Here is a 57,118-nt window from a genome sequence, read left to right as displayed (position 1 = left end):
GGGGTGAGGCCGGGCACCGCGGGGTGAGGTCGGGGGCGCGCTAGACTCCGCGGCGATGCACCTGTCCGGCACCACCCTCATCATCGACTAGCGCGCGGTCAGCACCCCGACCGCGCGCAGACCCTCCGTACCCGGGGGGTCTTCTTCGTGTGAGGGGCCCGATCGCCGTCGACACCCGGGAGCACCCGTGGCCACCGACGCCTCGTTCCACGTATTCGACACCACCCTGCGCGACGGCGCCCAGCGCGAGGGGATCAGCTTCTCCGTCGCCGACAAGCTGGCCGTCGCCCGGCTGCTCGACGAGATCGGCGTCGGCTACATCGAGGGCGGCTGGCCGGGAGCGCTGCCCAAGGACACCGAGTTCTTCGCCCGCGCGCGCACCGAGCTCAAGCTGCGGCACGCGGTGCTGGTCGCCTTCGGCTCCACCCGCCGGGCCGGGGTCCGCGTCGAGGACGACCCGCAGGTGCAGGCGCTGCTGGACGCCGAGACGCCGGTGGTCTGCCTGGTCGCGAAGTCCGACGTCCGGCACGTGCGCGAGGCGCTGCGGACGACGCTCGAGGAGAACCTCGCGATGGTCGCCGACACCGTCGCGCACCTCGTCGCGCACGGCCGGCGGGTGTTCGTCGACTGCGAGCACTTCTTCGACGGGTACGCCGCCGACCCCGACCACGGCGTGGCGGTGCTGCAGGCCGCGTTCGCCGCGGGCGCCGAGGTCGGCGTCCTGTGCGACACCAACGGCGGCATGCTGCCCATGGGCGTGGGCCGCGTGGTGGCCGACGTCCGGTCGCGGGTCGACGGGCGACTGGGCATCCACTGCCAGGACGACACCGGGTGCGCCGTCGCCAACTCGCTGGCCGCCGTCGAGGCCGGGGTGACCCACGTGCAGGGCACCGCCAACGGCTACGGCGAGCGGGCGGGCAACGCCGACACCTTCGCGCTGGTGGCCAACCTGGTCACCAAGATGGGCCTGCCCGTGGTCCCCGCCGAGTGCCTGCCCGAGCTGCAGCGGGTCAGCCACGCGATCGCCGAGCTCGCCAACATCGCCCCCGACGACCACCAGCCCTTCGTCGGGGCCTCGGCGTTCGCGCACAAGGCCGGCCTGCACGCCAGCGCGATCAAGGTCAGCCCGGAGCTGTACAACCACCTCGACCCGGCCGTCGTCGGCAACGACATGCGCATCCTGGTCACCGAGATGGCCGGCCGCGCCTCGGTGGAGCTCAAGGGCCGCGAGCTCGGCGTCGACCTCGACGGGCACGGCGACGTCGTCGGCCGGGTGGTCGACCGGGTGAAGGTGCTCGAGGCCGAGGGCTGGTCGTTCGAGGCGGCCGACGCCTCCTTCGAGCTGCTGCTGCGCGCCGCGCTGCCCGAGGCCCCGCCGCCGCTGTTCGAGCTGGAGAGCTACAAGACCTCCGTCGAGCACAGCCGCACCGGCGACGTCGTCAGCGAGGCCACCGTCAAGGTGCACGTCGACGGCGAGCGGATCATCAGCACCGCCGAGGGCAACGGCCCGGTCAACGCCCTGGACAACGCGCTGCGCCAGGCGCTGGTCAGCCGCCACCCGCAGCTGGCCGACGTCTCGCTGGCCGACTACAAGGTCCGCATCCTGGGGTGGAAGGGCGGCACCGGCGCCACCACGCGGGTCCTGGTCGACACCACCGACGGCGTCGGCGAGTGGACCACCGTCGGCGTGCACGCCAACATCGTCGAGGCCTCCTGGCACGCCCTGGTCGACGCGCTGACCTACGCCGTCCGCCACCGCTGACCGCGACCGCCGTCGTGCACACCGTCGGCGCTGGTCCACAGACCGCCCGCCGCACCGGGACCGCCAGCGGTGGGCCCGCAGGGTCCGTGCGGTGGACGTCGACGCGGTCGTGGGGGAGCGGGGCTGGGCCACCCGGGCCGAGCTCCTGGGCCGCATCAGCGCGAGGACCCTGTCCACCTGGGTGACCGGCGGCCGGCTGGTCCGGGTGCAGCCCGGGGTCTTCGCCACACCCGCCGCGGCACGGCGCTGGCGGGTGCGGGTGGCCGCCGCGCTCGCCGGCCGGGACGCCGTGGCCAGCCACGGGACCGCGCTGGCGCTCTGGGAACTGGTCCCGCCCCCGGCCGGGCCGGTGCACCTCACCGTCGAGGACGGTCGCAGTGCGCGCGGGTCCGCCGGGGTGGTGGTGCACCGCAACTCCCGCGCCTGTACCGACCGCCGGCGCGTCACGGGCCTGCCGGTGACCTCGGTCGAGCGGGCGGTCGTCGACGCGTGGGGCAGCCCCGCCCCACCGTCGAGGGCCGAGGTCCGGGCCGCGGCGATCACGGCCGTCGCACGGCGGCTCTGCCGGCCCGCGGACCTCGCCCGCGAGCTGGCGGTCAGCATCCGGGTGCCGCAGCGAGCCCAGCTGGCGACCCTCGTCGGCCTGCTCGCCGACGGCTGCCGCAGCGAGCTGGAGATCTGGGGGTGCACCCACGTGCTGCGCGCACCGGGGATGCCCGCCTTCGTGCAGCAGCGCCGCGTCACCGTGGGCGGCCGGACCTTCGTCCTGGACGCCGCGTACGAGGAGGCGATGCTCGCGGTGGAGATGGACGGCGCCGCCTGGCACGGGTCAAGCCGGCAGCGGGAGTCCGACATCCGCCGGGACTCGCTGCTCGCGACGGTCGGCTGGCAGACGCTCCGGTTCAGCTACCGCAGGCTCACCGGTGATCCGCAGGCGTGCCGGCGCGACGTCCTGGCGGTGTACGAGACGCGCCGACGGGTGCTGCGCGGCGACGGAGTGCGCTGAGGTGAAGTACAGGCCACCAGACCTGCACCGCAGCGCACACTGTCGCCGCGCCGGAGCCACCCGCGCCGGAGCAGCCCGCGGGCGTCAGCGCCGGGGCTGGACCTCGCCCATCGGGCCGAAGCCGCTGACGTCGGGGGTGTCGACGTAGATGATCTGCGGCTGCTCGGCGACCAGGTCCGACATCCAGTCGAAGGCGGCCTTGGCGTGCGGGGTGGCCACGTGCGAGGCGCCGGCGGCGGAGTCCCGGAAGCCCTCGATGCACACGAAGGTGTTCGGGTCCTCGACGCTGCGGGACCACTCGAAGAACAGGCTGCCCTCCTCGGCGTTCACCGCCCGGGCGTACTCGTCGGCGTGCGTCCGGAACTCGTCGATCGCGTCGGGCCGGACGGGGAACTTGATGACGATCAGGATCACGGGGCTCTCCTCGGGTCGGTCACAACGGGTCGAGCCGGCGGCGGAGCAGGCAGAAGGGGTTGCCCTCCGGGTCGGCGAGCACGTGCCAGCTCTCCTCCCCGGTCTGCCCGACGTCGGCCCGGGTGGCGCCCAGGTCCAGCAGCCGCGCGAGCTCGGCGTCCTGGTCGCGGTCGGTGGCGCTGACGTCGAGGTGCAGCCGCGGCTCGGCTGGCTCCCAGTGCTCGACGGGCGTGAACACCAGCGTCGGGGCGGCGCCGCCGAAGCCGGCCTCCGGGCCGATCTCCACGGCGCCGTCGTCGTCGCGGCCCAGCACCCGGTAGCCGAGGACCTCCGCCCACCACGCCGCCAGCGCCTCGGGGTCGCGGCTGTCGACGACGATCTCGCTCAGGCGGCAGGCCACACGGGTCACCGTAGGCGGGCGGGCCGTCCCGCGCGGGGTCAGTAGCCTCGACGTCGTGCGCATCGTCCGCTTCGCCTCGCCCTCGGGCATGTCCTTCGGCGTCCTCGACGGGGACGGCCAGGTCGCCCAGATCGAGGGCCACCCGTTCGGCACCATCTCCTTCACCGGCCAGCGCTTCCCGCAGGCCGACGTCCGGCTGCTCTCGCCGATCCTGCCCAGCAAGGTGGTCTGCGTCGGCAAGAACTACGCCGAGCACGTGCGGGAGATGAACACCGGCGACGCCCCCGAGCGGCCGCTGCTGTTCCTCAAGCCCTCGACGTCGGTCATCGGCCCGGGCGACGCCATCCGCATCCCGCCGGGCAGCACCAACGTGCACCACGAGGTGGAGCTCGCCGTCGTCATCGGCGCCCGCGGCGCGCGGAACCTGGCCCCGGAGCAGGTCGCGGGCAGCGTCTTCGGCTACACGATCGCCAACGACGTCACTGAGCGGGACATGCAGAGGAGCGACGGCCAGTGGACCCGCGCCAAGGGCTTCGACTCCTTCTGCCCGCTCGGCCCGTGGATCGAGACCGACCTCGGCGCCCTGGGCAAGGACCCGGCCGACCTCGGGATCACCTGCACCGTCGACGGCGAGCCGCGGCAGGCCGGGCGCACCAGCCAGCTGCTCTTCGACGTCCCCACGCTGGTCTCCTACATCTCCCAGGTCATGACGCTGCTGCCCGGCGACGTGGTGCTCACCGGCACCCCGGCCGGCGTCGGCCCGATCAGCCCCGGCCAGCGGGTCGAGTGCTCGATCGAGGGCCTGGGCTCGCTGGTCAACGGCGTCAGCGGCGCCGACACCGCCTCCACCGCCGGCGGCGCCCGGTGACCGCACCGGTGCGCACCCGCTTCTGCCCCTCGCCGACGGGCACGGTGCACGTCGGCCTGCTGCGGACGGCGCTGTTCAACTGGGCGCACGCGCGGCACACCGGCGGCAGCCTCGTCCTGCGCATCGAGGACACCGACGCCGCCCGCGACTCCGAGGAGTCCTACCGCCACCTGCTCGACAGCCTGCGCTGGCTGGGCCTGGACTGGGACGAGGGCCCCGAGGTCGGCGGCCCGCACGGGCCCTACCGGCAGTCGCAGCGTCACGACGTCTACCGCGAGGTGGTCGACAAGCTGGTCGAGGCCGGGCACGTCTACGAGTCGTTCTCGACCAACGAGGAGGTCGAGGCGCGGCGGCTGGCCGCCGGTCAGGACCCCAAGCTCGGCTACGACAACGCCGACCGGTTCCTCACCGACGCGCAGAAGGCCGCCCTCCGGGCCGAGGGCCGCGAGCCGGTGCTGCGGCTGCGGATGCCCGACAGCGACCTCGCCTGGACCGACCTGGTGCGCGGCGAGGTCCGCTTCGCCGCGGGCTCGGTGCCCGACTTCGTCGTCGTCCGGGCCAACGGGGTGCCGCTGTACCCCTTCGTCAACCCCGTCGACGACGCCCTGATGGGCATCACCGACGTGCTGCGCGGCGAGGACCTGCTGCCCTCCACCCCCCGCCAGCTGGCCCTCTACGCCGCCCTGCAGGACGTCGGGGTCGCCGGCGGCACCCCGCGCTTCGGCCACCTGCCCTACGTCACCGGTGAGGGCAGCAAGAAGCTGTCCAAGCGCGACCCGCAGTCCAACGTGGACGTCTACCGGGAGCGCGGCTTCCTGCCCGAGGGGTTCGCCAACTACCTGGCACTGCTGGGCTGGTCGATCGCCGAGGACCGCGACGTGTTCTCGATGGCCGAGATGGCGGCGGCCTTCGACGTCACCCGGGTCAGCGCCAACCCGGCCCGCTTCGACGTGAAGAAGGCCGAGGCGATCAACGCCACCCACCTGCGCGAGCTGCCGGTGGAGGAGTTCGTCGGGCGGGCGGTGCCCTTCCTGGCCGGCGCCGGCCTCGTCGCCGACCCGCCCACCCCCGAGCAGGACCGGGTGCTGCGCGCGATCGCCCCGCTGGCGCAGGAGCGCAGCGTGGTGCTCTCCGACGTCGTCGGCCTCCTGGGCTTCCTGTTCGTCGACGAGGTGGAGATCGACCCGGCCGCCGCGGCCAAGAACCTCCGCCCCGAGGACGGCGAGGTGCTCGACGCGGCGGCCGACGCGCTGCGCGGCCTCGACGACTGGTCGACCGCGGGGATCGAGCAGGCCCTCAAGGCGGCCCTGGTCGAGGGCCTGGGCCGCAAGCCGCGGCAGGCCTTCGGTCCGGTACGGGTGGCCGTGAGCGGGCGCACCGTCTCCCCGCCGCTGTACGAGTCGATCGAGCTGCTCGGACGGGACCGCACGCTCGCCCGCCTCGCGGCGGCCCGGGGCGCGGCGGGGTGAGCCTCCCGCCGTGGGCGCCGCCGCCCGGCCCCGGTGGCTGGGACGGCGAGGCCTACACCGGCCCGCCGCCGACCGCTCCCTACGGCGCCCCGCCGCGGGTGCCCGGCACGTACGCGGGTGGGCCGGGCGGGGCGGTGCCGTGGGGACCGCCCGGGGGAGCGGGGGTGCCCGCCGGGCCGGTGCCGTGGCCGCTGGGGCCGGTGCCCCTGCCGCCGGGGCCGCACGGACCCGCCGGTCCGGGCCCGCTGCCGCCGGGGCTCACGCTCGCCCCGCCGCCCGGGACGCCGCCGCACGACGAGCCGGTGCCCTTCCTGCTGGCCATGCGCTCTCGCGACTGGGCGTGGTGGCGGCCGCTGCTGGGCCTGCTGCTGTTCGTCGTCGCCTACTCGGTGGCCGCCTTCGTCGTCGTCCTGGTGACCCTGCTCACCGGGATCGAGCCGGACCTCGAGCTGCTCGACCTGGTCGACCCCGGCGTGCTGCTGATCACCAACCTCTCGCTGATCGTCGCGATCCCGATCGTGTCGCTGCTGTGGGTGGCCGCGCACGGGATGAGCCCGGGCTGGTCGGCGTCGGTGCTGGCCCGGCTGCGGTGGCGGCTGTTCGCGCCGTTCACCCTGCGCGCCCTGGCCACCCTCGGAGTGGGCATCGGGCTGTCGGTGGTGCTCGGCTTCGCGTTCGGCGACGGCGGGGTCAGCGGGCCGGTCGACGACCTGGTCTGGCTGCTGCTGGTCGTGGTGCTCACCACGCCGATCCAGTCGGCCGCCGAGGAGTACGTCTTCCGCGGCTACCTCAGCCAGGCGATCGCCGCGTGGATCCGCGGTCCGCGGGCCGGCGCGCTGGTCGCGGCCGTGGTCACCGCGGCGCTGTTCTCGGCGGCGCACGCCCCCGGCGACGTCGCCACCTTCCTCGACCGCTTCGCCTTCGGCCTGGCCGCCTCGGCCGTGGTGTGGCTCACCGGCGGGCTCGAGGCGGCGATCGTGCTGCACGCGGTGAACAACGTGCTGGTCTTTCTCCTGGCGGGCACGCTCGGCGACGACGTCGCCACCGAGGAGGTGCCGGCGGGTACCGGGCTGCTGTTCCTGCTGCTCACGGTGGTGGCGATGGCCGGCTACGTCGCCCTCGTCGCCGCCTCCCGGCGGAAGCTGCGCCCGGAGCTGCTCACCCCGGCGCGCGACCTGCGCGTGCCGGCCGGCGACCCGCGCACCCGGGGGTGGTGACACCCCCTCCGCGGGCATCGGGTATGGTCGTACCCGGCGCCGCGAGGTGCCGGCCAAGCCTTGGGGTATGGGGTAATTGGCAGCCCGACGGTTTCTGGTTCCGTTAGTCTAGGTTCGAGTCCTGGTACCCCAGCGAGGAAGCACCACCTCCTCACGCACCACCCGCACCACCGCACGGCCCCGTCGTCTAGCGGCCCAGGACGCCGCCCTCTCACGGCGGTAGCGAGGGTTCGAATCCCTTCGGGGCTACAGCGAGCGAGAGCCCCCGGTCCCCGGACCGGGGGCTCTCGTCGTCCCGGGGCCGCTCGCGGCCCGCGTCCGGCCCCGTGGCACCATGGAGCGGTCCGGCCCCGTCGTCTAGCGGTCCAGGACGCCGCCCTCTCACGGCGGTAGCGAGGGTTCGAATCCCTTCGGGGCTACGGCGAGCGAGAGCCCCCGGCCACCCGGCCGGGGGCTCTCGTGCTGTCCGGCCGGTGCCCGAGTGGCTGGAGATCACCACCGGGCATAGCGTTCGCAGGGCCCACCCGCGGGCCCGGAACGGGAGGCGGACGACGGTGATCCGGACGAGCGCTCGGCTGGCAGACGGCCGGGAGGTCCTGTACTTCGACGCCGACGGCTCACCCGTCCGGCACCCGGCCGAGGACACCCGCGACCTGCCGCCGGTGAGCACCCGCTCGCAGCTGCGCCGGGACGCGCTGCTGGACGAGTGGGTGGTCGTCGCCGCGCACCGGCAGACCCGCACCTTCCTGCCGCCGGCCGACCAGTGCCCCCTGGACCCCTCGCGCCCGGGCCGGCCCACCGAGGTGCCCGAGAACGACTACCAGGTGGCCGTCTTCGAGAACCGCTTCCCCTCGCTGGCCACCTCCGTCGACCGCGACGTCGCGCCGCACGCCCCCGGCGACCCGCTGGCCGAGCTGCGCCCGGGCTTCGGCCGCTGCGAGGTCGTGCTGTTCACCAGCGACCACGACCAGCACTTCGCCGGCCTCAGCCGCGAGCGGGCGCGCCTCGTCGTCGACGTCTGGGCCGAGCGCACCGCGGAGCTCGGCGCCCTCGACGGGGTCGAGCAGGTGTTCTGCTTCGAGAACTCCGGCGAGGAGATCGGGGTGACCCTGTCGCACCCGCACGGGCAGATCTACGCCTACCCCTTCGTGACGCCGCGCGTGGCGAAGGTGCTGGCCTCCGTGCGCCGGCACCGGGAGGAGACCGGCGGCGACCTGTTCGCCGAGCTGGTGGCGGCCGAGCGCAGCGGCCCGCGGGTGGTGGCGGCCAACGACTCCTGGGTGGCGTTCGTGCCGGCGGCGGCCCGCTGGCCCTACGAGGTGCAGCTGTTCCCGACCCGCCGGGTGCCCGACCTGCCGGCCCTCGACGACACCCAGCGCGACCACCTGGCCGCGCTCTACCTCGACGTGCTGGGCCGCTTCGCGCACCGCTTCGACACCCCGATGCCCTACATCGCCGCCTGGAACCAGGCGCCGGTGCGGGAGGGCCGCGAGGACTGGTGGCTGCACCTGCAGCTGTTCTCGCTGCGCCGGGCCCCCGGCAAGCTCAAGTACCTGGCCGGCTCGGAGTCGGGGATGGGCGCGTTCATCACCGACACCAACCCCGAGGACGTCGCCGAGCAGCTGCGGGCCGTGGTGGTCCCGTGAGCGAGGTGCCCACCGACGAGGAGGCCGCGGCGCGCGCGGTGGCCGCCTTCACCGACCGCTTCGGTGGCCCGCCCGAGGGCGTCTGGGCCGCTCCCGGCCGGGTCAACGTCATCGGCGAGCACACCGACTACAACGGCGGCGCGGTGCTGCCGGTCGCCCTCCCGCACACCACCCGCGCCGCGGTCGCCCGCCGCGACGACGGCCGGCTGGTGCTGGCCTCGCTGCAGCACCCGGGCGCCGACGCCGAGGTGGCCGTCGTCGACCTGGCCCCGGGGAGCCCGGGCGGCTGGGCCGGCTACCCGGCGGGCGTGGTGGCCGAGCTGCGCGACTCCGTGACCGGCGGGCTGAGCCTGCTCGTCGACGGCGACGTCCCCGCCGGTGCGGGCCTGTCGTCGTCGGCCGCGCTGGAGTGCGCGGTGGCCCTGGCGCTGCGCGACCTGCTCGGCCTCGACCTGGGCCCGGGCGACCTGGTCGACGTCGCCCGCCGGGCCGAGAACGACTTCGTCGGCGCGCCCACCGGCATCCTCGACCAGTCGGCCTCGGTGCTGTGCACCGCCGGCCACGCGCTGTACCTGCAGACCCGCGACCGGCGCAGCGAGCAGGTGCCCCTCGACCTCGCCGCAGCCGGCCTGGCGCTGCTGGTGGTCGACTCGGGCACCACCCACAGCCACGCCGAGAGCGGCTACGGCGACCGCCGCCGCGAGTGCGAGGAGGCCGCGCGCCGCCTGGGCGTCGAGCTGCTCTGCGACGTCCGGGACGTCGCCGACCTGGCCCCGCTGGACGACGGCGACGAGCGCGGCGCGCTGCTGCTGCGGCGCGCCCGCCACGTCGTCAGCGAGGACGCCCGCGTGCGCGAGGTCGTCGGGCTGCTGGGCGGGGGCGGCGACCCGCGCGCCGTCGGCCCGGTGCTCACCGCCGGGCACGCCTCGCTGCGCGACGACTTCGAGGTGTCGGTGCCCGAGCTCGACGCCATCGTGGAGACCGCGCTGTCCGCCGGCGCGCACGGCGCCCGCATGGTCGGCGGGGGCTTCGGCGGCAGCGCCGTCGCCCTCGTCGACGCCGCGGACGCCGACGCCGTCGCCACGGCCGTCACCGAGCGCGCCGGCGCGACCCGTTCGTTCGTCGTGGTCCCCTCCGCCGGGGCCCGGCGGCTGCCCTGAACCGACCCGAGTGGAGGCCTGAGTGGACGACCTGAGACTGGACGCGACGTTCGTCGACTACCTGCTGGTGGCCGCCTACTTCGCCGTCGTGCTGCTCATCGGCGCCGCCGCGCGCCGGCGGGTGTCCGACAGCCTGGACTTCTTCCTGTCCGGCCGGTCGCTGCCCGCGTGGGTCACCGGCCTGGCGTTCATCTCGGCCAACCTCGGGGCCGTCGAGATCGTCGGCATGTCGGCCAACGGCGCGCAGTTCGGCATGAGCACCATGCACTACTTCTGGATCGGCGCGGTCCCGGCCATGCTGTTCCTGGGCGTGGTGATGATGCCCTTCTACTACGGGTCGAAGGTCCGCTCGGTCCCGGAGTTCATGCGCCGCCGGTTCGGCACCGGCGCCCACCTGGTCAACGCGCTCAGCTTCGCCGTCGCGCAGATCCTCATCGCCGGCATCAACCTCTACCTGCTGGCCACCATCGTCGAGGCGCTGCTGGGCTGGCCGCTGTGGCTGTCGCTGATCGTGGCGGCGGCCGTGGTGCTCAGCTACATCACGCTCGGCGGGCTGTCGGCGGCCATCTACAACGAGGTCCTGCAGTTCTTCGTCATCGTGGCCGCGCTGCTGCCCCTGACGCTCATCGGCCTCAACCGCGTCGGCGGCGTCGGGGGGCTGGTCGACCGGGTGACCGACTCCGGGCGCGCCGAGGAGCTGACCTCGTGGCCGGCCACGGAGCTGTCCGGCATCGGCAGTCCCGTCCTGTCGGTCATCGGCATCGTGTTCGGCCTCGGCTTCGTGCTGTCCTTCGGCTACTGGACGACGAACTTCGTCGAGGTCCAGCGGGCGATGGCGACCAAGTCGATGTCCGCGGCCCGCAGCACGCCGATCATCGGCGCCTTCCCGAAGATGTTCGTCCCGTTCATCGTCGTGATCCCGGGCATCATCGCCACGGTCCTGGTCCCGGAGGTGGTGGAGGCCCGGGCGGCGTCGGCCACGGACTTCGACTACAACAACTCGATCCTGCTGCTCATCCGCGACACCCTGCCCAACGGCCTGCTCGGCGTCGCCCTGGCCGGCCTGCTCGCGGCGTTCATGGCCGGCATGGCGGCCAACATCTCCGCCTTCAACACCGTCTTCAGCTACGACCTGTGGCAGCAGTACGTGAAGAAGGACCGGCCCGACGGCTACTACCTCGCCGTCGGCCGGTGGGCGACGGTCGGCGCCACCGTGGCCGCCATCGGGACGGCGATCATCGCGTCGGGCTACACGAACCTGATGGACTACCTGCAGACGCTGTTCGGCTTCTTCAACGCCCCGCTGTTCGCCACGTTCATCCTCGGCATGTTCTGGCGGCGGATGACGCCGACCGCCGGCTGGATGGGCCTGGTGTCCGGGACGCTGGCCGCCGTCGCCGTCGCCTTCCTCAGCGAGGACGCGTTCGGCACGGCGTCGCTCGGGCTGCTGCCGATCGGCGGCCAGGGCGCGAGCTTCGTCGCCGCGAGCGCGGCCTTCGTCGTCGACATCGTCGTCAGCATCGTGGTCAGCCAGGTCACCGCGCCCAAGCCGGTCGCCCAGCTCGCCGGGCTGGTCTACTCCGAGACGCCGAAGGAGCAGCGCACCGACCCCGACGCGCACCGGCTGCCCTGGTACCAGTCGCCGACCAAGCTGGCCGGCATCGCGCTGGTGATGGTGATCGTCCTCAATGTCGTCTTCCGCTGACCACAGGAGCCCGGCCATGAGCAGCAGCAGCAACAGCGCCACCCCGGCCAAGCACGCAGCGGGGGCCTTCGACGTCCGCAACGTCATCGCCGCGCTGATCGGCTTCTACGGCGTCGTGCTGGTCCTCCTGGGCCTGTTCAGCGACACCGCGGCCGACCGGGAGCGCACCGGCGACGTCAACGCCAACCTGTGGGCGGGCCTGGCGATGCTGGTGTTCGCCGCGGCGTTCGCGCTGTGGTCCCGGCTGCGCCCGATCGTCGTCGAGGCCCCGCCGGACCGGCAGGACCCCGAGGACGACGGCAGCGGGCGGGCCACCGCCGGTCACTGACGGACGGTGACCGGCACCCGCTGCACCAGGTTGTTGGCCATGCCCTGGCGGTTCCAGCGCTGCTGCACCGGCTGGGCGCCCTCGGCGTCGGCGGCGCGCACGACCAGCTCGTGGCGGCCCGGGCGGGCGTCCCACGCGCAGGTCCACGCCCGCCACGTCCAGGGGTGCGCCGGGTCGGCCGGGGCCAGGTGGGCCGGGGTCCAGGTGGCGCCGCCGTCGGTGCTCACCTCGACCCCGGTCACCGGGGCGCGGCCCGACCACGCCCGCCCGGTGAGCGCCACCGGGCCCGGGCGGAGGAAGCGCTCGCGGGTCAGGAAGTCCGGCCAGCCGGGTGGGGCCAGCAGCGCGCGGGGCGCGATCCGGGTGACCGGGACGCCGGCCTCGTGCGCGTCGACCTTGATCCGGTAGGCGACGGCGTTCTGGAAGCCGGTGAACGGCCGGTCGAGCACCTCGATCCGGGTCAGCCACTTGACGTGCGCCATGCCGTACCAGCCGGGGACCAGCAGCCGCAGCGGAGCGCCGTGCTGCGGCGGCAGGGGAGCGCCGTTCATGCCCCAGGCCAGCAGCACGTCCGGGCGCAGCGCCTCGGCCAGCGGCAGGCCGCGGGAGTAGTCCTGCTCCCGGCCGCCCTCGACGCCGTGGTCGGCGCCGGTGAAGGCGACGTCGACCGCGCCGGGGGAGACGCCCGCCTCCCGCAGCAGCGGGGCCAGCGGCGTGCCGGTCCACTCGGCGCTGCCCACGGCCTCCAGCAGCCAGGGCTGGCTCACCGGCCGGGGCTCCAGCCGGGCGCGGCCGTTGCCGGCGCACTCGAGCAGCACGCGCGCGGTCACGGCCGGACGGCGGCGCAGCGCGTCGAGGTCCAGGCGCAGCGGGCGCGCCACCGCGCCGCCGACCTCCAGCGACCAGTCGCCGGGGTCGACGGCGGGGATGTCGTAGTGGGTGAGCACGTAGTGCAGGCCCGGCGGCGTGACGTCGTAGCGCAGCGCCTCCAGCGGCATCCCGTGGTTGCGGGTGGCCAGCGCCAGCTCGTCGAGGCCGATGCCCTCCCCGGGCTCGGCGATCCGGGCGCGGCCGCGGTGCGTGGGCTCCGTCGTCGCCATGGCGGGAGTCTTCGCCGGGCGGACGGCACGGGGAACCCCTCGGGGTCCGTCAGCTGCCCGCGGCGCGCCCGATCGCCGAGGCGGCCTCGAGGACGGCGCCGACCACGTCCGGCGACGGACGGCGGCCCAGCCGCTCGACCGGGCCGGAGATGGACACCGCGCCCAGCACCGCGCCGCCCGGGTCGCGCACCGGCGCCGACAGCGACGCCACCCCGGGCTCGCGCTCGGCGACGCTGTGCGCCCAGCCCCGCCGGCGGACGTCGAGCAGCGTGCGGGCGGTGAAGCTGGCGCCGGGCAGCAGCGGCGTGACCTCCTCGGCCGGCGCGAACGCCAGCAGCGCGTGCGCCGCCGAGCCCGCCGTCATGGGCAGCCGCGCGCCGACCGGCACGGTGTCGCGCAGGCCGTGGGCCCGCTCGGCGGCCGCCACGCAGACCCGGGTGCCGCCCTCGCGCACGTAGAACTGCGCGCTCTCCCCGCTGGCGTCGCGCAGCACCACCAGGTGCCGGCCGGCCAGTTGCGCGAGGTCGGCGCTGCCGTGGCCGAGCTCGGCCAGCGCCGGGCCCGGCGCCCACGAGCCCGCCGGGGTGCGCCGCAGCAGCCGGTGGCCCTCCAGCGCGACGGCCAGCCGGTGCGCCGTGGCCCGCGGCAGCTCGGTGCGCGCGACCAGGTCGGCGAGCGAGGCGGGCTGCTGCGCGACGGCGCGCAGGATGGCCACCGCTTTGTCCAGCACGGCGACGGGGTTAGGCTGTCCCACACAGCAATACTCTCATCTCACTCAATGAGATGGCCACCCCGGGAGGGACCCGTGCCGAAGACCCTGGCGGAGAAGGTCTACGACGCCCACGTCGTGCGCAGTGCCGAGGGCGAGCCCGACCTGCTCTACATCGACCTGCACCTCGTGCACGAGGTGACCAGCCCGCAGGCCTTCGACGGCCTGCGCGCCGCCGGTCGCACGGTCCGCCGGCCCGACCTCACCATGGCCACCGAGGACCACAACGTCCCGACGCTGGACATCCTCGCGCCGATCGCCGACCCGGTCAGCCGGGCCCAGGTCGAGGCGCTGCGGACCAACGCGGCGGAGTTCGGCATCCGGCTCGCGCCGATGGGCGACCGCGACCAGGGCATCGTGCACGTCATCGGCCCGCAGCTCGGGCTGACCCAGCCGGGGATGACGATCGTCTGCGGCGACAGCCACACCTCCACCCACGGCGCCTTCGGAGCGCTCGCCTTCGGCATCGGCACCAGCGAGGTCGAGCACGTGCTGGCCACCCAGACGCTGCCGCAGTACCGCCCGAGGCAGATGGCCGTCACCGTCGAGGGCCGGCTCCCGGAGGGCGTCTCGGCGAAGGACGTCATCCTCGCCGTCATCGCCCGGATCGGCACCAACGGCGCCGCGGGCCACGTCATCGAGTACCGCGGCAGCGCCATCGAGGCGCTGTCGATGGAGGCCCGGATGACGATCTGCAACATGTCGATCGAGGCCGGCGCCCGCGCCGGGCTGATCGCCCCCGACCAGACCACGTTCGACTTCCTGCGGGGCCGCCCGCACGCCCCCCAGGGCGCCGACTGGGACGCCGCCGTCGAGCACTGGCGCACGCTGCGCACCGACGAGGGCGCGGCCTTCGACACCGAGGTCGTCCTCGACGCCGCCGAGCTCACCCCGTTCGTCACCTGGGGCACCAACCCCGGCCAGGGGCTGCCGATCGGCGAGTCGGTGCCCGACCCGGCCGCCATGACCGACGAGAACGAGCGCCGCGCCGCCGAGCAGGCCCTGGCCTACATGGGCCTGACCCCCGGCACGCCGCTGCGCGAGATCGAGGTGGACACCGTCTTCCTCGGCTCCTGCACCAACGGCCGCATCGAGGACCTCCGGACGGCCGCCGCGCTGCTGCGCGGGAAGCGGATCGACGCCTCCACCCGGATGCTCGTCGTCCCCGGGTCGGTCGGCGTCAAGCTGCAGGCCGAGGCCGAGGGCCTCGACCGCGTGTTCACCGAGGCCGGCGCCGAGTGGCGGGGGGCGGGGTGCTCGATGTGCCTGGGCATGAACCCCGACCAGCTGCAGCCGGGGGAGCGGTCGGCCTCCACCAGCAACCGCAACTTCCAGGGCCGCCAGGGCAAGGGCGGGCGCACCCACCTCGTCTCGCCGTCCGTGGCCGCCGCCACCGCCCTCACCGGGAAGCTGACCGCCCCCGCCGACCTGGCCGACGTCGCGCCGTGACCACCCGCCCCACCACCCCGGCAGGAGTCTGAGATGCAGCCCTTCACCACGCACACCGGCACCGCCGCCCCGCTGCGCCGCAGCGCCGTCGACACCGACCAGATCATCCCGGCCGAGTACCTCAAGCGGATCACCCGCACCGGCTTCGAGGACGGGCTGTTCGTGGCCTGGCGGCGCAACGAGCCCGACTTCGTGCTCAACCAGCCGCAGTACGCCGACGCCTCGATCCTGGTCGCCGGCCCCGACTTCGGCACCGGCTCGTCGCGGGAGCACGCGGTCTGGGCGCTGATGGACGGCGGCTTCCGCGCCGTCATCAGCTCGCGGTTCGCCGACATCTTCAAGAACAACTCGACCAAGGCGGGGCTGCTCACCGTCGTGCTGCCGCAGGCCGACGTCGAGGCGCTGTGGGCCGCCGTCGAGGCCGATCCGGCCACGCCGGTGACCGTCGACCTGCAGGAGCGGCGGGTCACCTACGGCGACACCACCGTCGCGTTCGAGGTCGACGAGTACACCCGCTGGCGGCTGCTCGAGGGCCTCGACGACGTCGGCCTCACCGAGCGCCACCTCGCCGACGTCCAGGCCTACGAGGCCCGCCGCTCCCCCTGGCTGCCGAAGGCGCTCCCGGCGCTGCCCGCGTGACCCGGATCCCCGGCGCGCCTCAGGGCGCGTCGGGGTCGGGGCCCAGGTCGCGGTAGTAGTCGGCGGCCAGCGCGCCGGGCCGGCCGCCCAGCGCCCAGACGCTGCCCTTGGCCGCCGGCGGGTGCACCCGGGTGCCCTCCCACCGGACGCCGAGGGCCACCAGCACCGACGGGATGGCCCCGCCCTGGCTGCACACCACGCTGACCCCCGGGGCCCCGCGCGGGGCCAGCAGCCGCTCGACCACGGCCAGGGCGGCCTCCGGGTCGGCGGAGAACTCCTCCTCGCCGAGCTCCGGCAGGTCCTGCAGCGGCAGGCCGGTGCGCAGGGCCAGCGGCTCCAGCGTCTGGCGGCAGCGCACCCGCGCGGCGGTCAGCAGCTCGACCGGGCCGAACAGCGGCAGCACCTCGGCCAGCTGCCGGGCCTGCCGCCGGCCCTGGGCCTCCAGCGGCCGCTCGTCGTCGGGGCCGTCCCAGTCGCTGCGGCTGCCCGCCTTGGCGTGCCGCACCAGCAGCAGCCGGGGCACCCGCGGGAGGTCGGTGCGCGCGAGGTCGGCCAGCACCGCGCGGTCGTGCTCGTGGGTGACGAGGTCCGCGGCCTCGTCGACCGGCAGCCAGCGCAGCTCGTCGACCTCGTGGTTGGGCGTGAACTCCCGCGGGTCGCCGACGGCCTGCATCAGCCAGTAGTCGACGTGCTTGTCGCCCTGGGCGACGGTGTACCGCGTGCGCAGGCTGCGCCGGCCGGCGACGACGTCGAGGCCGGTCTCCTCCCGCACCTCGCGGACGGCGGCGGCCAGCGCGTTCTCCCCGGCGTCGAGCTTGCCCTTGGGCAGCGACCAGTCGTCGTAGCGCTCGCGGTGCACCAGAGCGGTCTCCAGCCCCCCGCCGGCCGTCGTCCGCCAGACGGCACCGCCGGCCGCGGCGACGACCCCGCGTCCGCCCTCAGCCGGCATGCTCGGTCACCGCGGCCGTCAGCGCGGCCTGGTAGTCGCGCCCGGCGGTGCGGGTCCAGGTGCCCTCGGGGCCGAGCTCCCAGCAGCCCACGCCCGGGGCCATCGCGGCGTCGAAGACCCGCTGCAGCTCGCGCTGCGCGGTCTCGTCGCAGACCCGCAGCAGCACCTCGACGCGGCGGTCGAGGTTGCGGTGCATGAGGTCGGCGCTGCCGATCCACCACTCCTGCTCCCCGCCGTTGCAGAAGGCCATCACCCGCGAGTGCTCCAGGAACCGGCCGACGATCGAGCGCACCCGGATGCCCTCGGACAGCCCGGGCACCCCCGGCCGCAGCGCGCAGATGCCGCGGATGAACAGCTCCACGGGGACGCCGGCCCGCGCGGCCTCGTAGAGCGCGTCGATGACCCCCTCGTCGACCAGGGAGTTCACCTTGAACCGGATGCCGCAGGGCCGGCCCTCGGCCGCGTGCCGCGCCTCCCGGCGGATCTTGTCGACCAGCCCGCTGCGGATGCCGTGCGGCGCCACCATGAGCTGCCGGTAGCTGGTCTGCCGCGAGTAGCCGGTGAGGGTGTTGAACAGGTCGGTGAGGTCGGCGCCCACCCGCGGGTCGGCGGTGAGGATGCCGAGGTCCTCGTAGAGGCGGGCGGTCTTGGGGTTGTAGTTGCCCGTCCCGATGTGCACGTAGCGGCGGATGACGCCGCTCTCCCGGCGCACCACCAGCGCGGTCTTGCAGTGCGTCTTGAGGCCCACCAGCCCGTAGACGACGTGGCAGCCGGCCCGCTCCAGCGACCGGGCCCACGTGATGTTGGCCTCCTCGTCGAAGCGCGCCTTGACCTCCACCAGCACCACGACCTGCTTGCCGGCCTCGGCGGCCTCGATGAGCGCGGTGACGATCGGCGAGTCGCCGGAGGTGCGGTAGAGCGTCTGCTTGATCGCCAGCACGTGCGGATCGGCCGCGGCCTGCTCGATGAAGCGCTGCACGCTGGTCGCGAACGAGTGGTAGGGGTGGTGCACCAGCACGTCGCCCTCGCGCAGCGTGGCGAACACGCTCTTGGGCGTCTCGCCCTCGGACAGCCGCGGGTGGGTGGCCGGCACGAACGGCTCGTCCTTGAGCTCCGGCCGGTCGAGGTCGTACAGCGCCCACAGCGACGCCAGGTCGAGCAGGCCGGGCACGGTGACGACGTCCTGCGGACTGACCTCGAGCTCGGAGACGAGGACGTCGAGGATCTGCGGGTCCATCGTCTCGGTCACCTCCAGCCGCACGGCCGGGCCGAACCGGCGGCGGGCCAGCTCCCGCTCGAGGGCCTGCAGCAGGTCCTCGTCGCGGTCCTCCTCCACCTCGAGGTCGGCGTTGCGGGTGACCCGGAACAGGTGGTGGTCGACCACGTCGAGACCGGGGAACAGCGACGTCAGGTGGGCGGAGATGAGGTCCTCGAGCGGCAGGAACGTCGCCTGGCCGGTCGCGTCCGGCGCCTGGGCGGCCCCCACCGGGACGAACCGCGGCACGTTGTTGGGCACCTTCAGCCGGGCGAAGTGCCGGTTGCCGGTGTCGGGGTCGCGCACCTGGACCGCGAGGTTGAGCGACAGGCCGCTGATGTAGGGGAACGGGTGCGCCGGGTCGACCGCCAGCGGGGTGAGCACCGGGAACACCTGGTCGCGGAAGTACTCCCGCAGCCGCCGGGTCTCGGGCTCGGCGAGGTCGGACCAGTGCACGATCCGGATGCCGGCCGCCTCCAGCCGCGGCGTGACGTCCTGCTCGAAGGTGACCGCGTGCCGGTGCACCAGCTCCTGCGTCCGCTCGGTGACCCGCGCCAGCTGCTCGCGGATGGTGAGCCCGTCGGGGGAGCGGACGGTCAGCCCGGTGCTCAGCCGCCGCTTGAGGCCGGCGATGCGCACCATGTAGAACTCGTCGAGGTTGCCCGCGAAGATCGCCAGGAACTTGACCCGCTCCAGCAGCGGCAGCGTCCCGTCCTCGGCCAGCTCGAGCACCCGCGCGTTGAAGTCCAGCCAGGACAGCTCCCGGTTGAGGAAGCGGTCGGCGGGCAGCGCCGGCGGTCCCTCCCCCTGCGGCGTGCGCGTCGTGTCGGCTGTCGTCGTCTCCGCTGCCACGGCGTCATCGTGCCGCACCCGGGTGAACGGCGGACGACCCGCGGCGGGTGGCTCAGCCGGTGCGGGGCAGCAGCCGGGGCAGCAGCACCGCGGTCGCCGTCCCCACGCCCAGGGCGGCGGCCGCGGCGAGGTCGGCGGGGGTGTCGACGTCGCGGCGCAGCCCCGGCCAGTCCCCGCCCAGCGGCCGCGCCCCGGCGGCGGCGTGCGCGGCGGCCGAACCGCGCCCGAAGTGCGGGTCCAGCGGCACGCCGGCCGCGGTCAGCAGGGTGGTCCCGGTCCCGGCGGCGTCGGCGACGAAGCCGCGCGGTGCCGCCTCGGCGGCGTCCAGCGCGGCCGCCAGCTCGGCCGGGCGCAGCGCCGGCAGGTCCGACGACAGCGCGGCCACCGCCGCGGTCGCGGCGGCGCCCGCGCCGTGGGCGAGGGCGGGGTTGAGGCCGCGGTCGGGCGCGTCCGGCACGGTGCGCGCCCCCAGCGCGGTGACCGCCGCGGCGGCGCGGGCGTCGTCGGTGACCACGACGACGTCGTCGACCGCGGGACAGGCGCGGGCGGCGGCCACCGTGTCGGCCAGCAGCGCGAGCACCAGCACCGCGTGCCGGTCGCCCGCGCCGGGCCCGCCGGTCAGCGGGTGCAGGCGGGTCTTGGCCGCGCCGAGCCGCTTCGCCGGGACGACCACGGACCAGTGCACGGGGTCCATGTGAGCACACCGCTCCACCGCCGGACGGCACTGCCGGACCGGGGCCGCGGGTCCGGTGCGATCATGTGCCGGTCATCACGACCGAGCGGAGGGGTGCCGGTGACCGAGGAGCAGTCCGCCGGGCGCGGGACGGTCGCGCAGCAGCGGCCGCGGGTCCTGCACGAGCGGGGCCGGCTGCCGTGGTCGCTCCGGCTCGCCGTGGTCGTCATCTACCCGGTGGCCTCCCTGCTGTTCCGGCTGCGCTACCGGCACGGCGAGCGGTTCCCGCGCACCGGCCCGGTGCTGCTGGTGGTCAACCACGTGTCGGTGCTCGACCCGCTGGCCTGCGCGCGGCTGGTCTACGACCACGGCCGCATCCCGCACTTCCTGGCCAAGCAGGCCGTCTTCCGGGGGCTGGCGGGCCGCATCCTGCTCGACGCCGGGCAGATCCCGGTCGCGCGCGGCTCCTCGGACGCCCGGGGCTCGCTGTCGACGGCCGCGGCCGACCTCGAGGCCGGCAACGTCGTGGTCATCTACCCCGAGGGCTCGGTCACCCGCGACCCCGACTGGTGGCCCATGGAGGCGCGCACCGGCGTCGCCCGGCTGGCGCTGACCACCGACGCCGTCGTGCTGCCGGTGGCGCAGTGGGGCCCGCAGCGGGTGCACGACTACCACGCCAAGAAGCTGCACCTGCGGCTGCGCACGCCCACCGACTACGCGATCGGGGAACCGGTGGACCTCTCCGCGCTGCGGGCGGAGGTGCGCGCCGGGCGGGCGCTGACGCCCGACCTGCTCCGCTCGACCACCGACCTGCTCATGGGCCGGGTGCGCGACGAGCTGGCGGCGCTGCGCGGGGAGCCCGCGCCGCCGGTGTCCGCCCGGCGGCCGGGCCGGTCGCTGCCCGGCGACCTGCCCGGGAGCGCCGCGTGAGCGGGCCGGAGCGCTCGGGTCGCGGCACCCGCGCCGCGGTCCTCGGCGCGGGCTCCTGGGGGACGACGTTCGCCAAGGTGCTGGCCGACGCCGGCTGCGCGGTGACGCTGCACGCCCGCCGCCCGGAGCTGTGCGAGGCGATCACCGAGACGGGGGAGAACCCCGACTACCTCCCCGGCGTGCGCCTCCCGCGGACGCTGACGGCGACCGTCGACGCCGCGCTGGCCCTCGACGGCGCCGACGTGGTCGTGCTCGCCGTCCCCTCCCAGTCGCTGCGGGCCAACCTCACCGCCTGGGCGCCGCTGCTGCCGCCCGACGCCAGTCTGCTCTCGCTGATGAAGGGCATCGAGCTGGGCAGCACCAAGCGGATGAGCGAGGTGATCTGCGAGGTCACCGGCGCCGGACCCGAGCGGGTGGCCGCCCTGTCGGGCCCCAACCTCGCCCGCGAGATCGCCGAGGAGCAGCCGGCGGCCACCGTCATCGCCTGCCCCGACGACGACCGGGCGACGGCGCTGCAGGCGGCCTGCCACACCCCCTACTTCCGCCCCTACACCAACCGCGACCTGGTCGGCTGCGAGCTCGGCGGGGCGGTGAAGAACGTCATCGCGCTGGCCTGCGGCATCGCCGAGGGCATGGGGTTCGGCGACAACACCCGAGCCTCGCTGATCACCCGCGGGCTGGCCGAGACCGCCCGGCTCGGGACCGCGCTCGGCGCGGAGCTGACCACCTTCGCCGGACTGGCCGGCCTCGGCGACCTGGTGGCCACCTGCAGCTCGCCGCTGTCGCGCAACCGCACCTTCGGGGAGAAGCTCGGCCGCGGGATGTCGCTGGAGGAGGTGCAGCGCGAGACGCGCCAGGTGGCCGAGGGCGTCAAGAGCTGCCGGCCGGTGCTGGAGCTGGCGCGCGCCCACGGCATCGACGTGCCGCTCACCGAGGCGGTCGTGAAGGTCTGCCACGACGGCGTCCCGGCCCAGCTGGTGCTCAAGGAGATCATGTCCCGCGAGGCGAAGCCGGAGTGACGACGCCGCCCGACGGGTGGGGGGACGGCACCCGGTCGGTCCACGCCGGCGACCTGCCGCCGGTGCCCGGCACGCCGCTGCGCCCCTCGCCGGTGTTCGCCGCGCCCTACCACCTCGGCGCCCTGCCGCCCCGCGCGAACGGGACCGACGCCTACGCCCGCACCGAGCACCCCACGTACCGGGCCTTCGAGACCGCGGTCGGCGCGCTCGACGGCGGCCGCTGCCTGTCCTTCGCCACCGGGATGGCCGCCGTCACCGCCGCGGTGACGGCCCTCGTGTCGGCCGGCGACCGCCTGGTGCTGCCCGCCGACGGCTACTACGCCACCCGGATGCTGGCCCGCGACGAGCTGGAGCGGCTGGGCGTGCGCGTGGAGTACGTGCCCACGCCGGAGATCGCCGAGGTCGCCGCCCGCGGCGACCTCGAGGGCGCCCGGATGGTGGTCCTGGAGACGCCGAGCAACCCGCACCTCGACGTGTGCGACGTCGCCGCCGTCGCCGCGGCCACCCGCGCCGCCGGAGCGCTGCTCGCCGTCGACAACACCACGGCCACCCCGCTCGGGCAGCGCCCCCTGGCCCTGGGCGCCGACCTCACCGTCGGCGCGGACACCAAGGCGCTCACCGGGCACAGCGACCTGCTGCTGGGCCACGTGTCGACGACCTCCGACGAGCTGTACGACCGGCTCAAGGGCTGGCGCGACCACACCGGTGCCACGCCCGGCGCCTTCGACGCGTGGCTCGGCCACCGGTCGATGAGCACGCTGGACCTGCGGCTGGCCCGCCAGGCGGCCACCGCCGACGCCGTGACGGCCGTGCTGGCCGGGCACCCGGCGGTCACCGGCGTGCGCTGGCCGTGGCGGCCCGGCGACGCCTCCTACGCCCTGGCGACCCGGCAGATGCTGCGCCCCAACGGCGTCGTGTCCGCGGAGCTGGCCGACGAGGACGCCGTCCTGCGCTTCCTCGCCGCCACCCGGCTGTGGACCGCGGCGACCAGCTTCGGCGGCGTGCACAGCACCGTCGACCGGCGGGCGCAGTGGGGCGGGGACGCCGTCCCGGCGGGGTTCGTGCGCTTCTCCTGCGGCATCGAGGACACCGACGACGTCGTCGCCGACCTGCTCGCCGGGCTCGACGCCGCCTGACCGCTCGCCGGGCGCACCCGCCCACGACCGGTGGGGTCAGGCGGCGGCGCGGGCGTCCCGGCGGCGGCGGTGCGCGGCGCGGGCGGTGAGCCACCCGCTGAAGGCCAGGTAGTAGACGACGTAGGCGAACGACACCACGACGACGACCGGGTTCGGGTCGGGCAGCTGGACGACGAGCACGGCGTAGCAGATGAACCAGACCGCCGTCAGCAGCATGCTCACCTGCCACAGCGCCTCGGTGCGCGACGGGTACAGGTAGCGCACCGGCACGAAGACCAGCACCGAGCAGACGACGAGGGTGACCGCGACGGCGACCTGCGACAGGTCGAGCACCACCGCGTAGAACGCCACGACGTTCCAGTAGCTCGGGAAGCCGAGGAAGGTGTGGTCGTCGGTCTTCGCATCGACCCGGCAGAACTGGTAGCTCGACGCCAGCAGCGGCAGCGCGCCGAGCGCCCAGCCCAGCGGTCCGTGCGGCAGCGCGCCGGTGGTCCACAGCAGGACGACGGGCGCGAAGACGTAGGTCAGGTAGTCGACGATGTTGTCCAGCAGCGCGCCGTCGAACCAGGGGATCGTCTCCTTGACCCGCGCGCGGCGGGCCAGCATCCCGTCGGTGCCGTCGACCACCAGTGCGGCCAGCCCCACCCACAGCGCGGCCTCCACCTCGCCCTCGAGCGCGGCGAGCACGAACAGCAGCGCCAGCACCGAGCCCAGCGCGGTGTAGGCGTGCACCGCCGCACCGGCCAGCCGCAGCCGGAGCGGGTGACGGCGCGCCGGGGCGGCCCCCTGGTCAGGCCCCTCGTCGTGTGCCGTCGTCGCCGGAGGCCGGGGGTCCACCGGGGGGGCCGCGTTCTCCCGCATCGCGACGAGAGTCCCACACGGCGCGCGCCACGGCCCTGCCGGAGCGCGGGACGCGTCCGCGGCGTCGACTAGGGTCGGCCGCGATGAGCGGGACAGGCAAGGTGCGCGTCGCGGTCGTGTTCGGGGGGCGCAGCGCCGAGCACGCCATCTCCTGCGTCTCGGCGGGCAGCGTCATCGCCGCCCTCGACCCGGAGCGCTACGAGGTGGTGCCGGTGGGCATCGCCCGCGACGGGCGCTGGGTGCTGCCCGACCCCGGGCAGCAGCTGGCCATCGACGGCGGCCGGCTGCCCGAGGTCACCGGGGGGACGGCGGTGTCGCTGGTCGGTGACCCCGGCGGCCGCGGCCTGGCGGTGCTGGAGCCGACCGCCGCGATCGGCCCGGCGCTGACCGAGGTCGACGTCGTCTTCCCGGTGCTGCACGGCGCCTACGGCGAGGACGGCACCGTCCAGGGGCTGCTGGAGACGAGCGGGCTGCCCTACGTCGGGTCCGGGGTCTTCGCCAGCGCCGCGTCGATGGACAAGGAGTTCACCAAGAAGCTCCTGGCCGCCTCCGGGCTGCCGCAGGGCGACCACGTGGTGCTGCGCGACGCCGGGGGAGCGCTCTGCCCCGACCCCGACGTCCTCACCGCCGCCGACCGCGAGCGGCTGGGGCTGCCGGTGTTCGTCAAGCCCTCCCGCGCCGGGTCGAGCATCGGCATCAGCAAGGTCACCGACTGGGCGCAGTTCCCGGAGGCCGTGGCCACCGCCGCCGCCGTCGACCCGAAGGTGGTCGTGGAGGCCGCCGTCCCCGGGAGGGAGATCGAGTGCGGCGTGCTGGCCGGCCGCGACGGCGGCCCGCCCGAGGCCAGCCTGCCCGCCGAGATCCGGCTCAAGGCCGGCACCGACTGGTACGACTTCAGCGCCAAGTACCTCGAGGACGCCGTGGAGTTCGACGTCCCGGCCGACCTCACGCCCGAGCAGACGCGGATGGTGCAGGCGGCCTCCTGCCGCGCCTACCTCGCCCTGGACTGCGAGGGGCTGGCCCGTGTGGACTTCTTCCTCGGCACCGGCCCCGACGGCGCCGAGCGGCTGGTGGTCAACGAGGTCAACACGATGCCGGGCTTCACGCCCATCTCGATGTTCCCGCGGATGTGGGCGGCCAGCGGGGTCGGCCACCCCGAGCTGGTCGACCGGCTGGTCGCCTCGGCGCTGGCGCGCGCGGGCCGCCCGGGGGACGCGCGGACCCCGAGGTGACACCGGGCCGGTCGGTCGCGCTCGCCGTGGGCCTGCTGGTCCTCACCGGCTGCACGCCGACGGTGGTCGGCAGCGCCACCCCGGCCCCGGCGACGGCGACCCCGGCGACGGTCGAGGAGCTCGGCGCGCTGGTGCTCACCCGGGTGCCCTCCGGCCTGGCCCGCATCCCCGACGGCGACCTGCAGCCGCCCGCCGGTGCCAAGTCCGTCGACGACGTCGCCGCCTACGCCGAGGACCCTGCCCGCGAGCGCACCGTGCTGCGCGACTACGGCTACCGGCACGGCTGGGAGCGCTTCTGGGGCTCGACCACCGGGCCGCTGACCAGCGTGTTCGTCGACCAGTTCGACGAGCACGCCGGCGCCGCCGCCTACGCCGAGGACCTGGCGGGCAACGACGCGGCGCTCTACGAGGGGGTGCTGCGCCGCGACCCGGCCGACCTGCCCGGCGGCTGCAGCCTGCTGGTCGTGACCACGCCGGCCGACGGGGCCGACCCGGCCACCCGCCTGGCCGGTCCGGCCGTGTTCGCCTGGTGCGCCCACGGCGTGTTCAGCGTCGCGGTGACCGCGGTCGCCGACAGCACGGAGGCGGCCACCGAGGAGCTGCGCGCGGTGGTGCTCGCCCAGCTCGACCGGCTGCCGATGGCCTGAGCTACCGGGCGGGCAGCGTGGCGGCCAGGACGTCGCTGAGCGCGGTCACCGGGGCGCTGTCGACGTCCGGCGGCAGGCTCACCTCGACGTAGACGGCCCGGTCGACCGCGGTCCACACCGTGGCCTCGGGATCGGTCTGGTCGACGTACCAGGTCACCCCGTTGATGGTGAACAGCCCCTCGCCGGGGACCAGTCCGGCCGGCTGCGGCACGCCGCACACGAGCACCACCGCGGGGTCCCCCCACGCGGCGGCGTAGGGGGTGTCGCTGTCGACCAGCCGGGCGGGGTCGCCGAGCAGGTCCAGGGGGAGCACCTGCATCAGCTGCGGGCAGTTCGCGTCGGCCTCGGGTGTCGGGGCCGGCACCTCGACCGGCAGCGGCGGGAGGTCCTCGGCGCGCTGCGGGCTGGTGCCGCTGCTCACGTCCGCGACCGCGCCGTCGTCGTCCGCGTCGTCCCCGCCGAGGACGGTGGTCAGCACGAGGACCACGACCAGCACCGGGACGGCGACGGCCAGCGCGAGCAGCGCCGGCCGGCGCAGCGGGTCGGGTCGCCGGTCGGGCGCGGCCCCGGGACCGGTCCCGCCGTCGGCGGGGGGAGGCTCGCTCAGCGGTCTTCAGATGTTGACGACGGGGCAGGTGAGCGTGCGCGTGATGCCGTCGACCGACTGCACGCGGGCGACGACCAGGCGGCCGAGGTCGTCGACGGTGTCGGCCTCGGCGCGGACGATGACGTCGTAGGGGCCGGTGACGTCCTCGGCCTTCGTCACGCCGGCGATCTCGCTGATCGTCGACGCCACCTGGGCGGCCTTGCCGACTTCGGTCTGGATCAGGATGTAGGCGTGGACCACGGGACGACCTTCCTCGGGCAGCACTGCCGGTGCCGGTCCGGCACCGGCGGCCGGATCGGAGCGCAACCTACCGCAGCCCCCCGGAGGGCCCGGTGACACGACCCCGTCCGCTGGTCCCGCGCGAGGACCTGGCCGACAGCGTCCGCGTGGTCGGGGAGTTCGGGGTCATCGCCCGGGTGGTCGCGCGGGCCGGGTCCGCGGCGGCCGCGGAGGTCGGACCGGGTGACGACGCCGCGGTGCTGCGCGTGCCCGACGGCCGGGTGGTGGCGACCACCGACGTGCTCGTGGAGGGCCGCCACTTCCGGCGGGACTGGTCCTCGGCCGAGGACGTGGGGCACAAGGCCGCCGCGGCCAACCTCGCCGACGTCGCCGCGATGGGCGGGGTGGCCACCGCGCTGCTGGTCGGGCTGGCCTGCCCCGCGGACACGCCCACGTCCTGGCTGGAGGGCGTGGCCGCCGGCATGGCCGCCGAGTGCGCGCCGCTGGGCGCCGCGGTGGTCGGCGGGGACACCGTGGCCGCCGCGCCCGACAGCGCCGCCGTCGTGCTGTCCGTGACCGCGCTGGGCGACCTCGGCGGGCGGGCGCCGGTGCTGCGCTCGGGCGCCCGCCCCGGCGACGTGCTGGCCGTCGCGGGGCGGCTGGGCTGGTCGGCCTGCGGGCTGGCCGTGCTGCGCCGCGGCTTCAGCAGCCCGCTGGCCGCGGTCACCGCGCACCGGCGGCCCAGCCCGCCCTACGCCGCGGGACCGGCCGCCGCCGACGCCGGCGCCACCGCCATGTGCGACGTCAGCGACGGCCTGCTGGCCGACGCCGGGCACCTCGCGACCGCCAGCGGCGTGGTGGTCGACGTCGACCGCGCGGCGCTGGTGCGCACGATGCTCGAGCCGCCGGGCCCGCTGCAGCAGGTGGCCGCCGCGCTGGGCGCCGACCCGCTCGCGTGGGTGCTCACCGGCGGCGAGGACCACGCCCTGCTGGCCACCTTCCCGGGCGGGGCCGCGCTGCCCCCGGGCTGGGTGACGGTCGGGGAGGTGCGCTCCGGGGAACCGGGGGTGACCGTGAGCGGGGAGCCGGCCGCGGAGGTCGCGACGGCGCTGGGTGCGGGGAGGACCGGGCATGTCCACTTCGGCTGAGGTCCGGCTGCGGGACGGCTCGGTCGCCGTCCTGCGCGCGGTGCCCTACGACGACCCGGTGGCCCGCGCGCTGGTCGACCGGGTGCAGCAGGAGTACGTCGACCGCTACGGCGGACCGGACGAGGCCGTCGTCGACCCCGCGGAGTTCGTGCCGCCGGCGGGGGTGTTCCTCGTGGCCGAGGTCGACGGCGTCCCCGCCGGCTGCGGCGCGTGGCGGCGGCACGCCGAGGGTGCCCCGGGCGAGGCGGAGGTCAAGCGGGTCTACGTGGCGCCGACGCACCGCCGCCGCGGGCTCGCCCAGGTGGTCGTGACCGCCCTCGAGGTGTCGGCGGCCCGTGCCGGGTACCGCGCGGTGGTGCTCAACACCGGGTACCGCCAGCCGGAGGCGGTGGCGCTGTACGAGGCGATGGGCTACGGGCCCGTCCCGGGGTTCGGCGTCTACGGCGGGGAACCCGGAGCGGTGTTCCTGGGCAAGCAGCTGGCCGGTCCGGCCGGGGAGCGGGAGGAGCAGCCGTGGGCATCGTGACGGTGTCGGCGTCCTACGGGTCCGGGGGGCCGGAGGTGGCCCCGGCGGTGGCCGAGCGGCTCGGCCTGCCCTTCCACGACCGCGCCATCCCGGCGCGGGTGGCCGGGCGCCTGGGGGTGTCGCAGGACGACGCCGAGGCCAACGACGAGCGGGTCCTGCGCGGCCTGTGGCGGCTGGTGGCCTCGCTCGGGGCCATGCCCGACCCCGTGGGCGGCGTCGTCCCGCTGCCCGCGCAGCCCGACGAGCGGGCCTACCGGGAGCAGACCGAGCGGGTGCTGCACGAGATCGCCGACGGCGCCGGCGGGGTGGTCCTCGGCCGGGCCGGCGCGATGGTGCTGCGCGACCGTCCCGACGCGCTGCACGTGCGGCTCGACGGGCCGCCCGAGGCGCGGCTGCGGGCGGCGGTGCTGCGCTACGGCCGGCCCGAGGACGAGATCCGGCAGGAGATGCAGGCCAACGACCGCACGCGCGAGGCCTACGTCCGCCACTTCTACCGGTGCGACCCGGCGGCGGCGCGGCACTACCACCTCGTCGTCGACGGGACGGCGCTGCCGCTGGAGACCGTCGTCGACCTGGTCGTGACGGCGGCGCGGGCGCGGGGGATCGGCGGCTAGCCCGGATCCCGGGCACGCGCAGGACCCCGGAGGTCGTCGACCTCCGGGGTCCTCGTCCCGTGCTGGAACGGCCCTCCTGCAGGGGCCCGCCGCGAGCCTGCGAGCGGTGGGGGGCAGGAGGGTCCTTCGACTATGCGCGGACGACCTTGCCCGCGCGGATGCACGAGGTGCAGGCGTTGATGCGGCGGCGGTTGCCCGGCGCGACCAGCGCCCGCACCGACTGGATGTTCGGGTTCCAACGGCGCGGCGTGCGGCGGTGCGAGTGCGACACCGACATACCGAAACCGGGCCCCTTGCCACAGACATCGCACACGGCAGCCACGGTGGATCACTCCCAGAAGTTCGTCAGCAAACGGCGGCGCACGGACGGCGACCGCAAGACCGTCGGCCAGTCTAACCGCTCGTCGCGCGGAGCGTCGCCGCGGCCGGGCAGCGGCGCCGGCCGGGGCGGCGCGGCCGGGGCGGTCGGTGCCCGTGGGTACCCTCCGGCCGTGCTGCAGGCGCTGGACGACGCCGCGGTCGGACAGTGGTGCCGGGCCGCGGTCGCGGCGCTGTCCGCGGGCCGCGACCAGCTCGACGAGCTCAACGTCTTCCCGGTGCCCGACGGCGACACCGGCACCAACCTGCTGCTCACCGCCGAGGCGGCCCTCACCACCCTGGAGGCGGCCGGCGCGGAGCCCGCCTGGGCGGCGCTCGCCCGCGGCGCCGTCCTCGGCGCGCGCGGCAACAGCGGCACGATCCTCGCCCAGCTGCTGCGCGGCCTCGCCGACGTCCTCGCCGGCCAGGAGCCCGCCGACGGCCCGGCACTGGCCGCCGCGCTGCAGAAGGCGGCCGACACCGCCTACACCGCGGTCGCCGACCCCGAGGAGGGCACCTTCCTCACCGTGGCCCGCTCCGGGGCCGAGACCGCGGGGGAGGCCGTGGCCGCCGGCCGCGCCGGCCTCGCCGACGTGGTCACCGCCGCCGCCGACGGCGCCCGCGCCGCGCTGGCGGCCACCCCCGGCCAGCTCGACGTGCTCCGCGACGCCGGGGTCGTCGACGCCGGCGGCGCCGGGCTGTGCCTGGTCCTCGACGCGCTGGTCGCCACCGTCACCGGGGTCGAGCCCACCCGCCCGCCGCTGCTCGCCGGCGCCCCGCGCCGCCGCGACCCCGCCCACACCCCGCACCAGCCCCCGCCCGGTCCCGGCAGCGAGGTGCAGTACCTGCTCGCCGACGCCGACGAGGCCGGTGTGGCCCGCCTGCAGTCCCGGCTCGCCGCGCTCGGCGACAGCCTCGTCGTCGTCGGCGTCGACACCCCCACCGGCCGCGAGTGGAACGTGCACGTGCACACCAGCGAGGTCGGCGCGGCGATCGAGGCCGGCATCGAGGCCGGCCGGCCGCACCGGATCGCGGTGACCCCGCTCGCCCCGGTGCTCCCCGCCGCACCCGTGCCCGGCCGCCGCGCGGTGGTCGCCCTCGTCCCCGGGGACGGCCCCGCGGAGCTGTTCACCGGAGAGGGCGTGCACGTGGTCACCGGCGGACCCGGGGGCGTCGGGGAGGACGACGTGCTCGCCGCGGTCCTCGCCTCCACCGCCACCGACGTCGTCGTGCTGCCCAACGACGCCGCGCTCACCCCCGTCGCCGCCCGGGCGGCGGCCCGCGCCCGGGAGGCCGGCCGCGACGTCGCGGTGGTCCCCACCCGCGCGCCGGTGCAGGGACTGGCCGCCGTCGCCGTCGCCGACTCGGCCCTGCGCTTCGGCGACGACGTCATCGGCATGGCCGAGGCCGCCGCCGCCACCCGGTGGGCCGAGGTCACCGTCGCCGGGCAGGACGCGCTCACCAGCGCCGGCCCGTGCCGCGCCGGCGACGTCCTGGGCTCGGCCGAGGGCGACGTCGTGGTGGTCGGCGCCGACCTCGCCGGCGTCGCCCGCGACCTGCTCGACCGGCTGCTGTCGGCCGGCGGCGAGATGGCCACCCTGCTGGTCGGCCCCGACCGGGCGCTGGGCGACGCGCTCTGCGCGCACCTGGCGCGGGCGCACCCGACCGTCGAGGTGGTCCGCTACGACGCGGGGGGCACGGTCCCGCTGCAGGCGGGGGTCGAGTGACGTGGCGGTGACCCTCGAGACCCCGCTGTCCCGGGTGCTCGGCCCCAAGACCGCCACGGCGATGGCCGAGTCGCTCGAGCTGCACACCGTCCGCGACCTGCTGCGCCACTACCCGCGCCGCTACGCCCGCCGCGGCGAGATGACCCGGCTCGACGACCTCCAGGTCGGCGACCGCGTCACGGTCCTGGCCCAGGTCCGCCGGGTGACCACCCGCAAGATGCGCAACCGCCCCGGCTCGCTCACCGAGGTCACCGTGGGCGACGGCGCCGGGGAGATGCAGCTGGTCTTCTTCAACCGGAAGCACGGCAACCTGCGCGAGGGTGCCTGGGGGCTGTTCGCGGGCACCGTCGGCGAGTACCGCCGCACGAAGCAGTTCGCCCACCCCGACTTCCACCTGATCACCGGCGACGACGACGAGGACTGGGCCCGCGCCCTCATCCCGATCTACCCCGCCACCAAGGACGTCTCCAGCTGGGTGGTGCAGAAGTCGGTGCGGCTGCTGCTCGACGCCTCGGGCGGCTTCGGCTTCGTCGAGGACCCGCTGCCGGAGGACCTGCGCGCCCGGCACGGGCTGCCCAGCCTCCCGGCCGCCCTGCTCGACGTGCACCGCCCGACCTCGCAGGACGACGTCGACCGCGCCGCCGAGCGGCTCAAGTGGGACGAGGCGCTCACCCTGCAGCTGGTGCTCGCCGCCCGGCGCCGCGCCGCCGCGCTGGAGCCCGGCACCGCCCGCCCGCGCCGCGGCGGCGGCCTGCTCGACGCCGTCGACGCCGCGCTGCCGTTCGAGCTCACCGAGGGCCAGCGCGCGGTGGGGGAGGAGCTGGCCGCCGAGCTCTCCCGCGACCACCCGATGCACCGGCTGCTGCAGGGCGAGGTCGGCTCGGGCAAGACGGTCGTCGCGCTCCGGGCGATGGCGCAGGTGGTCGACGCCGGCGGGCAGGCCGCGCTGCTGGCGCCCACCGAGGTGCTGGCCGCCCAGCACGCCCGCAGCATCGCCGCGATGCTCGGCCCGCTCGCCCGCGCCGGCGAGCTCGACGGGGACCCGGCGGGCACCCGGGTGGTGCTGCTCACCGGCTCGCTCAGGGCCGCCGCCCGCCGGGAGGCCCGCGCCGCGGTCGCCGACGGCAGCGCCGGCATCGTCGTCGGCACCCACGCGCTGCTGCAGGAGGGCGTCGACTTCGCCGACCTCGGCCTGGTCGTCGTCGACGAGCAGCACCGCTTCGGCGTCGAGCAGCGCGACGCCCTGCGCGCCAAGGGCAACCGCCCGCCGCACGTGCTCGTGATGACCGCCACGCCCATCCCGCGCACGGTCGCCATGACCGTGTACGGCGACCTGGAGACCTCGGTGCTGCGGCAGCTGCCCAGCGGCCGCGGCGGGGTGGCCAGCTCCGTCGTCCCCGCCAGCGACAAGCCGGCCTGGCTGGACCGGGCCTGGGAGCGGCTGCGCGAGGAGGTCGCCGCCGGGCGGCAGGCCTACGTCGTCTGCCCGCGCATCGGCGACGACGACACCGGCACCGCCGAGACCGACGCCCCCGACGACGCCGACGGCGCCCCCGAGGAGACCCCGGGCGGCGACCGGCGCCCGCCGCTGGCCGTGCTCGACGTCGCCGAGGCGCTGCACGAGGGCCCGCTGGCGGGGCTGCGGCTGGCGGTGCTGCACGGCCGGATGACGCCCGAGGCGAAGGAGGCGACGATGCGGGCCTTTGCCGCCCGCGAGGTCGACGTCCTGGTGGCCACCACCGTCGTCGAGGTCGGCGTCGACGTGCCCAACGCCACCGTCATGGTCGTCATGGACGCCGACCGCTTCGGCGTCAGCCAGCTGCACCAGCTGCGCGGCCGGGTCGCCCGTGGCAAGCACCAGGGGCTGTGCCTGCTGGTGACCGAGCTGCCGCTGACCACGGCCACCGGGGCGCGGTTGACCGCGGTCGCCTCGACCTCCGACGGCTTCGAGCTGGCCCGGGTGGACCTCGAGACGCGGCGGGAGGGCGACGTCCTCGGCGCCGCGCAGTCGGGCCGGCGGTCGAACGTCAAGCTGCTGTCGTTGCTCGAGGACGAGGAGCTCATCGCCGCCGCCCGGACCGAGGCCGCCGCGCTGCTGGCCACCGACCGCGGGCTGGCCGACCACCCCGGGCTGGCCGCCGAGGTCGCCGCGCTGGCCACCGACGAGCGCGCGACCTACCTCGAGAAGGCATGACGCGGCTGATCTCCGGCGCGGCCGGGGGACGGCGGCTCAGGGTGCCGCCCAGCGGCGTGCGGCCCACCGGCGACCGCGCCCGCGAGGGCCTGTTCAACAGCCTCGGCACGCTGCTCGACCTCGAGGGCGCCGCCGTGCTCGACCTCTACGCCGGCTCCGGTGCGCTCGGCCTGGAGGCGCTGTCCCGCGGCGCGGCGCAGGTCGTGCTGGTGGAGAACGGCCCCCGGGTGCTGCCGGTGCTGCGCGCCAACGTCGCCGCCGTGGGGCTGCCCGGCGCCCGGGTGGTGGCCGGGCCGGTGCGCGGCGTCCTGTCCGGTCCGCCGCCGGCCCGCTTCGACCTGGTGCTCGCCGACCCGCCGTACGCCACGCCGGCCGCCGAGGTCGACGACGTGCTGCGGGCGCTGGTGGCGGGGCGGTGGCTGGCCCCGGGTGCCGTGGTCGTGGTCGAGCGGCCCGCGCGGGAGGCGCCGGGGGAGTGGCCGACACCCCTCGAGCCGATCCGCGACCGCCGCTACGGCGAGGCGCTGCTCCGGTACGGTCGGCTCCCGTGAGGCGAGCGGTCTGTCCCGGGTCGTTCGACCCCGTCACCAACGGGCACGTCGACGTGATCACCCGGGCCGCCGCGCTCTACGACGAGCTGGTGGTGGCCGTGCTGGTCAACCCCGGCAAGGCGGGCCTGTTCACCGTCGACGAGCGCATGGAGCTGCTGCGCGAGGCGGTGGCCGAGCTGCCCAACGTCGTCGTCGACAGCTTCACCGGCCTGCTGGTCGACTACTGCCGGAGCCACGACCTGCCGGTGGTGGTCAAGGGCCTGCGCGCCGTCTCCGACTTCGAGTACGAGCTGCAGATGGCACAGATGAACCGCGAGCTGGCCGGGATCGAGACGCTGTTCGTGCCCACCGCACCGCAGGTGGGCCACCTCTCCTCGAGCCTGGTCAAGCAGATCGCCACCTTCGGCGGGGACGTGTCCCGGCTGGTGCCCAAAGGCGTGCTCGAGCGGCTGCTGACCAAGCGGGAGACCTCGTGACCGAGGTCGTCTACCGGCTCTACGAGGTCGTCGACGAGCTCAGCCGGGTCATCGAGAACGCCCGCAGCGTGCCCATGTCGGGTTCCTGCATGGTGCCGCGCGACCACCTGCTCGACCTGCTCGACGACCTGCGGGAGAACCTCCCCGACGAGGTGCACGCCGCCGGGGCGATCGTCGAGCAGCGCACCGAGATCCTCGAACAGGCCCAGGCCGAGGCCGAGCAGCTCACCGGCCGCACCCGCGAGGAGGCCGACCGGCTCGTGGCCGCCGCCCGCCGGCAGCGCGAGGAGGTCCTCGGCTCCGCCCGCCGGCAGCGCGACGAGGTCCTCGCCCAGGCCCAGGCCGAGGCCGACGACCTGCTCGCCCAGGCCGAGGCGGAGGCCGACCGGGTGCTCGCCGAGGCGCGTGCCCACCACGAGGCGCTGCTCGCCGACGCGCAGGCCCAGCAGGCGGAGCTGCTGGCCGCGGCCGAGGCCGAGCACGAGCGGCTGGTCAGCGAGACCGAGGTCTACCGCGGTGCGGTCCACCGCTCCGACGAGCTGGGCGCGCAGACCGTGGCCGAGGTGAACCGGATGCGCGCGGAGGTCGACGAGTACGTCGACACCCGGCTGGCCGACTTCGGCAGCACCCTCGAGCGGATGCTGCGCTCGGTGGAGAAGGCCCGCTCCACGCTGCGCGACTCCTGACAGCAGGGGTGGGCGCGCGAGGATCAGGTGACCTGATCGTCGCGTGTCCCACCGCACCGTGGGACGTCGGGTAGGACGCGCTGCGGGGAGGGAGGACGCCGGCTCCCGGTCGGCCGGACGGCGTCCCCGCGGGATCGGGTAGTCTCGGGTGCTGGTCCACCGGTGACCTCCCCGGCCGGATCCCCTCCCACCTGCGACCCGCGAGTACCGACATGCCTGCCGCACCGAACCGCCCAGGCGCCGCGTCCACCGACGCCCGGCGTCCCGCCGCCAACCCCTGGGCCGTGGAACTGCGCGAGCTCGGCCGCCGCGCGGGCTCCCTGCAGGAGCTCGACCGCACCATCCCGGCACCCGCGGGCTGGCGGCTCGAGCTCATCGGCGTGCCCGACGGCGCCCCGGTGCACCTGCGGCTTCGCCTGGAGTCGGTGATGGAGGGCGTGCTGGTCTCCGGCGACGTCGAGGTGCCGGTGCAGGGCCAGTGCGCCCGGTGCCTGGACCCGGTCGAGGACACCCTCGAGCTCGACGTCCAGGAGCTCTACGCCTACCCCGGCAGCACGACGGAGGCCACGAGCGAGGAGGACGAGGTCCGCCTCGTCGAGGGCGAGCGGATCGACCTCGAGCCGATGGTCCGCGACGCCGTCGTCCTGGCCCTCCCGCTCTCGCCCACCTGCACCGAGGACTGCGCGGGCCTGTGCTCGGGCTGCGGCCAGCGCCTCGACGACCTCCCGGCCGACCACTCCCACGAGCTGGTCGACCCCCGCTGGGCCGGCCTCGCCGGCCGTTTCACCACCGGAGCGGTCACCGACCGTCCGGACGACCCTGAGGAGAACTGACCGTGGCCGTCCCGAAGCGGAAGATGTCCCGCGCCAACACCCGCGCCCGCCGGTCGCAGTGGAAGGCGAGCGCCCCCACGCTCACCCCCTGCCCCAACCGCGCCTGCGGTCAGCTCAAGCCGCCGCACCAGGCCTGCCCGAACTGCGGCCAGCACGCCGGCCGCCAGGTCCTCTCGGTCTGACCCGGCTCCTCGTGGGCAGCGCCCCTCCCCGCACGGCAGCCGTCCCCGACGGCGGCTCGCCGGCGGGACAGGCGCACGCCGACCGCGCGGCCGCCTGGCTGCTCGACGCCCTCGGCGTCGAGCTGCCCGGCGGCCTGCTGGCGTTGGCGCTGACGCACCGCTCCTACGCCTACGAGCACGGCGGCCTGCCGACCAACGAGCGCCTGGAGTTCCTCGGCGACTCGGTGCTCGGCCTGGTCGTCACCGACGAGCTCTACCGCAGCCAGCCCGACCTGCCCGAGGGCCGGCTGGCCAAGCTGCGCGCGTCGGTGGTCAACATGACCTCGCTGGCCGGCGTCGCCCGCCGGCTCGGCGCCGGCGGACTCGGGCCGCACCTGCTGCTCGGCCGCGGTGAGGAGACCACCGGCGGCCGCGAGAAGGACTCCATCCTCGCCGACGCGCTCGAGGCGCTGATCGGCGCGCTGCACCTGGGTCTGGGGCTGGACACAGCGGCCGCGATCGTGCACCGGCTGTTCGACCCGCTGCTGGTCGAGTCCGCCACCCGCGGCGCCGGCCTGGACTGGAAGACCAGCCTGCAGGAGCTCGGCGCCGCCCACGGCCTGGGCGCACCGGTCTACGCCGTCGCCGACGAGGGTCCGCCGCACGCCAAGGTGTTCACCGCGGCGGTGTCGCTGGCCGACGTCGTCCGCGGCCGCGGGACCGGGCGCACCAAGAAGGCCGCCGAGCAGGAGGCCGCCGAGGCCGCCTGGCGCGCCCTGTCGAACGGGCGGGAGACCGCCGACGACGCCGGGGCCTGACCCGTGCCCGAGCTGCCCGAGGTCGAGGTGGTGCGGCGCGGCCTGGCGCGCTGGGTCGCCGGGCGCACCGTCGCCTCCGTCGAGGTGCACCACCCCCGCGCCGTCCGCCGCCACCTCGAGGGCACCGAGCACTTCGTGGGTGCGCTGACCGGCCGCACCCTCACCGCCGCCCACCGCCGCGGCAAGTACCTGTGGCTGCCGCTGGCCGAGCCCGACGGCACCGCCTCGGGGCGGGCGCTGGTGGCCCACCTGGGCATGAGCGGCCAGCTGCTGGTCGAGAAGCCCTCCCAGCCCGACGAGTCGCACCTGCGCGCGCGGTTCACCTTCACCGACGGCGGCCGCGAGCTGCGCTTCGTCGACCAGCGCACCTTCGGCGGTCTGGCCGTGGAGGACGCACCGGACGGTGAGGGCGTCCCCCCGCGGGTGGCGCACATCGCCATCGACCCGCTGGACCCCTCCTTCGACGAGTCCGGGTTCAGCGCCGCGCTGCGCCGCCGGCGGACCGAGGTCAAGCGCGCGCTGCTCGACCAGACGCTCGTCGGCGGCGTCGGCAACATCTACGCCGACGAGGCGCTGTGGCGCGCCCGGCTGCACGGCACCCGCCCGACCGACCGGCTCACCCGCGCGCAGGTCGCCGATCTGCTCGACGGCGTGCGCAGCGTGCTCGGCGAGGCGCTGGCGCAGGGCGGGACGTCGTTCGACTCGCTCTACGTCGACGTCAACGGGCAGAGCGGCTACTTCTCCCGCTTCCTCGCCGTCTACGGGCAGGTGGACCGGCCCTGCCCGCGCTGCGGGACGCCGATCGTGCGGGAGTCGTTCATGAACCGGTCGAGCTACAGCTGCCCGCAGTGCCAGCCGCGCCCCCGCGCGAGGCGGTCGTGAGCGACGCCGTCCGGGTGCACGCGCTCGTCTCCGGGCACGTGCAAGGCGTGGGCTACCGCTGGTTCGTGCGCGGCCTGGCCGACGCCGCGGGCCTGGCGGGCTGGGCGCGCAACCTGCCCGACGGCCGCGTCGAGGTGGAGCTGGAGGGGCCCGCCGACGACGTGCGCGCCGTCGTCGCCGCGCTCGAGGGGCCGCGCGCCCCCGGCGCGGTCACCGGAGTGGTGCAGGAGGAGCGGCCGCTGAGCGGGGGACGCGGGTTCACCACGGGGTGACCAAGACGACATCCGCCCGACACGGGAGGACTGCGTCCTTGGCGTTGACCTGCGTGTCCGGTGCTGTCACCCTGGTGGTACCGAGCCCGCGCCGACCGACGTCCCGGGGCGCCGGGCAACCCCCACGAGCTGTGAGAGGCCGTTTCGCCATGGCCAAGGCCCTGTTCGGTTCCGTCGTGTCCGGTGCGGAGCTCCGCGTACTCGAGGAGAACGCGGTGCTGCGGGCCAAGGTGCGCCGTCTGGAGCAGGAGCTGGCCGAGCTGCGGTCGCAGCGGGACGCCGCCATCGCGCACGAGCTGCTCAGCCTGGCCGGCGACAACGCCGAGCCCGCCCTCGCCTAGTAACTCGGCCCCGTCGACGGGGTCCTGCGCGTGCACCTCTCCAGCCTGACGCTCAAGGGCTTCAAGTCCTTCGCGTCCCCGACGACGCTGCGCCTCGAGCCCGGCATCACCGCCGTCGTCGGCCCGAACGGGTCGGGCAAGTCCAACGTCGTCGACGCCATCGCCTGGGTCCTCGGCGAACAGGGCGCCAAGAGCCTGCGCGGCGGCAAGATGGAGGACGTCATCTTCGCCGGCACGGCCGGCCGCCCGGCGCTGGGCCGGGCCGAGGTGACGCTGACCATCGACAACGCCGACGGCGCCCTGCCGATCGACTACACCGAGGTCTCGGTGACCCGCCGGATGTACCGCTCCGGCGAGAGCGAGTACGAGATCAACGGCGACAAGGTCCGGCTGCTCGACGTCCAGGAGCTGCTCAGCGACGCCGGCATCGGCCGGGAGATGCACGTCATCGTCGGCCAGGGCCAGCTCGACGCCGTCCTGTCCGGCCGCCCGGAGGACCGCCGCGCCTTCATCGAGGAGGCCGCCGGCGTCCTCAAGCACCGCAAGCGCAAGGAGAAGGCGCTCCGCAAGCTCGACGGGATGCAGGCCAACCTCGACCGGCTGGCCGACCTGACCGCGGAGCTGCGCCGCCAGCTCAAGCCGCTGGGCCGGCAGGCTGAGGTCGCCCGCCGCGCCGCGGGTGTGCAGGCCGATCTGCGCGACGCCCGGCTGCGGCTGCTCGCCGACGACCTCGTCGGGCTGCGGGATGCGCTGGAGAAGGACGTCGCCGACGAGACCGCCGCCCGCGCCCGCCGCGCCGTCGTCGAGGGCGAGCTGGCCGAGGTGTCCCGCCGGCAGGGCGCGCTGGAGGCGGCGCTGACCGCCGACGCCCCGCGACTGGGGGCGGCGCAGGACACCTGGTACCGGCTGTCCGCGCTCACCGAGCGCTTCCGCGGCGTCGCCCAGCTGGCCGCCGAGCGGCACCGCCACCTGTCCGCGGCCGGCCCGGCGGGCACCGGCGGCCGCGACCCCGAGCAGCTCGAGGCCGAGGCCGACCGGGTCGCGGCCACCGAGGCCGAGCTCGCCGACGGGCTGACGGCCGAGCGCGGCCGGCTGTCCTCCGCCGTCGCGGCGCGGGCCGGGCTCGACGAGGCGCTGGCCGCCGAGGAGCGCGCCTGGGTGGCCGCCACCCGCGCCCTCGCCGACCGCCGCGAGCGGCTGGCCCGGCTGTCCGGCGAGGTCGCCGCCGGGCGCTCGCGCGCCGCCGCGGGGCAGGCCGAGGTCGAGCGGCTGGCGCAGGCCGCCGGTGAGGCCGCGGCGCGCGCCGAGGCCGCGCGGGCCCGGCTCGACGAGCGCCGCGCCGGGGTCGCCGACGTCGACGACGAGGACGTCGCGCTGGTCACCGCGCACGGCGACGCCGTGGCCGCGCGGACCGCCGCCGCCCGCGAGGTCACCGAGCTGGCCGACGCCGAGCGCGCCGCCGAGCGCGACCGCGCCTCGTGGGCGGCCCGCCGCGACACCCTGGCCCAGGGCCTGGCGCCCGCCGACGGTGCCGCCGCGGTGCTCGCCGCGGGCGCGTCGGGCGCGCTGGCCGGCGTCCTCGGGCCGGTCGCCGAGCTGATCACCGTCGCGTCCGGCGCCGAGGTGCCGCTGGCGGCGGCGCTGGGCGGGCTGGCCGAGGCGCTCGCCGTCGCCGGTGTCACCGCCGCCGCCGACGCGCTGGCGCACCTCCGCGACGTCGGCGGCGGCCGGGCCGGGCTGCTGGTCACCGGCGGCCCGGCGCCGGCCGGACGGGAGGGGTGGCCGGCCCTGCCCGACGGCCCGCGCTGGGCGGTCGACCTGGTCGAGGCGCCTCCGGAACTGCGGCCGGCGCTCGCCCGGGCCCTCGACCGCGTCGCCGTCGTCCCGACCCTCGGCGCCGCCGCCGCGCTGGTGACCGCGCACCCCTCCGTCCGGGCGGTCACCGCCGACGGCGACGTCGTGGGCGCCGACCGGGCCTCCGGCGGGGCCGCCGAGGCGCCGTCGAACCTGGAGGTGCGGGCGCGGGTCGAGGAGGCCGAGCGCGAGCACGCCGCCGCGGCCGCGCGCGCCGCCGAGCTGGCCGACCGGCTGGCCGCGGCGCGGGAGACCGCCCGCGCCCGCTCGGCCGACGTCGACGCCGCACTCGCCGCCCGGCAGGCCGCCGACCGCAGCCGCTCGAAGCTGGCCGCCGAGCTCGCCGAGCTCGGCGCCGCCGCGCGCTCGGCCGACGCGGAGGCCGAGCGGTCGGCGGCCGCGCTGCGGCGGGCCGAGCGGTCGCTGGAGGAGTCGGCGGCCGCGCTGGCCGAGCGGGAGGTGCGCCTGGCCGCGGCCGAGGCCGCGCCGGTCGAGCAGGAACCCTCGCCCGAGCAGCGCGACCGGCTCCGGCTGGAGGTGGCCGCCGCCCGGCAGGCCGAGACCGAGGCGCGCCTGGCCGTGCGCACCGCCGAGGAGCGGGCCCGCGCGCTGTCCGGCCGCGCCGAGGCGCTGCGCCGCCAGGCCCGCCAGGAGCGGGCCGCCCGCGAGCGCGCCGCGACCGCCGCGCTGGCGCGCCGCCGGGGTGCCGAGGTCGCCGCCCGCGTGCGCGCCGGGGCCGAGGAGGCGCTCACCGCGCTGGCCGGGTCGCTCGCCCGCGCGGCCGCCGAGCGCGACGAGCTGGCCCGGCAGCGCACCGCCCGCGAGGCCGAGCTGCTCGAGGTGCGCACCCGCGTCCGCGCCGCCACGGCGGAGCTCGAGCGGCTCACCGACGAGGTGCACCGCGACGAGGTCGCCCGCGCCGAGCAGCGCCTGCGCATCGAGGCGCTGGAGGAGCGGGCCGCCGAGGAGTTCGGCGTGGACCTGCCCACGCTGGTCGCCGAGTACGGCCCGGCCGCCCCGGTCCCGCCGACGCCGGCACAGGTGGCCGCCGCCGAGGCGGCGGGGGAGCCCGAGCCCGCGCCGGTGCCCTACGACCGCGCCGCCCAGGAGCGGCGGGCCGCCCAGGCCGAGCGCGACCTGACCACGCTGGGCAAGGTCAACCCGCTGGCGCTGGAGGAGTTCGCGGCGCTGGAGGAGCGGCACACCTTCCTCGCCACCCAGCTCGAGGACCTCCGGGCCACCCGGCGCGACCTGCTCACCGTCGTCCGCGAGGTCGACGGGCGCATCCACGACGTCTTCGCCGCCGCCTTCGCCGACGTGGCGCGCGAGTTCGAGGGCGTGTTCGCCACGCTGTTCCCCGGCGGGCAGGGCCGGCTGCTGCTCACCGACCCGGAGGACATGCTCACCACCGGCGTGGAGATCGAGGCCCGCCCGCCCGGCAAGAAGGTCAAGCGGCTGTCGCTGCTCTCGGGCGGCGAGCGCTCGCTGACCGCCGTCGCCCTGCTGGTGGCGATCTTCCGCGCCCGGCCCTCGCCGTTCTACGTGCTCGACGAGGTGGAGGCCGCCCTCGACGACGTCAACCTCGGCCGGCTGCTCACCCTGGTCGGGCAGCTGCGGGCGACGTCGCAGCTGATCGTCATCACGCACCAGAAGCGGACGATGGAGATCGCCGACGCGCTCTACGGCGTGAGCATGCGCGGCGACGGCATCACCGGCGTCATCAGCCAGCGCCTGCGCGAGCCCGAGCCCGCCTGAGGTCGGGCACGTCCGCGGAAGTGCCCACCCTCACACCCCCGAGGGGACGAGCAGGTCGACGGCGAGGGGCAGGTGGTCGGAGGCGCCGCCGCCGTCGAGGACCCGGGCGCCGGCCACCGCGATGCCGGGCGTCACCCACACCTGGTCGATGCGCACGTGCGGCGAGCGCGCGGGGTGGGTGAGCCCCTCCTGGCGCTGCCAGAACCGCCAGCGGGCCTGGTCGTCGCGCTCGGTGGCCAGCGTCCACGCGTCGGCGAAGGACTCCCGCAGCGGCGCCAGCTCCGGGGCGTCGGGGCCGGCGTTGAAGTCGCCCACGACCACGCCGGTGGCCATGGGCTCGGTGTGCAGGTCCCGGAGCAGCCCCGCCTGCTCCGCCCGCTCGGCGGCCGACCGGGTGGACAGGTGCGTGGTGGTCACCCACAGCGCGCCGCCGTCGAGCTCGACGAGGGTGCGCAGCGCGCTGCGCGGCTCGCCGCCGCCGGGCAGCGGGTGGACGTCGCTGACCAGGATCGGCAGCCGCGACAGCAGCGCGTTGCCGTACTGGCGGCGCGGCGAGCCGGCGCGGCCGGGCTCGTCGATGGCCGGGCCCCACGCCAGCTGCATGTCCAGCGCCCGCGACAGCAGCACCGCCTGGTCGACGTCCTCGCTGCGCTCGCCGAAGTGGCTGTCGACCTCCTGCAGGCAGATGACGTCGGCGTCGGCCGCGGCCAGCACCGTGGCCAGCCGCGGCAGGTCGTGCCGGCGGTCGTCGCCCACGCCGTGGTGGGTGTTGAAGGTGACCAGGCGGACCGGGATCGGCGGCTGGTCGGGGCCGGGCGCTGGTCGGGTCACCCCGTCAGCCTGTCACCTCCGCCGGTACCGGGTCGGCCAGCGGGAGGTCGAGCACCGTCCGCAGCTCGGCGCCGGCGTCGGGGTCGGTGCCGGTGACGTGCAGGACGAACCGCGCCTGCCGGCCCTCGAGCACCAGCTCACCGACCTGGTTGCCGAAGTAGGGCCCGGCGGCCTTGGCCCACTCCACCGAGGGCGGCCGCACCCGCGCCGCCCGGGCGAGCGCGCCGGTCAGCCGCCGCGCCCAGCGGCTCCAGCCGATGCGGAAGCCCACCCGGATGGGGTGCGGCGCCTGGTTGTGCAGCGGGGAGACCGTCAGCTGGTGCACCCGGGTGGTGAGGTCGCCGGGGGAGACCACCTCGGCGGCGTAGGCGTGGTGGACGTCGCCGGAGAGCACCACCGCCGTCGACGGCGCCCGGCCGTGCTCCCCGCGGGCCAGCGCCGTCAGCGCGGCGGTCAGCCGGTCGAAGGAGTGCCCGAACGCGGCCCAGTGCTCGAGGTCGGCGGCCTGCCGCAGCGCCTCGGCGAGCCGGCCCAGCGGGCGGCCGTGGTGGCGCACCGCGAGCGCCTCGTCCCAGCGCTCGATCGAGTCGATGGCGTGGGGGAGCAGCCACGGCAGCGACGTGCCGACGAGCAGGTGCTCGACGCCGTCCTCGACCGCCTGGCGCACCGCCGCCTCGATCCAGGCGAACTCCTCGTCGTCGACCATCCGGCGGGCGTGCTCGTCGAGCACCCGCCCGGCCCGGCTGTCGACCACCAGCAGCCGGGCGTCGCCCCAGTGCCGCACGTAGCTCCAGCGCACCGTCCGGGGGTCGCGGTCGGCGGCCCGCGCCATCTCGCGCAGCACCGGCTCGGCGTCGGCGTCGGCGGGCAGCGCCAGCACCGCCTGCCAGGTCGCGTTGTCGGCCAGCTCCTGGGGGCTGAGGTTGCCCAGGTGCTGGTAGACCCAGTAGCTGACCAGCCCGCCGGAGATCCGCGCGTCCCACCAGTCGGAGGCGGTGACCCGGGCGCGCCAGGCGGCCGAGGTGTTCCAGTCGTCGATCATCTCGTGGTCGTCGAAGACCATGGACGACGGGATGGTCGACAGCAGCCAGCGCACCTGCGGATCGCTCCAGGACTCGGCGTACAGGCGGGTGTACTCCTCCAGGTCGCGCACCTGGGCGTCGACGGGCACCGGCTCGCCGCGGCGGCGGGAGAGCCAGTCGCGGGTCGCCGTCGTCAGCTCGTCGGCGTAGACCTGGTCACCGAGCAGCACCAGCGCGTCGGGCCACTCCTCCTCGGGCAGCGCGGCCACCCGCACGGAGTAGGCGTCGAGCGCGTCGGGCGGGATGCCGTCGGCGAGGTCGACGGTCGTGGGCGCGGCGTAGCGGCAGGAGCCGAACGCCAGCCGGAACGGTCCCGGGCGGCCGGGCGTGCGGATCCGGCTCGGCGGGAACGGCGCGGAGGCCTCCGGCCACACCCGGACGCCGTCGAGGCGGACCTCGTAGGGCGTGGTGCTGCCGGGCTCGAGCCCCTCCACGAGGACGAGGGCGTACCAGTGACCGCCGACGCGGAAGGTGCGCGCGCTGCGGCCGAGGACCTCGACGTCGCACGCGCGGTCGGTCTCGACCCACACGGTCGCCGAGACGGGGTCGACGTGCCGCAGCAGGGGGCCGAGCAGCAGGGTGGGGGTGTCTGACCCGGGCAGCGACATGCTCCCCAGCCTGTCCCACCGGCCCGGGTTCCGCCCAGAGTCGTCCGTGCGCGGGCTGGGAGACTGACCGGCATGGAGTTCGTGCTGATCGCGATCGCGATCCTCCTCGTGGCCCTGGTCGCCGGGGTCGGCCTGCTCGTCGGCCGCGGCCGTCGCACCACCCGGCTGGACGACGACGCCGCCTCCGGCACGACGCTCACCCGGCCGCGCCCGCCCGCGGCACCGCCGACGGCGGAGCAGCCGCCCCCCGCGGGTGCGACCGCCTCGGGCCTGGGCCTGGCCCCGGCCGAGCCCGACGCCGTCACCCCCGAGGCGCCGCCGGAGGTCGAGCTCCCGCCCGCCGTCCCCGAGCCGGACCTGGTCTTCGAGACCCCGCCGCCCTCGGCCGGCCGGCTGGTGCGGCTGCGGTCGCGGCTGGCCCGCTCGCAGTCCTCGCTGGGCCGCGGCCTGCTCACCGTGCTGGCGCGCGAGCGGCTCACCGAGGACGACTGGGAGGAGGTCGAGGAGACCCTCCTGGCCGCCGACGTCGGCGTCGCGGCCACCACCCAGATCGTCGACCGGCTGCGCACCCAGGCGATGGTCCTGGCCACCGCCTCACCCGCCGACCTGCGCGCCCTCCTGGTGCGCGAGCTGACCGCCGTCCTCGGCCCCGACCTCGACCGCACCCTGGGCACCGACCGCCGCGAGGGCCGGCCTGGCGTCGTCCTCGTGGTCGGCGTCAACGGCGCGGGCAAGACGACGACGGTCGGCAAGATCGCCCGGGTGCTCGTCGGTGACGGCCGCAGCGTCGTGCTCGGCGCCGCCGACACCTTCCGCGCCGCGGCCGCCGACCAGCTCGAGACGTGGGGCGAGCGCGTGGGGGTGCTCACCGTCCGCGGCCGGGAGGGCGCCGATCCGGCGTCGGTGGCCTTCGAGGCGGTGCGCACCGGCGTGGAGGCCGAGGTGGACACCGTCGTCGTCGACACCGCCGGGCGGCTGCACACCAAGTCCGGCCTGATGGACGAGCTGGGCAAGATCAAGCGGGTGGTGGAGAAGCAGAGCCCGGTCACCGAGACGCTGCTGGTCCTCGACGCCACCACCGGCCAGAACGGCATCGTCCAGGCGCGGGTGTTCACGTCGGCCGTCGAGGTCACCGGCATCGTGCTCACCAAGCTCGACGGCACCGCCAAGGGCGGCATCGTCGTCTCGGTGCAGCGGGAGCTCGGCATCCCCGTCAAGCTGATCGGCCTGGGGGAGGGCGCCGACGACCTGGCGCCCTTCGAGCCCGAGGTCTTCGCCGAGGGCCTGGTCGGCGGCGCCGACTAGACCTCGACGGTGTAGGAGCGGATGGTGGTCAGCCGGCCGCCGGTGAACTCGTGGACGTCGCACGAGGACACCCGGCCGGCGCTCCCGTCGGCGTCGGCACAGCGGGTGACGGTGTCGACCGCGACGACGTCGCCGTTCCCGGCGACCACGCACCGCTCCACCGTCGCGGTGCCTCCGGCCAGGGCGGCCGGGGTGCCCTCGCAGGCGTCGACCACGGACTGCCGGCCGACCAGGGTGTCCTGCCCGACGAGGTCCCACCGGACGTCGTCGGCGAGGGCGGGGTAGGCCTCGGCGGAGCGGTGCGCGGAGAACGCCTCGGCCACCGCGCGCGTGCTGCTGCTCACCTGCGGCCGTGTGGACCCGGACGGGCGACGGACTCCTGCGGGGCGGCCGTCAGGGTGTGTCGGCCGCCCAGCGCTGCTCGATGCGGCCGAACCGCCACACCGCGACGGCCACCGCCCAGGTGGTGACGAACAGTCCGACGATCGCGAAGCCGACGTGCTCCAGGTCCAGCGAGGCCAGCCACACCAGCGGCGCGGCCTCCAGTTGGAGCCGCTCGACGAGCAGCCCGACGAGCACCAGCGTGCCGATCACGAGCGCGACCGTCACCGACAGCACGGTGATGGTCAGGTTGTAGAAGACCTTGCGCACCGGCTTGAGGAACGCCCAGCCGTAGGCGCGGGTCATCAGGACGCCGTCGGCGGCGTCGAACAGGCTCATCCCGGCGGCGAAGAGCACCGGCAGCACGAGGATCGCGTACCAGGGCAGCACGAACGCCGCCGAGCCGGCCGCGAGCACCAGCAGCGCCACCTGGGTGGCGGTGTCGAAGCCCAGGCCCATGAGCAGGCCGACCGGGTAGAGGTGCCAGGGCCTGCTGACCCGGCGGGTCACCCGGCCCAGCAGCCGGGCGAGGAACCCGCGGTTGTGCAGGTGGTGCTCGAGCTCGGCCTCGTCGTACTCACCCGAGCGCATCCGCCGGAAGACGCGGGCGATGCCCACCGCCGAGCCCAGGTTCATCAGCCCGATGAGCAGCAGGAACGTGCCGGCCACCAGGGTGCCGACGAGACCGAGGGCCTGGCCCACGGAGTTGTCGTCGGACTGGACGACGCCGGCGACCGACCGCACCCCGGCCACCAGCAGGAGGCTCGCGGCGAACACCACCGACGAGTGGCCGAGGGAGAACCAGAAGCCCGTGCTCACCGACGGGGTGCCCTCGTCGACCAGCTTGCGGGTGGTGTTGTCGATCGAGGCGATGTGGTCGGCGTCGAAGGCGTGCCGGACGCCGAGCATGTAGGCGGTCAGGCCGACGCCGACCCCGAGCACCCCGGTGCTGCCCAGCTGGTACTCCGCGGGCGCGACGGCGAAGACCAGCACGCCCCACCCGACGACGTGCAGCAGCAGGACGAACGCGGCCATGCCGCCGATGGAGCGCCACTCCCGGGGGCTGAACGAGCCGGCCGCACGGGCCCGGCGCGCCGGGAGCCCGAGCCGGGCGGACGCGGCGGGGACGCTCACGCTGCCTCCAGGGACGTCGGGGACGGACGCGGCGACCTTATTGCACACGAGTTGCAACTGCACACCTGTCGCATCGGGCAGGTCCCCCGGAACGGCGGGCGCCCGGCGGGGCGGGCGCAACACGGCCGACACACGCCGCGCGGACACGCGGCCGGGAGTTCACCGACCGGAAACGGGCGGACGACGTCCCCGGAAACACCGGCCCGGCACGGTGAACGCCGCGTCGCCCACCCCGTCGGCCACCGGTGGCCGCGGGCGGGCGCAGCTCGACACACCCCGGGTCCTCCCCGCGTCCCGGGTCCGCCTGTGGCCCTGCCACACCACTCGGTCAGGAGGTTGCCGTGGACACCGGTGACACCGCCTGGGTCCTGGTCAGCGCCGCGCTGGTGCTGTTCATGACCCCCGGTCTGGCGCTCTTCTACGGCGGCATGGTCCGCGCGAAGAGCGTCCTCAACATGATGATGATGAGCTTCGGGGCACTCGCGCTGATCAGCGTGCTCTGGGTGCTCTACGGCTACTCGATGGCCTTCGGGAACGACGTCGGCGGCGGCCTGCTCGGCAACCCGTTCGAGTTCTTCGGGCTGTCCTCGCTCATCGGCACGGCCGGCCTGGACGGCGCGTTCGCGCCCGACAACCTGGTCTTCACCATCCCGTCGCTGGCCTTCGTCGCCTTCCAGGCCGTCTTCGCCATCCTCACCGTGGCGCTGATCTCCGGCGCGATCGCCGACCGCGCCCGCTTCGGCCCGTGGATGGTCTTCGCCGGCGTCTGGGCCACGCTCGTGTACTTCCCGGTCGCCCACTGGGTGTTCGCCTTCGACGGCGCGGAGTCCGAGACCGGCGGCTGGATCGCCAACGACCTGCTGGCCATCGACTTCGCCGGGGGCACCGCGGTGCACATCAACGCCGGCGCCGCGGGCCTGGCGCTCGCCCTGGTGCTCGGCAAGCGGCGCGGCTTCGGCCGCGACCCGATGCGGCCGCACAACCTGCCGCTGGTCATGATCGGCGCCGGCATCCTCTGGTTCGGCTGGATCGGCTTCAACTCCGGCTCCGCGCTGTCGGCCAACGGCCAGGCCGCCGAGGTGTTCGTCACCACGCTCGCCGCCACCGGCGCCGCCACCCTGGGCTGGCTGCTCACCGAGAAGCTCCGCGACGGGCACGCCACCTCGCTGGGCGCGGCCTCCGGCGTGGTGGCCGGCCTGGTGGCCATCACCCCGGCCTGCTCCTCGGTCACGCCCCTCGGCGCGATCGCCGTCGGGCTGGTCGCCGGCGTGCTGTGCGCCCTGGCCGTCGGCCTGAAGTACCGACTCGGCTACGACGACTCGCTCGACGTCGTCGGCGTCCACCTCGTCGGCGGCCTGTGGGGCACCGTCGCCGTCGGCCTGTTCGCCTCGGCGGCCACCACCGCCGGCGTCGACGGGCTGTTCTACGGCGGCGGCGTCGACCAGCTGTGGCGGCAGGCGCTGGGCGCCCTCGCCGTCCTGGTCTACTCGTTCGTCCTCACCCTCGTCATCGGCGGCGTCGTCGCCAAGGTCATGCGCTTCCGCATCGCCGAGGAGGACGAGGTCGCCGGCATCGACGGCGTCGTCCACGCCGAGACCGGGTACGACCTCGCCTCGCTCGGTGGCGGTGGCGGCTCGGCCCTCGCGGCCGGCGGCCAGTCCCGCGCCGAGGCCCGGGGCACCACCCTCACGGAAAGGAGCCGGGTGTGAAGCTCGTCACCGCGATCGTCAAGCCGTTCAAGCTCGACGACGTCAAGAACGCCCTCGAGCTGATCGGGATCACGGGGCTGACGGTCAGCGAGGTCCAGGGCTTCGGCCGCCAGCGCGGGCACACCGAGGTCTACCGCGGCGCGGAGTACCAGGTGGACTTCGTGCCCAAGGTCCGCATCGAGGTGGTCGTCGGCGAGATCGACGCCGCCCGCGTGGTGGACGCCGTCGTCGAGTCGGCCTCCACCGGCCAGATCGGCGACGGCAAGGTCTGGGTCACCACGATCGACGAGATCGTGCGGGTCCGGACCGGCGAGCGCGGCGAGGACGCGATCTAGCCGTCCGCCGGCCCTGGCCCACTGCAGGGGCCCGCGACGAGCTCGCGAGTCGTGGGGGGCAGGGGGTCCTCCCTGCGCCGGCCGGGGTGGTGGGGGACCACCGCCCCGGCCGACGCCGTTCCACACGCCACCACCGAGGGGGGACCGTGCCGGACCTGGGGTCGCTGCCCGACCTGTCCCGCGCCGAGCGGGTGCGGGTGCTCGACGACTGGCTGGGCGGCCTGCTCGCCGACGCCGTCGCCGGGACACCGCCGCCGCGCCAGCGCCGGGGCGGGCCGCCCCCGCGGTCCGGCGCCGACGGGGTGGCGCTGGTGGCCGTCGGCAGCCTCGGCCGGCGCGAGCCCCCGCCGCACGGCGACCTGGACCTGGTGCTGGTGCACGACGGCCGGCCCGAGGTCGCCGCCCTGGCCGACGCCGTCTGGTACCCGATCTGGGACGCCGGCGTGCGGCTGGACCACTCGGTGCGGTCGGTGGCCGAGGCGGTCGCGGTGGCCTCCACCGACGTCAAGGCCGGGCTCGGCCTGCTCGACGCCCGGCTGGTCGCCGGTGACGCCGGGCTGGCCGCCGCGCTGCGGGCCGCCACGCTGGCCAGCTGGCGGCAGTCGGCGGGCCGGCTGCTGCCCCAGCTGCGCGACCTGCGCCGCACGCGCGCCCGGCAGGTCGGGGAGCTGGCCTTCCTGCTCGAGCCCGACCTCAAGGAGGCCTACGGCGGCCTGCGCGAGGGGCAGGTGCTGCGCGCGGTCGCCGCCGCCCAGCTGGTCGACGAGCCCTCCGCCGAGGTCGAGGCGGTGTACGCCTTCCTCCTCGACGTGCGCGACGAGCTGCGCCGCCGCACCGGCCGCCCCGGCGACGTCCTCGTCCGGCAGGAGCAGCGGCCGGTCGCGGCCGCCCTGGGTCTGGCCGACGAGGACCGGCTGCTGCGCGAGGTGAGCCTGGCCGGCCGCCGGCTGGCCTTCGTCGCCGACGACACCTGGCGGCGGGTGGAGGCGGCGCTGGTCCGCCGCCCCCGCGCCCGCTACCGGCGGGTCCGCCGCGAGCCGCTGGCCGAGGGCGTGGTGCGCCAGGGCGACGAGGTGGTGCTCGCCCGCGACGCCCGCCCGGCCGCCGACCCGGGGCTGCTGCTGCGCGGCGCCGCGGCCGCCGCCCGCGAGGACCTGCTGCTGTCGCCGTACACGCTCAAGGTGCTCGCCGTGCACTCCCCACCGGTGCCCGAGCCGTGGCCGGCGGAGGTGCGCTGGTCGTTCCTGCGGCTGCTGGCCAGCGGCCGCCCGGCGGTGCCGGTGATCGAGCAGCTGGACCAGGAGGGGCTGCTGGCCCGGCTGCTGCCCGAGTGGGACCGCGTCCGCTCGCTGCCGCAGCGCCACCCGTGGCACCGGTTCACCGTCGACCGGCACCTGGTCGAGGCGGCCGCGGCGGCCGCCGAGCTCACCCACGACGTCGACCGGCCCGACCTGCTGCTGGTCGCCGCGCTGCTGCACGACGTCGGCAAGGGCTGGCCCGGCGACCACAGCGTCGTCGGCGAGCCGGTCGCCGCCGCCATCGCCGCGCGGATGGGCTTCTCCGACGTCGACGCCGCCACGCTGGGCACGCTCGTGCGCCACCACCTGCTGCTGCCCGACACCGCCGTCCGCCGCGACATCGACGACCCGGCCACCATCGACCGGGTCGCGGCGACGATCGGCGGGGACGCCCAGGTGCTGCAGCTGCTGCACGCGCTGGCGCAGGCCGACGGCGCGGCCACCAGCAGCTCGGCCTGGTCGCCGTGGAAGGCGCACCTGGTCGCCCACCTGGTGGCCCGCGTGCAGGCCCGGCTGGGCGGTGTGCCGGCCGCCGGCGCCGACCCCGGACCGGTGCTGCACCCGACCGAGCCGAGCGTGCGGGCCGCGGGGACCGACGGCGCGGTGACCGTCGGGGTGGAGGACCTCGCCGACGGTCAGCAGGTGACCATCGGCGCGCCCGACCGGCCGGGGTTGTTCAGCCGGCTGGCGGGGGTGCTCGCGCTCAACCAGCTCGACGTCCGGGCGGCGAAGGTCAACGTCGTCGACGGGCGGGCGACGGCCGTGTTCGCCGTCCGCCCGCGCTTCGGCCGGGTGCCGCAGCCGACGATCCTGGCCGACGCCGTCCGCGCCGCGCTGGAGGGGACGCTGCCGCTGGCCGACCGGCTGCGTCAGCGCGAGGCCGACTACCGGCAGGGCACCGGGCGCGCCACGCCGCCGCGGATCTCCTGGCACGACTCGGAGGTCAGCGGCGAGGCGACCGGCATCGTCGAGGTGCGTGCCGCCGACCGGGCGGGCCTGCTCTACCGGCTCACCGCGGCGCTGGCCGCCGAGGGGCTCGACGTCACCTCCGCCCGCATCGAGACCCTCGGCGCCGACGCCGCCGACTACTTCTACGTGGTCAGCCCCACCGGCGAGCGGATCGACGCCGGGCAGCGGGCGCGGGTGGAGACGGCCCTGGTCGCCGCCACGCGCGGTGCGGTACCCGACGTCGCGCACAGCGGGGGAGGGGACACGCCGGGCTGAGCTCCCCGGGACTGTCGGTGGGGCGTGTCACCGTCGCGGCAGAGCGGGACGGACCGGTCCCGGCACGCGACGGAACGGCGAGGAGGTGTCCGGAGTGGACGCCCAGCAGCACTGGCCCTGCCCGACCTGCGGTGACGAGCGGGTGTTCGAGCAGCCCCCGTGCGTCGACGGGCACACCGACGACGGCGCCGAGTGCCCCGAGTGGGTGTGCTCCGACTGCGGCACCGCCTTCTTCCTCGGCGGCCTGGAGGCCGTGGTCGAGGCGGTCGCCGGGCGCCGCGCCGCCTGAGGTCGGTATCCGCCGCGCGTACGGTGCCCGGCGTGACCGCGTCACCGCCGGGGTGGACCTTCCTCTCCAACCACGGCCACGTGCTGGTGAGCCTGGCCGCCGACCCCGAGGCCCGCGTCCGCGAGATCGCCGACCGGGTGGGGATCACCGAGCGGTCGGTCCAGATGATCCTGGGCGACCTGGAGAAGGCCGGCTACGTCGTCCGCGAGCGCGTGGGGCGGCGCAACCACTACACCGTCGTCGACCGCGGCCGGTTCCGGCACCCGCTGGAGGGCCACGTGCGGGTCGGGGACTTCCTGGCGCTGGTGGTGCGCGACCGGGCTCCGGCCGACCCCGCCTGAGCGGGCGCCGGGGCACGCCGCCCCGCCCCGCGCCCGCGGAGCCGCGGAGCGGTGGCCGCTTCTCGATACGCTGGACACCAGGAGGCGTGCAGGCCCGGCCGGACCGCGGCCGTCGCCGTGTCGCCGGTCGCGCGCCGACCGGGCGGGCCACGCCGCGAGCTCTGACGAGGACGTGCTGTGTTCGAGACCCTCTCCGACCGCCTCGACAAGGTCTTCACCGGCCTGCGGGGCAAGGGCCGGCTGACCGACGCCGACATCGACGCCACCGCGCGCGAGATCCGCATCGCGCTGCTGGAGGCCGACGTCGCGCTGCCGGTCGTGCGCGCCTTCATCGCCGCCGTCAAGGAGCGCGCCCGCGGCGCCGCGGTGTCGCAGGCGCTCAACCCGGCCCAGCAGGTCATCAAGATCGTCAACGAGGAGCTCATCGAGATCCTCGGCGGCGAGACCCGCCGGCTGCGCCACGCCAAGCAGTCGCCCACGGTGATCATGCTGGCCGGTCTGCAGGGCTCCGGTAAGACGACGCTGGCCGGCAAGCTCGGCCGCTGGCTCAAGGGCCAGGGCCACACCCCGCTGCTGGTGGCCTGCGACCTGCAGCGGCCCAACGCGGTCAACCAGCTCTCGATCGTCGCCCAGCAGGCAGGCGTCGACGTCTACGCGCCCGAGCCGGGCAACGGCGTCGGCGACCCGATCCGGGTGGCCGCCGACTCCATCGAGCACGCCCGCCGCACCCAGCACGACGTCGTCGTCGTCGACACCGCCGGCCGGCTGGGCATCGACGCGGAGCTGATGGCCCAGGCCGCCGGCATCCGCGACGCCGTGCGCCCCGACGAGACGCTGTTCGTCGTCGACGCGATGATCGGCCAGGACGCCGTCACCACCGCCGAGGCGTTCCGCGACGGCGTCGGCTTCACCGGCGTCGTCCTCACCAAGCTCGACGGCGACGCCCGCGGTGGTGCCGCGCTCTCGGTGCGGTACGTGACCGGCCAGCCGATCGTGTTCGCCTCCACCGGCGAGAAGCTCACCGACTTCGACGTCTTCCACCCCGAGCGGATGGCCTCGCGCATCCTCGGCATGGGCGACGTGCTCACCCTCATCGAGCAGGCCGAGCAGGCCTTCGACGCCGACCAGGCCGAGAAGATGGCCGGCAAGCTGGCCAGCCGCGAGGGCTTCACGCTCGAGGACTTCCTCGAGCAGATGATGGCCATCCGCAAGATGGGCCCGATCGCCAACCTGCTCGGCATGCTGCCCGGCGCCGGGGCGATGAAGGAGCAGCTCAAGCAGGTCGACGACCGCGACCTCGACCGCACCGCGGCGATCATCCGGTCGATGACGCCGCAGGAGCGCGTCGACTCGAAGATCATCAACGCCTCGCGGCGGGTGCGCATCGCCAACGGCTCCGGCGTCACCGTCACCGAGGTCAACCAGCTGCTGGAGCGCTTCGCCCAGGCGCAGAAGATGATGGGCCAGATGGCCGGCAGCATGGGCCTGCCCGGCATGGGCCCCATGTCGAAGAAGGCCCGCGGCCGCCAGATGCAGGCGCAGTCGGCCAAGAAGGGCAAGGGCAAGAAGGGCGGCAAGGGCAAGGCCCCGGCCCGCCGGCCCATGGGCGCCCCCGGGCTGCCGACCGGCGCCGGCTTCCCGGGCCAGCTGCCCGGCGGGATGCCCTCGCTGCCGCCCGGCCAGGCGCTGCCCGATCTCTCCAAGCTCGACTTCAGCAAGTTCGGGGACGAGCGGCCCGGGCGGTGAGCGCCTCCGCGCTGCACCTGAGCGGCGTCGTCCTCCCCGAGGGCGAGCACCGCGACCTGTGGGTGCGCGACGGCCGGGTCACCTTCGACCCGGTGCCGGGCGCGGAGACCGTCAGCCGCGGCGGCTGGTTGCTGCCCGGGCTGGTCGACGCGCACTGCCACGTCGGCATCGGCCCCGGCGGGGTGCCGGTCGAGGACCTGCCGGGGCTGCGGGAGCAGGCGCTGGCCGAGCGCGCCGCCGGGGTGCTGGCGCTGCGCGACTGCGGCTCGCCGGTGGACACCCGGGCTCTGGACGGCGAGCCCGACCTGCCCACGATCGTGCGGGCCGGGCGGCACGTCGCCCGCACCCGCCGCTACATCCCGGGGCTGGCCGTCGAGGTCGAGCCGGACGGGCTGGTCGGGGAGGTCCGCACGCAGGCCCGCCGCGGCGACGGCTGGGTGAAGCTGGTCGGCGACTGGATCGACCGCTCGGTCGGCGACCTGGCGCCCGAGTGGCCGGCCGACGCCCTGTCCGCGGCGATCGCGGCCGCGCACGAGGAGGGCGCCCGGGTCACCGCGCACACCTTCGGCACCGACGCGCTGCCCGGGCTGGTCCGCGCGGGCATCGACTGCATCGAGCACGGCACCGGGCTGACCGAGGACCTCGTCGGCGAGATGGCCGCGCGCGGCACCGCCGTCGTCCCGACGCTGGTCAACGTGGAGAACTTCCCGGGCTTCGCCGAGGCGGGGGAGAAGCGGTTCCCGGCCTACGCGAGCACCATGCGGCGGCTGTACGCGCAGTCGGGTGCCGTCGTCCGCGCCGCGTACGAGGCCGGGGTGCCGGTGTTCGCCGGCACCGACGCCGGGGGCGGCATCGCGCACGGCCGGATCGCCGATGAGGTGCGCGCGCTGTGCCGGGCCGGCCTCCCCGCCGAGGCGGCGCTGGCCGCGGCGTCCTGGGCGGCCCGCCGGTGGCTGGGCCTGCCGGTGATCGAGGAGGGCGCGCCGGCCGACGTCGTCGTCTTCGACAGCGACCCGCGCACCGACCTCGACACCCTGACCCGCCCGGTCCTCACCGTGCTGCGCGGCCGCGTCGTCTGAGCGCCGCGATGACCAGGTGACCTGATCGTCGTGTGTCCTCCCCGACGGTGGGCGGCGGCCCTCCTGCAGGGGCCCGCCGCGAGCGTGCGAGCGGTGGGGGGCAGGAGGGTTCTTCGCGCGCTGCGGTGAGGGAGGACGCGACCCGGTGGGTCCGGACGGCGGCCTCGCGGAAACGGCTCGCCCGGGCCTGGGAGACTCCTCCTGTGCTCCTCCGCATGTCGACGCTGTTCCTGCGCACCCTGCGCGACGACCCGGCCGACGCCGAGGTCCCCAGCCACCGCCTGCTGGTCCGGGCCGGGTACATCCGGCGGGCCGCACCGGGCGGCTTCACCTGGCTGCCGCTGGGCTACCGCGTCTTCCGCAACGTCGAGCGCGTCATCCGCGAGGAGATGGACGCGATGGGCGCGCAGGAGGTGAACTTCCCCGCGCTGCTGCCGCGCGAGCCCTACGAGGCCACCAACCGCTGGACCGAGTACGGGCCCAACCTCTTCCGGCTCCAGGACCGGCGAGGCGTCGACTACCTGCTCGGCCCCACGCACGAGGAGATGTTCACGCTCCTGGTCAAGGACCTGTACTCGTCGTACAAGGACCTGCCGCTGGCGCTGTACCAGATCCAGACCAAGTACCGGGACGAGGCCCGACCCCGGGCGGGGCTGTTCCGCGGCCGCGAGTTCACGATGAAGGACAGCTACTCCTTCGACGTCGACGACGCCGGCCTGGACAAGAGCTACGCCGCGCACCGCGACGCCTACATCCGCGTCTTCGACCGACTGGGCCTGGAGTACGTCATCGTCTCGGCGATGTCGGGGGCCATGGGCGGGTCGCGCAGCGAGGAGTTCCTGCACCCGACCGAGATCGGCGAGGACACCTTCGTCCGCTCGCCCGGCGGCTACGCCGCCAACGTCGAGGCGGTCAGCACCGTCGTCCCCGAGCCGGTCCCGCTCGAGGGCCTGCCCGCGGCCCACGTCGAGGACACCCCCGACACCCCGACCATCGAGACGCTGGTCGCCGTCGCGCGGGAGCTGTTCCCCGACGCCGGCTACACCGCGGCGCACACGCTGAAGAACGTCGTCGTCACGCTGGTGCAGCCCGACGGCACCCGGGAGCCGCTGGTCGTGGGCCTCCCCGGTGACCGCGAGGTCGACGCCAAGCGCCTCGAGGCGCAGGTCGCGCCGGCCGAGGTCGAGCCGTTCGCCGAGTTCGACCAGCACCCCGCGCTGGTCAAGGGCTACATCGGCCCCCAGGTGCTCGGTGCCGGGAGTGCCTCGGGCATCCGCTACCTCGTCGACCCGCGCGTCGTCCCGGGCACCCGCTGGGTCACCGGCGCCAACGAGCCCGGCAGGCACGTGTTCGACCTGGTGGCCGGGCGCGACTTCACCTGGGACGGCGTCATCGAGGCCGCCGAGGTGCTGCCCGGCGACCCCGCGCCCGACGGCTCGGGCCCGCTGGAGCTGGCCCGCGGCGTGGAGCTCGGCCACATCTTCCAGCTCGGCCGCAAGTACGCCGAGGCGCTGGACCTGAAGGTGCTCGACGAGAACGGCAAGCTCGTCACGGTGACCATGGGCTCCTACGGCATCGGCGTCTCCCGCGCCGTCGCCGCGATCGCCGAGTCCACCCACGACGAGCTGGGCCTGGTGTGGCCTCGGGAGGTGGCGCCGGCCGACGTGCACGTCGTCGCCACCGGCAAGGACGCCGCCGTCTTCACCGCCGCCGAGGCCCTCGCGCAGGAGCTGGTCGGCGCCGGGCTGACCGTGCTCTACGACGACCGCCCGAAGGTGAGCCCCGGCGTGAAGTTCAAGGACGCCGAGCTGCTCGGGATGCCGACGATCGTCACCGTCGGCCGCGGGCTGGCCGAGGGTGTCGTCGAGCTGCGCGACCGGGCGACGGGCGAGCGGTCGGAGGTGCCGGTGGCCGACGCCGCGGCCGCCGTCCTCGCTCAGGTGCGCTCGGCGACCAGCTCGACCTCGTAGCCGTCGGCGTCCTCGAGGTAGGCGGCCCGGTGCTGCGGGCCGCCGGCGAAGGGGTGGCGGTCGGCGAACAGCAGCCGCCACCCGTGCGCCGGGGCGTCGGTCACCAGGGCGTCGAGGGCGGCGGCGTCCCCGGCGTGGAACGCCAGGTGGTTGAGGCCCGGGCGCGTGCGCTCGTGGGTGCCGGCGCTGAGCGCGGGGGACTGCTCGACGACGACGTAGACCCCGCCGAGGCGCCAGGACCGGCCGTGCTCCCACGACTGGTACGGCGCCGCGCCCAGC

The 57,118-nt window shown here is 75.8% G+C and carries 56 protein-coding genes and 3 tRNA genes (1 of these 59 only partly in view); 43 read left to right on the top strand and 16 right to left on the bottom strand.

All coding sequences use genetic code 11. The annotated features are described in order from the left end of the window. Window positions 1–187 precede the first annotated feature (187 nt). Window positions 188–1,762: a citramalate synthase gene (cimA, locus tag LY71_RS18140; RefSeq protein ID WP_106280233.1), complete on the top strand. Its 1,575-nt coding sequence runs from the start codon at window positions 188–190 to the stop codon at window positions 1,760–1,762. 91 nt (window positions 1,763–1,853) lie between these two features. Further along, a complete protein-coding gene (locus LY71_RS18135) occupies window positions 1,854–2,768 on the top strand; it encodes a DUF559 domain-containing protein (RefSeq protein ID WP_106280231.1) in 915 nt (304 codons plus the stop codon). A gap of 84 nt (window positions 2,769–2,852) precedes the next feature. On the opposite strand, the gene LY71_RS18130 is transcribed toward LY71_RS18135, so the two are convergent. Both LY71_RS18130 and LY71_RS18125 read right to left on the bottom strand, forming a co-directional pair. Then, a complete protein-coding gene (locus LY71_RS18130) occupies window positions 2,853–3,182 on the bottom strand; it encodes a putative quinol monooxygenase (protein WP_106280229.1) in 330 nt (109 codons plus the stop codon). Between the two features lie 19 nt (window positions 3,183–3,201). Continuing rightward, a complete protein-coding gene (locus tag LY71_RS18125) occupies window positions 3,202–3,582 on the bottom strand; it encodes a VOC family protein (RefSeq protein ID WP_106280227.1) in 381 nt (126 codons plus the stop codon). Window positions 3,583–3,637: 55 nt separating this feature from the next. Between LY71_RS18125 and LY71_RS18120 the strand changes: the two genes are divergently transcribed. From LY71_RS18120 to LY71_RS18070, 10 genes are all read left to right on the top strand, one after another. Beyond that, window positions 3,638–4,450, top strand: a complete 813-nt coding sequence (locus tag LY71_RS18120) for a fumarylacetoacetate hydrolase family protein (protein ID WP_106280224.1) — start codon at window positions 3,638–3,640, stop codon at window positions 4,448–4,450. Further along, complete coding sequence (gltX, locus tag LY71_RS18115) at window positions 4,447–5,919, top strand: glutamate--tRNA ligase (protein WP_106280222.1); 1,473 nt, start codon at window positions 4,447–4,449, stop codon at window positions 5,917–5,919. Before LY71_RS18120 ends, gltX begins: the two co-directional genes overlap by 4 nt. Next, window positions 5,916–7,136: a CPBP family intramembrane glutamic endopeptidase gene (locus LY71_RS24535; protein ID WP_170121409.1), complete on the top strand. Its 1,221-nt coding sequence runs from the start codon at window positions 5,916–5,918 to the stop codon at window positions 7,134–7,136. The genes gltX and LY71_RS24535 overlap by 4 nt, the downstream gene beginning before the upstream one ends. Window positions 7,137–7,197: 61 nt before the next feature. Further along, window positions 7,198–7,269, top strand: a tRNA-Gln gene (locus LY71_RS18100). Window positions 7,270–7,312: 43 nt separating this feature from the next. Continuing rightward, a tRNA-Glu gene (locus LY71_RS18095) sits at window positions 7,313–7,385 on the top strand. Between the two features lie 97 nt (window positions 7,386–7,482). Beyond that, window positions 7,483–7,555, top strand: a tRNA-Glu gene (locus LY71_RS18090). Window positions 7,556–7,690: 135 nt separating this feature from the next. Beyond that, complete coding sequence (gene galT / locus LY71_RS18085; protein ID WP_211297414.1) at window positions 7,691–8,782, top strand: galactose-1-phosphate uridylyltransferase; 1,092 nt, start codon at window positions 7,691–7,693, stop codon at window positions 8,780–8,782. After that, on the top strand, window positions 8,779–9,942 hold the full coding sequence (gene galK, locus LY71_RS18080) for a galactokinase (RefSeq protein ID WP_211297413.1): 1,164 nt from the start codon (window positions 8,779–8,781) through the stop codon (window positions 9,940–9,942). Before galT ends, galK begins: the two co-directional genes overlap by 4 nt. A 22-nt stretch (window positions 9,943–9,964) precedes the next feature. Continuing rightward, a complete protein-coding gene (locus LY71_RS18075; RefSeq protein ID WP_106280216.1) occupies window positions 9,965–11,647 on the top strand; it encodes a sodium:solute symporter family protein in 1,683 nt (560 codons plus the stop codon). A gap of 16 nt (window positions 11,648–11,663) precedes the next feature. After that, window positions 11,664–11,975 carry a hypothetical protein gene (locus tag LY71_RS18070; RefSeq protein ID WP_106280214.1) on the top strand — a complete coding sequence of 104 codons (312 nt, stop codon included), beginning with the start codon at window positions 11,664–11,666 and terminating at the stop codon, window positions 11,973–11,975. Here LY71_RS18070 and LY71_RS18065 read toward each other — a convergent pair. Together LY71_RS18065 and LY71_RS18060 are read right to left on the bottom strand one after the other, a co-directional pair. Then, window positions 11,969–13,075 (bottom strand): sulfite oxidase, encoded by a 1,107-nt coding sequence (locus LY71_RS18065; RefSeq protein ID WP_106280211.1) that lies wholly within the window; start codon window positions 13,073–13,075, stop codon window positions 11,969–11,971. The two genes, LY71_RS18070 and LY71_RS18065, sit on opposite strands and share 7 nt — an antisense overlap. A 49-nt stretch (window positions 13,076–13,124) precedes the next feature. Then, complete coding sequence (locus tag LY71_RS18060) at window positions 13,125–13,805, bottom strand: IclR family transcriptional regulator (RefSeq protein ID WP_245888031.1); 681 nt, start codon at window positions 13,803–13,805, stop codon at window positions 13,125–13,127. A 75-nt stretch (window positions 13,806–13,880) separates the two neighbouring features. Between LY71_RS18060 and leuC the strand changes: the two genes are divergently transcribed. Then, window positions 13,881–15,293 (top strand): 3-isopropylmalate dehydratase large subunit, encoded by a 1,413-nt coding sequence (gene leuC / locus LY71_RS18055; RefSeq protein WP_106280206.1) that lies wholly within the window; start codon window positions 13,881–13,883, stop codon window positions 15,291–15,293. A 33-nt stretch (window positions 15,294–15,326) separates the two neighbouring features. Further along, entirely contained in the window at window positions 15,327–15,932 is a 606-nt protein-coding gene (leuD, locus tag LY71_RS18050; protein WP_106280203.1) for a 3-isopropylmalate dehydratase small subunit, read from the top strand. A 19-nt stretch (window positions 15,933–15,951) separates the two neighbouring features. Here the strand turns inward: leuD and LY71_RS18045 are convergent, their stop codons facing one another. The 3 genes from LY71_RS18045 to cofC are packed head-to-tail and all read right to left on the bottom strand — an operon-like array spanning window position 15,952 to window position 19,682. Continuing rightward, window positions 15,952–16,881 carry an NUDIX hydrolase gene (locus tag LY71_RS18045; protein WP_106280201.1) on the bottom strand — a complete coding sequence of 310 codons (930 nt, stop codon included), beginning with the start codon at window positions 16,879–16,881 and terminating at the stop codon, window positions 15,952–15,954. Then, the gene (locus LY71_RS18040) at window positions 16,871–18,988 is read right to left on the bottom strand and encodes an RNA degradosome polyphosphate kinase (protein ID WP_211297412.1); all 2,118 of its coding nucleotides are present in this window, start codon (window positions 18,986–18,988) and stop codon (window positions 16,871–16,873) included. Before LY71_RS18040 ends, LY71_RS18045 begins: the two co-directional genes overlap by 11 nt. Before the next feature lie 52 nt (window positions 18,989–19,040). Further along, complete coding sequence (gene cofC / locus LY71_RS18035; protein WP_106280196.1) at window positions 19,041–19,682, bottom strand: 2-phospho-L-lactate guanylyltransferase; 642 nt, start codon at window positions 19,680–19,682, stop codon at window positions 19,041–19,043. A 99-nt stretch (window positions 19,683–19,781) separates the two neighbouring features. Between cofC and LY71_RS18030 the strand changes: the two genes are divergently transcribed. From LY71_RS18030 to LY71_RS18020, 3 genes are read left to right on the top strand one after another with little or no spacing between them, the layout of a single operon-like run. Continuing rightward, the gene (locus tag LY71_RS18030; protein WP_245888027.1) at window positions 19,782–20,591 is read left to right on the top strand and encodes a lysophospholipid acyltransferase family protein; all 810 of its coding nucleotides are present in this window, start codon (window positions 19,782–19,784) and stop codon (window positions 20,589–20,591) included. Beyond that, window positions 20,588–21,610, top strand: a complete 1,023-nt coding sequence (locus LY71_RS18025; protein ID WP_106280194.1) for an NAD(P)H-dependent glycerol-3-phosphate dehydrogenase — start codon at window positions 20,588–20,590, stop codon at window positions 21,608–21,610. Before LY71_RS18030 ends, LY71_RS18025 begins: the two co-directional genes overlap by 4 nt. Next, window positions 21,607–22,746 carry a cystathionine gamma-lyase gene (locus LY71_RS18020; protein WP_106280192.1) on the top strand — a complete coding sequence of 380 codons (1,140 nt, stop codon included), beginning with the start codon at window positions 21,607–21,609 and terminating at the stop codon, window positions 22,744–22,746. Before LY71_RS18025 ends, LY71_RS18020 begins: the two co-directional genes overlap by 4 nt. A gap of 36 nt (window positions 22,747–22,782) precedes the next feature. On the opposite strand, the gene LY71_RS18015 is transcribed toward LY71_RS18020, so the two are convergent. Then, a complete protein-coding gene (locus LY71_RS18015) occupies window positions 22,783–23,478 on the bottom strand; it encodes a CDP-alcohol phosphatidyltransferase family protein (protein ID WP_245888024.1) in 696 nt (231 codons plus the stop codon). Window positions 23,479–23,690: 212 nt separating this feature from the next. Between LY71_RS18015 and LY71_RS18010 the strand changes: the two genes are divergently transcribed. Further along, complete coding sequence (locus LY71_RS18010; protein WP_106280190.1) at window positions 23,691–24,839, top strand: D-alanine--D-alanine ligase family protein; 1,149 nt, start codon at window positions 23,691–23,693, stop codon at window positions 24,837–24,839. Beyond that, window positions 24,836–25,486, top strand: a complete 651-nt coding sequence (locus LY71_RS18005) for a hypothetical protein (RefSeq protein WP_106280188.1) — start codon at window positions 24,836–24,838, stop codon at window positions 25,484–25,486. The genes LY71_RS18010 and LY71_RS18005 overlap by 4 nt, the downstream gene beginning before the upstream one ends. A gap of 1 nt (window position 25,487) precedes the next feature. Here LY71_RS18005 and LY71_RS18000 read toward each other — a convergent pair whose 3' ends face one another. Both LY71_RS18000 and LY71_RS17995 read right to left on the bottom strand, forming a co-directional pair. Next, the gene (locus LY71_RS18000) at window positions 25,488–25,973 is read right to left on the bottom strand and encodes a DUF3515 domain-containing protein (protein WP_245888023.1); all 486 of its coding nucleotides are present in this window, start codon (window positions 25,971–25,973) and stop codon (window positions 25,488–25,490) included. Between the two features lie 126 nt (window positions 25,974–26,099). Continuing rightward, the gene (locus LY71_RS17995; protein WP_091108133.1) at window positions 26,100–26,333 is read right to left on the bottom strand and encodes an Lrp/AsnC ligand binding domain-containing protein; all 234 of its coding nucleotides are present in this window, start codon (window positions 26,331–26,333) and stop codon (window positions 26,100–26,102) included. A gap of 92 nt (window positions 26,334–26,425) precedes the next feature. Here LY71_RS17995 and LY71_RS17990 point away from each other — a divergent pair, with 92 nt between their 5' ends. Genes LY71_RS17990 through LY71_RS17980 form a run of 3 tightly spaced genes read left to right on the top strand, consistent with a single transcriptional unit; the run spans window position 26,426 to window position 28,600 of the window. Beyond that, window positions 26,426–27,460, top strand: coding sequence for a thiamine-phosphate kinase (locus tag LY71_RS17990; protein WP_106280184.1), 1,035 nt, complete (start codon window positions 26,426–26,428; stop codon window positions 27,458–27,460). Continuing rightward, on the top strand, window positions 27,444–27,986 hold the full coding sequence (locus tag LY71_RS17985; RefSeq protein WP_106280182.1) for a GNAT family N-acetyltransferase: 543 nt from the start codon (window positions 27,444–27,446) through the stop codon (window positions 27,984–27,986). Before LY71_RS17990 ends, LY71_RS17985 begins: the two co-directional genes overlap by 17 nt. After that, window positions 27,974–28,600, top strand: coding sequence for a cytidylate kinase-like family protein (locus LY71_RS17980; protein ID WP_106280179.1), 627 nt, complete (start codon window positions 27,974–27,976; stop codon window positions 28,598–28,600). The genes LY71_RS17985 and LY71_RS17980 overlap by 13 nt, the downstream gene beginning before the upstream one ends. A 130-nt stretch (window positions 28,601–28,730) precedes the next feature. Here LY71_RS17980 and rpmB read toward each other — a convergent pair whose 3' ends face one another. Next, window positions 28,731–28,913 carry a 50S ribosomal protein L28 gene (gene rpmB, locus LY71_RS17975; RefSeq protein WP_425283681.1) on the bottom strand — a complete coding sequence of 61 codons (183 nt, stop codon included), beginning with the start codon at window positions 28,911–28,913 and terminating at the stop codon, window positions 28,731–28,733. 178 nt (window positions 28,914–29,091) lie between these two features. Between rpmB and LY71_RS17970 the strand changes: the two genes are divergently transcribed. From LY71_RS17970 to smc, 12 genes are all read left to right on the top strand, one after another. Then, window positions 29,092–30,684, top strand: a complete 1,593-nt coding sequence (locus LY71_RS17970) for a DAK2 domain-containing protein (RefSeq protein WP_106280177.1) — start codon at window positions 29,092–29,094, stop codon at window positions 30,682–30,684. A 7-nt stretch (window positions 30,685–30,691) separates the two neighbouring features. Continuing rightward, window positions 30,692–32,878 (top strand): ATP-dependent DNA helicase RecG, encoded by a 2,187-nt coding sequence (gene recG / locus LY71_RS17965; protein WP_245888022.1) that lies wholly within the window; start codon window positions 30,692–30,694, stop codon window positions 32,876–32,878. Then, the gene (gene rsmD / locus LY71_RS17960; RefSeq protein ID WP_106280173.1) at window positions 32,875–33,429 is read left to right on the top strand and encodes a 16S rRNA (guanine(966)-N(2))-methyltransferase RsmD; all 555 of its coding nucleotides are present in this window, start codon (window positions 32,875–32,877) and stop codon (window positions 33,427–33,429) included. The genes recG and rsmD overlap by 4 nt, the downstream gene beginning before the upstream one ends. Then, window positions 33,426–33,905: a pantetheine-phosphate adenylyltransferase gene (gene coaD / locus LY71_RS17955; RefSeq protein WP_106280171.1), complete on the top strand. Its 480-nt coding sequence runs from the start codon at window positions 33,426–33,428 to the stop codon at window positions 33,903–33,905. Before rsmD ends, coaD begins: the two co-directional genes overlap by 4 nt. Further along, window positions 33,902–34,591 carry an SPFH domain-containing protein gene (locus LY71_RS17950; RefSeq protein ID WP_106280169.1) on the top strand — a complete coding sequence of 230 codons (690 nt, stop codon included), beginning with the start codon at window positions 33,902–33,904 and terminating at the stop codon, window positions 34,589–34,591. Before coaD ends, LY71_RS17950 begins: the two co-directional genes overlap by 4 nt. A 284-nt stretch (window positions 34,592–34,875) precedes the next feature. After that, on the top strand, window positions 34,876–35,424 hold the full coding sequence (locus LY71_RS17945) for a YceD family protein (protein ID WP_245888021.1): 549 nt from the start codon (window positions 34,876–34,878) through the stop codon (window positions 35,422–35,424). Window positions 35,425–35,426: 2 nt separating this feature from the next. Then, on the top strand, window positions 35,427–35,606 hold the full coding sequence (gene rpmF, locus LY71_RS17940) for a 50S ribosomal protein L32 (protein ID WP_075014296.1): 180 nt from the start codon (window positions 35,427–35,429) through the stop codon (window positions 35,604–35,606). A gap of 11 nt (window positions 35,607–35,617) precedes the next feature. After that, window positions 35,618–36,403, top strand: coding sequence for a ribonuclease III (gene rnc / locus LY71_RS17935; RefSeq protein WP_106280165.1), 786 nt, complete (start codon window positions 35,618–35,620; stop codon window positions 36,401–36,403). A 3-nt stretch (window positions 36,404–36,406) separates the two neighbouring features. Further along, on the top strand, window positions 36,407–37,285 hold the full coding sequence (mutM, locus tag LY71_RS17930) for a bifunctional DNA-formamidopyrimidine glycosylase/DNA-(apurinic or apyrimidinic site) lyase (protein ID WP_106280163.1): 879 nt from the start codon (window positions 36,407–36,409) through the stop codon (window positions 37,283–37,285). Then, on the top strand, window positions 37,282–37,557 hold the full coding sequence (locus tag LY71_RS17925) for an acylphosphatase (protein ID WP_245888019.1): 276 nt from the start codon (window positions 37,282–37,284) through the stop codon (window positions 37,555–37,557). Before mutM ends, LY71_RS17925 begins: the two co-directional genes overlap by 4 nt. A gap of 149 nt (window positions 37,558–37,706) precedes the next feature. Further along, a complete protein-coding gene (locus LY71_RS17920) occupies window positions 37,707–37,898 on the top strand; it encodes a hypothetical protein (RefSeq protein WP_106280158.1) in 192 nt (63 codons plus the stop codon). 30 nt (window positions 37,899–37,928) lie between these two features. Further along, the gene (gene smc, locus LY71_RS17915; protein ID WP_106280156.1) at window positions 37,929–41,507 is read left to right on the top strand and encodes a chromosome segregation protein SMC; all 3,579 of its coding nucleotides are present in this window, start codon (window positions 37,929–37,931) and stop codon (window positions 41,505–41,507) included. A gap of 30 nt (window positions 41,508–41,537) precedes the next feature. Here smc and LY71_RS17910 read toward each other — a convergent pair whose 3' ends face one another. Together LY71_RS17910 and LY71_RS17905 are read right to left on the bottom strand one after the other, a co-directional pair. Continuing rightward, complete coding sequence (locus LY71_RS17910; RefSeq protein WP_106280154.1) at window positions 41,538–42,338, bottom strand: endonuclease/exonuclease/phosphatase family protein; 801 nt, start codon at window positions 42,336–42,338, stop codon at window positions 41,538–41,540. 4 nt (window positions 42,339–42,342) lie between these two features. Beyond that, on the bottom strand, window positions 42,343–44,028 hold the full coding sequence (locus LY71_RS17905) for an alkaline phosphatase D family protein (protein WP_106280151.1): 1,686 nt from the start codon (window positions 44,026–44,028) through the stop codon (window positions 42,343–42,345). A gap of 72 nt (window positions 44,029–44,100) precedes the next feature. Between LY71_RS17905 and ftsY the strand changes: the two genes are divergently transcribed. Further along, entirely contained in the window at window positions 44,101–45,333 is a 1,233-nt protein-coding gene (gene ftsY, locus LY71_RS17900; RefSeq protein ID WP_106280149.1) for a signal recognition particle-docking protein FtsY, read from the top strand. Here ftsY and LY71_RS17895 read toward each other — a convergent pair. After that, a complete protein-coding gene (locus tag LY71_RS17895; RefSeq protein ID WP_106280147.1) occupies window positions 45,330–45,677 on the bottom strand; it encodes a nuclear transport factor 2 family protein in 348 nt (115 codons plus the stop codon). The two genes, ftsY and LY71_RS17895, sit on opposite strands and share 4 nt — an antisense overlap. A 49-nt stretch (window positions 45,678–45,726) precedes the next feature. Continuing rightward, window positions 45,727–46,848 carry a Nickel transporter NicT gene (gene nicT / locus LY71_RS17890; protein WP_245888017.1) on the bottom strand — a complete coding sequence of 374 codons (1,122 nt, stop codon included), beginning with the start codon at window positions 46,846–46,848 and terminating at the stop codon, window positions 45,727–45,729. 341 nt (window positions 46,849–47,189) lie between these two features. Between nicT and LY71_RS17885 the strand changes: the two genes are divergently transcribed. From LY71_RS17885 to LY71_RS17850, 8 genes are all read left to right on the top strand, one after another. After that, window positions 47,190–48,557, top strand: a complete 1,368-nt coding sequence (locus LY71_RS17885) for an ammonium transporter (RefSeq protein ID WP_106280145.1) — start codon at window positions 47,190–47,192, stop codon at window positions 48,555–48,557. After that, entirely contained in the window at window positions 48,554–48,892 is a 339-nt protein-coding gene (locus tag LY71_RS17880; RefSeq protein WP_106280142.1) for a P-II family nitrogen regulator, read from the top strand. Before LY71_RS17885 ends, LY71_RS17880 begins: the two co-directional genes overlap by 4 nt. A 146-nt stretch (window positions 48,893–49,038) precedes the next feature. Then, window positions 49,039–51,414 carry a [protein-PII] uridylyltransferase gene (locus LY71_RS17875; RefSeq protein ID WP_106280140.1) on the top strand — a complete coding sequence of 792 codons (2,376 nt, stop codon included), beginning with the start codon at window positions 49,039–49,041 and terminating at the stop codon, window positions 51,412–51,414. A gap of 94 nt (window positions 51,415–51,508) precedes the next feature. Beyond that, on the top strand, window positions 51,509–51,703 hold the full coding sequence (locus tag LY71_RS17870) for a hypothetical protein (protein WP_106280138.1): 195 nt from the start codon (window positions 51,509–51,511) through the stop codon (window positions 51,701–51,703). Between the two features lie 32 nt (window positions 51,704–51,735). Continuing rightward, complete coding sequence (locus tag LY71_RS17865) at window positions 51,736–52,044, top strand: helix-turn-helix transcriptional regulator (RefSeq protein WP_170121408.1); 309 nt, start codon at window positions 51,736–51,738, stop codon at window positions 52,042–52,044. A gap of 177 nt (window positions 52,045–52,221) precedes the next feature. Beyond that, on the top strand, window positions 52,222–53,790 hold the full coding sequence (gene ffh, locus LY71_RS17860) for a signal recognition particle protein (protein ID WP_106280134.1): 1,569 nt from the start codon (window positions 52,222–52,224) through the stop codon (window positions 53,788–53,790). Next, a complete protein-coding gene (locus LY71_RS17855; protein ID WP_211297411.1) occupies window positions 53,787–54,869 on the top strand; it encodes an amidohydrolase family protein in 1,083 nt (360 codons plus the stop codon). Before ffh ends, LY71_RS17855 begins: the two co-directional genes overlap by 4 nt. A gap of 215 nt (window positions 54,870–55,084) precedes the next feature. Continuing rightward, window positions 55,085–56,839: a proline--tRNA ligase gene (locus LY71_RS17850; RefSeq protein ID WP_245888016.1), complete on the top strand. Its 1,755-nt coding sequence runs from the start codon at window positions 55,085–55,087 to the stop codon at window positions 56,837–56,839. Here the strand turns inward: LY71_RS17850 and LY71_RS17845 are convergent. Continuing rightward, window positions 56,806–57,118 carry the 3' portion of a VOC family protein gene (locus LY71_RS17845; RefSeq protein WP_211297410.1) on the bottom strand. Its footprint extends 89 nt past the window's final position, so only the last 313 of its 402 coding nucleotides appear in the window; the start codon falls outside the window, past its right edge; its stop codon occupies window positions 56,806–56,808. The two genes, LY71_RS17850 and LY71_RS17845, sit on opposite strands and share 34 nt — an antisense overlap.

It is taken from the genome of Geodermatophilus tzadiensis (assembly GCF_003002915.1).
Lineage (GTDB): Bacteria > Actinomycetota > Actinomycetes > Mycobacteriales > Geodermatophilaceae > Geodermatophilus > Geodermatophilus tzadiensis.
This window is presented reverse-complemented; position numbering and strand designations above follow the sequence as displayed.

Coding starts and splice junctions, on each gene's coding strand:
- LY71_RS18070 (WP_106280214.1), top strand. CDS start 11,664: ATGAGCAGCAGCAGCAACAGCGCCACCCCGGCCAAGCACGCAGCGGGG.
- LY71_RS18065 (WP_106280211.1), bottom strand. CDS start 13,075: ATGGCGACGACGGAGCCCACGCACCGCGGCCGCGCCCGGATCGCCGAG.
- leuD (WP_106280203.1), top strand. CDS start 15,327: ATGCAGCCCTTCACCACGCACACCGGCACCGCCGCCCCGCTGCGCCGC.
- LY71_RS18045 (WP_106280201.1), bottom strand. CDS start 16,881: ATGCCGGCTGAGGGCGGACGCGGGGTCGTCGCCGCGGCCGGCGGTGCC.
- cofC (WP_106280196.1), bottom strand. CDS start 19,682: ATGGACCCCGTGCACTGGTCCGTGGTCGTCCCGGCGAAGCGGCTCGGC.
- LY71_RS18010 (WP_106280190.1), top strand. CDS start 23,691: ATGAGCGGGACAGGCAAGGTGCGCGTCGCGGTCGTGTTCGGGGGGCGC.
- LY71_RS17985 (WP_106280182.1), top strand. CDS start 27,444: ATGTCCACTTCGGCTGAGGTCCGGCTGCGGGACGGCTCGGTCGCCGTC.
- rsmD (WP_106280173.1), top strand. CDS start 32,875: ATGACGCGGCTGATCTCCGGCGCGGCCGGGGGACGGCGGCTCAGGGTG.
- LY71_RS17920 (WP_106280158.1), top strand. CDS start 37,707: ATGGCCAAGGCCCTGTTCGGTTCCGTCGTGTCCGGTGCGGAGCTCCGC.
- LY71_RS17905 (WP_106280151.1), bottom strand. CDS start 44,028: ATGTCGCTGCCCGGGTCAGACACCCCCACCCTGCTGCTCGGCCCCCTG.
- ftsY (WP_106280149.1), top strand. CDS start 44,101: ATGGAGTTCGTGCTGATCGCGATCGCGATCCTCCTCGTGGCCCTGGTC.
- LY71_RS17850 (WP_245888016.1), top strand. CDS start 55,085: ATGTCGACGCTGTTCCTGCGCACCCTGCGCGACGACCCGGCCGACGCC.